The sequence below is a fragment of the Chitinophaga sp. HK235 genome, assembly GCF_018255755.1.
Classification (GTDB): Bacteria; Bacteroidota; Bacteroidia; order Chitinophagales; family Chitinophagaceae; genus Chitinophaga.
Window position 1 is genome coordinate 1,211,102 of record NZ_CP073766.1, and the last position, 57,671, is coordinate 1,268,772.

11 protein-coding genes (1 of these 11 cut by a window edge) are annotated in these 57,671 nt (G+C 46.5%); all 11 read right to left on the reverse strand.

Translation table 11 applies throughout. The features are described from left to right. Positions 1–646: 646 nt before the first annotated feature. Positions 647–1,027: a hypothetical protein gene (locus tag KD145_RS03780; protein ID WP_212004578.1), complete on the reverse strand. Its 381-nt coding sequence runs from the start codon at positions 1,025–1,027 to the stop codon at positions 647–649. A 9-nt stretch (positions 1,028–1,036) separates the two neighbouring features. After that, a complete protein-coding gene (locus KD145_RS03785) occupies positions 1,037–4,180 on the reverse strand; it encodes a hypothetical protein (protein WP_212004579.1) in 3,144 nt (1,047 codons plus the stop codon). Positions 4,181–4,195: 15 nt separating this feature from the next. Beyond that, the gene (locus KD145_RS03790) at positions 4,196–6,832 is read right to left on the reverse strand and encodes a fibronectin type III domain-containing protein (protein WP_212004580.1); all 2,637 of its coding nucleotides are present in this window, start codon (positions 6,830–6,832) and stop codon (positions 4,196–4,198) included. Between the two features lie 89 nt (positions 6,833–6,921). Next, on the reverse strand, positions 6,922–12,231 hold the full coding sequence (locus tag KD145_RS03795) for a T9SS type A sorting domain-containing protein (protein WP_212004581.1): 5,310 nt from the start codon (positions 12,229–12,231) through the stop codon (positions 6,922–6,924). 107 nt (positions 12,232–12,338) lie between these two features. After that, the gene (locus KD145_RS03800; protein WP_212004582.1) at positions 12,339–14,120 is read right to left on the reverse strand and encodes a hypothetical protein; all 1,782 of its coding nucleotides are present in this window, start codon (positions 14,118–14,120) and stop codon (positions 12,339–12,341) included. A gap of 52 nt (positions 14,121–14,172) precedes the next feature. Beyond that, positions 14,173–16,245: a fibronectin type III domain-containing protein gene (locus KD145_RS03805; protein WP_212004583.1), complete on the reverse strand. Its 2,073-nt coding sequence runs from the start codon at positions 16,243–16,245 to the stop codon at positions 14,173–14,175. Between the two features lie 3 nt (positions 16,246–16,248). Beyond that, complete coding sequence (locus KD145_RS03810) at positions 16,249–20,661, reverse strand: hypothetical protein (protein ID WP_212004584.1); 4,413 nt, start codon at positions 20,659–20,661, stop codon at positions 16,249–16,251. A 376-nt stretch (positions 20,662–21,037) separates the two neighbouring features. Continuing rightward, complete coding sequence (locus KD145_RS03815) at positions 21,038–32,818, reverse strand: non-ribosomal peptide synthetase (RefSeq protein ID WP_212004585.1); 11,781 nt, start codon at positions 32,816–32,818, stop codon at positions 21,038–21,040. Positions 32,819–32,858: 40 nt separating this feature from the next. Further along, complete coding sequence (locus tag KD145_RS03820; RefSeq protein ID WP_212004586.1) at positions 32,859–39,440, reverse strand: non-ribosomal peptide synthetase; 6,582 nt, start codon at positions 39,438–39,440, stop codon at positions 32,859–32,861. A gap of 29 nt (positions 39,441–39,469) precedes the next feature. Further along, positions 39,470–54,985 (reverse strand): non-ribosomal peptide synthetase, encoded by a 15,516-nt coding sequence (locus KD145_RS03825; protein ID WP_212004587.1) that lies wholly within the window; start codon positions 54,983–54,985, stop codon positions 39,470–39,472. Between the two features lie 36 nt (positions 54,986–55,021). Further along, positions 55,022–57,671 carry the 3' portion of a non-ribosomal peptide synthetase gene (locus KD145_RS03830; RefSeq protein WP_212004588.1) on the reverse strand. Its footprint extends 11,372 nt past the window's final position, so 2,650 of the gene's 14,022 nt are visible here — the last part of the coding sequence; the start codon falls outside the window, past its right edge — the gene reads right to left on this strand; its stop codon occupies positions 55,022–55,024.

Genomic DNA, 57,671 nt, shown 5'->3' on the forward strand with positions numbered 1-57,671 from the left:
TTTTCAATTATAAAAAGTAGTGGCAAAAATCCTGCATTCACTGCAAAAATGGAGTGTAATCTTCCCCGAACTTCGGCCATAAGAATAGCGTTATGAATTGATTCATTAACTTTAATCCTGATCATGAAAGGAAAGAATTTCACAGAAATTCAAATCGTATCCGCCCTGAAGCAACAGGTAGGGGGCATCACCATATAAAGACATCAAGCATTCACTATTTTTTTTTTGGGGGGGGGGACTGCTGGGATTGACAAGCTGCTGGTTTTAGCAAAAGCATGGCAATAATGCGCTTTAGTTTCAGTCAACTATTCCATTTTTATTAGCTACCAAAGCTGTGCAACCTTTCCTACCTGTAGGATCATTATAGGAGATGCCTGTAAAAGCAATGAATGGCAATCTTGCTACCTGGGATGGTCCTCCGGATGTGAGGTTATACAAAAGGAACTCGACTAAAAAACAAAACCCGCAATGACCGTTTGAATGTTAATGGTGTTCACGCTTTTCCCAAATGGAAATAAATCACTTACAATACAATCTGACAAAAAGCCTTCAAAGTCGCAGGTTTTGTGTTTTAGTCTGTGACTTGAAGGCTTTTTGTTTCTCTGTGTACCTTAGAGTAAGGTTCGTTTAGGTGTAAATAATTACTTTACTGCTTATTCTCAGGAGACGAGGGAAATGCTTTTGAATTTAATTCTACAAATTTTATCCAGTCTTCCAGTAGTTGTTTATACACTGTTGTCGGAATTTCTAAACGTTGTCCTTCTTCTTCAATTTCATAAACAGTGATGTCACGATAAATATGGATATCACCGGTTGGAAAAAAATCTCTTATCCCCATTTCCTCGTTCGTTTCTAATTCGCCTTGCTGAATCTGAGTTATCTCTTGAATAAGTTCGTGATACCAGGATAAGCTCCGACCTTTAAAGGTCGAAAACGTATATTCTAACAATTCATATTCCTTTTTCCCTGCCATGCCTTTGAACCACACGATATTCCCCTCTTCTATTAATATACTAAACCACATCATACTATTTAATTATTTTATTTCTTCAATAAATGCCGAAGTAATTACATTATTGTCAAGGTATCCATGAATTTGTACTTGTTTACCATTAAAAGGAACTATACCTATCCATTCTCTGGTACCTTGCATTTGTTTTACTCTGAAAGCATCACTGATTAACTGATCAATTTGTGCTGCATCCATACCTTCCGCAAAGAAGGTGGATACTCTCCCTTGGGGGCCTTTCTTTTTGACTTGCCATTTTTCATTTCCGGTCCATTTGCCTGCTTTGCGCATGTCCTCAAAATCAGGCAATCTTACTTCGGGTTCAGCTATCCATACGTCTTTTCCATTTATATTCCCTACACTCTTTTTTGTTGCTGCATTTATTCGAAGCTTAGTTGGATTATTGGAAACGGTTTCCCAATTATGAAGTCCGGTAAACTCAACTTTTGGCGTTGGGTTTTCCTTCAAAAGCTTTATAAAACCATGATTTTCTACTAAATCTTCTATAGCTTCCCATACTTGGTCAGCAGGGAAAGTTTTATCAAATATTGTCTGCCCCAAACCATTCTTCATGGTAATCTTAACTTCTCCACTATGAAGATGTACTCTGGAAGCCGCTGTCAGCTCTGGCACCAGACTTACTGCGGTAGCGGCTCCATTGGTTGCTAATCTGACCTTACTGCCACCTGGAATTTCTCCTTGTCCGATATTTTCAACTGGAGCATTAGCAGGCTTCCCTTTAGGTGATAATCGCTTAAAATCTCGTTCGCCACGTATAACACCATTGTCGTAAACATCTACCCAGCCATCATTTGCTATAATAGTCCGGTTACATTTATTAGCTAAATGTTGAGCCGTTTCTAAGTCAGTGCATGAAAGTAAAACAATTTGTTTATTGGCCGGAATATTTTTTGAATCCAGCCATTTTGCCAAAGAACGATGAGAGATTTCTACATCCTGTCCGTTATGAATAACTTTAAAAGTACTACCATTACTATGGACTGCGATGTAAACGTTATTATCAGCTGTATTATTTAACCATCCTTTCACTTTATTGACATCGCCCTCACCTAAGGTTATCACCCTTCTCTCTATTTCCGCTATATCATCTGCAAAATCGACTGCCATTCCAGTCTGTGCTCTTAATCCATCTCTGATCTCTTTCAATTCTGCCAATTCCTTCTCTGTTGCCAAAGCCCCATTTGATGTTCGACCGGCATCAATCATCTGGTCCAGGTCTTCTACCACTTTGTTAACCCTTCCTATTGACATGGCCAAATTAGGCAATGATAAGAGGAAGCCAGACATCTGGATCCTGCTCCTTAATTTATCCGATATAGCATCCGTATTCAGGCTCTGTGCCACCGCAGCTGCTGTTGAACCAACCAGGTCAGCAGCCACTGCAATTTTCCTCACATAATTGCCAACTGTTAAGAAAATCTTTAATCCACCAACACCAACAGTCAGGGAAGCAAGATCTGCAAACATCCAGGCCGTTTTACCGGTAACCTCTAAATTATTCACATGACTCATCAAAACCGCCTGGATGGCAGGTATCTGAATTACCAGTCCCTTCTTGTAATCCTTACCACCGAATTTAAAACTACCAGCAATATGCACAGAAACCATCTGGTTATATGGCGCCTGTTCATATGCCTTAAATTTCAGCGCGTTTTTATTAGCAAAACTCCAGTTGAAATTCTTAAACTGGAACAAATCGGCTTCCAGCTGAGGCATGGCATCTACATCATCCAGCAATGTACGTTCCTTGTCTACATCTATTATAAGATGTCCAGATTCCATAACCATCTGGCTAATACGCATCAAAACAGCCGTCAAACAAGCATTACCGCCAAGTGCCCAATTGTCCTTATCATAAAAATTGTCATACAGTTTCTGATATCCGATATTCCGCTCAATGTATTCCAATACGTCTGTGTATTGGTTTTTATTAAAGCTGAGCAATAGTTTAAGACAATCTTCTTCCCTCGAAATCCAGAAAGAAGTATTCTCAACAACTTTCTTAAATGCTATCTCTCTCTTATCCAAAGGCGCTTGTTCCAAATCAAACTTAGCCTCATTTTTCAGGTGCTCCGTTAAATCAGATAGTGGCGTAGATTCATTAAATGTTGCCCAGAAATTATTGTTACTGATAACCGTTTCCCGGATATATCTGTCAAATTCTGTATAAAAAGCAGTAAAGAAGGCAACTTTGTTTGTTGTATATGCCGCGTTTATATCCTGATGCGATTCCAGATATTCTCCCCAAGGCCATTTGTTGGCATATAGCGTATCATAAAGCTTCCCATCTTCAGATGACATTTCAAACGTAAGTGTTTGTGGCACCTCCCAGTTACCATCTTTTTTCCCGCCACCAATAAATTCCTTCGCTACAATTTTACCCTGCTGTGTAAACCGACCAAAATACTCAGGATATAACGCCCGCATCTGCGCAATCTTATCCACCCAAATAAGCTCCGGTTTTTCACAGTAAGCCTGCGTCATCTTCATGGTAGCCTCATTCAGACAATAATTGCAGTCAGCACTGATTTCGTTCTTAATGCTTTGCTTTATTACAATACCATTATGCCTTATTGGCAATGAGTTGGCAAAAGGTGAAAATTCGGTTGCAAATGTGGTAAAAGTTATCTTCTTTTTGCTACCAGAAACAAAAGCGGGGAACTCTTTAACCGGGAATTTATACAAAATATAATCCTCTCCGCATGGTTGTGGGTAAACAAAGCCATCTACCGCATCTACACCTACCTCCTGTACATATTTTTCATTTGTTTTCGTATTTACATACTCATTCTTATTATTACTATACTTATATATTTCGGTGTTTACTTTGTCTTTACTGATTACAAATCCTCTTAATGCACCAACAATCAGTTCAGGTATATAACGATCCCCCTTATTGGTTACATCGACGACGGTTCCATACTGAAATAATACATTGTATACATTTGCCTGTGGCAGTGAAAGAATACTCCCATCCGGCGTTAAGAATGAAACAGTTTTACCATCTTTATTGAGGAAGTCTTCGCTTATATTTCCAACTAAAATATCCTCACTTTCTCCATCCCCTTCAAATATTCCCCATACATGTCCCGGATCATGTATCACATTCCACTGATACTTCAGTAACCGGTCTCCCCCGTTGTAATCCATCAGGTTATTAGTAGTTCACCTGGTAATGCCTATACCATCACTGAAGGTATGCTCCAGCGTATAGGCGCCATGACCTACTTCATGCGCTACCGTACGGCCAATATTTTCAGCAGAAGCATCCTTGCTGAATATCAGTCCAAATTGGCTCTGACGTGGCATTTTACCCAACAGATCTCCATTTTTCAGCGCCACTTCATTCACCACAAAGAGATAGGTAACCTCCTTATCTATATTACGACCCTTGCGATAAGCTTTCTTCAGCGCTTTTTCCTCACCCGTGAAGTCATTGCTGAGGAAAGCACTTTTACCATCCTGCAATACGCCGTCATGATTCAGATCCCACGTCGTATCCCTGCGGAAAGTGGTATCCGTTACAACAGTATAGGTAATCCCCACCTTCGCATACGCATCCTGCAGGCTTTTCCTGATAGCTTCATCCGGTACGGTAGTATTAGCTCCTACAGGTATCAGTACTAGCTTCTTTTGTTTAGGTCCGTAACTGGCTACCAGCAACTTACCCAAACTAATATACTTGCCCTTGTCTTTAGCATATACCGCAAATACTTCCTGTGCATCGCCGGCAGGACCACCAGTAATTTTTATTGTATAGCTGTTATCCTTACGTACAAACGGATATAAAATCCCTTTGCTACTCACAAACCTGATGCTGTCTGGATTAATTCCCGCCGCCGCATTTTCGAGGGTAGCTGTTATCTCCTCTGTTTCACCAGGTACAATGGCTTTGGCGCTGACACGGTATCTTCCATCAGCTAATTTTTCGTAGCTGTCTTCCAATACTTTCTTACCGTAATAATTATCATTCCAGGTATCAAAAGCGTAGTTATTATTTCTGCCTGGAGCAAAAGTAACCTTACCCTTATCCAGTTCCAGGTTATTGAGTGCCGCCAGTGCAGCAGGGTTGTCCACCAGGCCTTTATCACGTTTACCCGCTTCTGTTACCTGTCCTTTCTTATCAATATTATAAAGATTACCATCTGCATCTTCCAATACCAGCGGTAATGTTTTGCCTTTGTCTCTATAATTAAAAACTTCTTTGTCATCACCCACTTTTACAGTGATCGTACCTTCATCCAGGTTCACTGTAATATTATCTTTAGTGAAGATGTGCAGTTTGGTGGTGATATCAGGTACCAAATCTCCCGTTTTCACATATCCTACTTCTGAGCCACCACGCTGCTTCTTCACCGCATTGTCAACAAATTTATCGATGCCTTCTGTTACCGCCTGCATTTCGCCACCGGTTACTACCAGGTCAGTGTTAATGCTGATACCACTAAATGTCATCAACATGCCTATTCCAAAACCAGGTGTAATAACACGGCCTTTCCCTGTAAACACACCGTTACTACCCTCCACTGTTGTTAACAGTACATCAAAATGGCCTACCTTCACAATCAATCCAGGCAGGGCAATGGGCAACGGATTATTGTTTTGGGGAGATGACAGTTTCCCAGCATCGCCGCAACTGAAAGTATGGAGCGGATCTGTGGTAACGGTAACCAAATCGCTAAAGGGACCATATACACCCGCTACACGCCATTGTAAACGGGCTTCGTACGCACGGCCCGGTTCCAGGCTACGCAGTGTAAGCGCACTGTCTGTTTGCCTTTCTTCTGTATTCCAGTCAAACTCCACTCCGTCCTTTTTGGCGGCACGGTACTGCAAGCGGTATGCATCTACATGATAATTGATATTATCTGCTGCAAGCGGCCAGGATAGCTTGATACTACGCTCCCCGTTAGCAACACCATACAGCTTAGGTTTCTCTATTTTATTGATTGCAAACGGATTCGTACCTAAATAGGTAAACGTACAACTTTGACTATAGCCCTGATTGCTATACATATCGCGCCCACCTTTATCCCGGGCCTGTACAATCCACACATAGGCCATACTATCAATGAGTGCTGGCTCACCCGGACCATAAACGAGCATATTGCTTTCGGTAGTAGCAGTATAAATAGGACGCGAACTCCGAATGATATAATCAGGGTTACTGTTAGCAGGTTTTATTTCATATAGAGAGAAAACATATTCAGTTGCACTTCCTTCAAGGGGGTTAGGCGTATTGCGGCTGCTCCAGTTAAAAGTCAGGAACTGTGGATCGCGCTTTTCCACGCGACTGCCACATACAGGGAGATTGAGTAAAGGCGGGTCATTTTTCTGGAAGAAAAATATGTTGGCACCCTGATTACTTACCTGTACGCCCGGACGACGATAATCAAAAGCGGTAAAGGTAATCCGGTAAGCACCCTCCGGTAAAGCTCTCGTACGCTCATAATTATCCCTGCTAAATCCACCACTAAATTCAATATTATTAGTATTGAGATAATCAATCAGATCAATGCTGCTAATGATAGTAGGCACTCCCGGCATGAGCCTCAGGGGCTTCGGATTAAATGCAGGAGAAGTACGCATAATGAGCGTTCCATTGCGCTCCACTGTCATCTGCAGCCTTACTTCATAGGAAGGAGTTGTAAGATCATTCTGTACCAATATTACACGAAGCTTATCGCTGCCCGCGACTACATAGTCTGGTAGATAAACGCTGTAAGGTGGAATTATCTGTGTACTGGCAGTAATAGGATATTGCTGACCACTAACAAATTTATGTACTATAACAAATAGCACCAGGCATAATAGGTATCGGAATAAACGGGACATTGCTGATCTTGAATTATATGCTATTGTCAAAAAAACAGGTTGCTTATTAATATTTTCTACCTCGCGATAATGAATCGTATATCCTTACTTTCATTTTCTGTAATCACTCGTAATATATACGTACCATTCTTGGCATTACTGATGTCAAACTGATCATCTATCGATAAGGCAGGTGTATATTGTCTTCTACCAACAGTTAAGCCATTCATGTCAAAAACCGTAACGAGTACCTGTTGTTTCCTGTTGAGTTTTACTTTAAAATGGAAGTAGCCATTATTCGGATTAGGCGACAACGTGACTACATCGATCACATTTACCGGTAAACTATTGCCGGGTCCGGCAATAGGATCATATGGACTAATGGTAAGTTCTTTTCGCAGGGTATACGTACATACACCGAATCGTGCCTTCATCTCTACCCAGTACGTACCTGCCTGTGTAAATTTTATTAGCGGCGTGCCCCGGTCGTATCCCAACAAAATTGCCTGTGGATGATACGTCCAGCTAACTTCATCCGGCACTGGCAAACTGATTTCTTTTATCACCAGGGTATCCATCGCATTCTTTTTTGATGCCACCAGGAAGTTTACATCCGGTTTCACATTCGCTTTGGTGATACTGACCAACTGACTTGCGGCACAACCATTAGCATCCTTTACAGCGACCTCGTAGTTACCTGCTGACAGGTTGGTAAATGTTTCCTGAATTGCCCAACCCCCTTTATTCAGCGCGAATTGATAAGGTAATGTACCCCCTTGCACCTTAGTACGGATTACACCATCGCCTAAGCCGTCACAGATAGCCGCCGCAGTCGCTTCCATGGTTAAAACCGCGGGTTGCGACACTTCAAAATGACTGGTAGTGCTGCATCCCTTTCCGTCTGTAATGGTAACGCCATAATTACCTGCCGGTAAATTTTGTGCATTATTACCCGCAATACCTGCCACATTCCACTGATAATTATAATTACCATCACCACCGGCAACATTAACTTTTATGTTTCCGTTATGGGCTCCATAACAGGTTACCGGCAATATTGCAGCCGTAGCCGTAATAGCCGGATATAGCGTGTTCACTGTAGCCGTACTTCGGGCGGCACAACCGTTGGCATCCTTTACCTGCAGGGAATAATTGTCCGCAGGTAAGGCTGCAAATACGGGTGTAGACTGCCAGTCGCCATTATTCATCATATATGTATAAGGTGCAACACCACCAGCGCTTTGCACGCTGATCTTACCCGTAGCGTTAGCGCCGCAGGTAAGATGTTCAATACCAGCTATCGATAAGGATACAGGTGCTGCAGGTTGTTGCAACACTACATTTTGTGAGATAACACAGCCACGACCGTCCTTGATCTTCAATGGATAGTTGCCCGCCGCCAAACTATTATAACTGCTGGTATTTGTATAAGGACTATTATTAAAACTATATTGATACCCGCTGTATCCACCCTCATTACCCCCTGTTGCAGTAATACTGAATGCTCCATCTGTAAGGCCGTAGCAGGAAATCTGCATACCATTAAAACTGGAAGTGGTAATGGTTGTATTGATAGGGGTAGATGGTGCAGTAATACTTACTACCTCGCTCTCCGGAGAATAACAACCTAATGCATCTTTTACACGAAGCGTATAATTACCAGGTCCAAGTGTTGTGTTATTATTAAAAGACGTATATGCGCCGCCGTTAAGCGAATATTCATTTATCAATGTTCCGCTTCCACCATGCGATTGCAGGCTGATCGTTCCTTTGCCGCCATAACATACAATATCGTTTCGGGTAAGCTGATCTATAACAATAACATCACTAAGAGAATTGATTTTTACTGGCATTGTGATACCACAACTGTTGGCATCTCTCACTGTGATAATATAATCTCCCCCTGCAAGTCCTGTAAAGTCTGGTGACGACTGCCACGTATTGCCATCTATACTGTATTGCAGACTTCCTGTACCTCCACTACCAGCTACTTTGATGCTGCCACCTGGGATAGCGGCACACTTAACATCCTGTTTGCTCACCAATACAATATTCAGTGCCTGTGATGATTCAGTGAAGGTATAACTGTTACTCACCACACACCCACGACCATCTTTTACTTTTATAAGATGATTGCCTGCCGTGATATGATCCAGCAATGATATATTAGTAAATAAACCATTATCAACCGCGTAGGTATAACCGCTGTAAGTTCCACCATTACCTCCTGTGGCCGTAATTTGTGCAGTACCGTTGTCTCCTCCGGCACAGGAAATATTCTTTCCATTATAGTCAGAAAGAACAGCAGTAAAACTAACCGGAGCAGCTGGTGTTGTGATCGTTAATTTATCAGGAAAGTTTGTGGTACAGCCTTGTCCGTCTGCAACACGAACCGCATAACTACCAGCAGGTAAACTTCCCCCACTTGTATATGTTTGTTGCGTTGTCCAGTTATCGGTGCTGATCGTATAATGATAGTTACCATCACCACCTGTAGCAGACAGTGCAATATTTCCCTGCGTACCAAAACAACGGATATCGTTGACAGTAGCGCTTTCTGCCAGTAACGCAGGATAGTTGTAAACGATGCTGACAACTGTATCTTTCATACAACCGTTGGCATCTGTTACGCTTAAATTATAATCTCCTTTAGCCAGATTCGGTATTACCTGGTTTACATTTACGGCAACTCCATTTAATAACAGGCGGTAGGGCGCAGCGCCACCGGATACCGTAGTAGTGATACTACCCGTAGATTGTCCGTAACAACGGATATCCTGTTTCGTCACATTCATATACAGCGATGGCTGTGTGAGTGTAACACTCCCGGATATTTCACAGCCACGTGCATCTTTTACACTGATTGCATAAACGCCTGCAGTAAGATTTTGAAAGATACCCGTGTTTTGATAGCTACCATTATTCAGTTTGTACTGATATCCAGTATATGTACCACCGTTACCACCAGTTGCCATAATAGTGATTTTTCCGTCCCCCGCACCATTGCAGGAAATATTAAAACCATTATAGCCGGATAACTGTGTGGTAAAGCTTAATGCCGCCGTTGGTAAACTTACTTTGGAAGGTACGTCCGTAACGACATAACAGCCTTTTCCGTCTCTTACACGGAAGATATAGTCTCCCGCAGTATGTAACGCACTACCGTTAGTAAAGTTTGTGAAGGTGGTTCCATCATCCATTGACCATGCATATGTATAAGTACCATCCCCACCACTGGCTGCGATATTAACAACCACACCATCCGTCATACAAATGGCGTTTTTTAACGTTACATCAGTGATCTGTACTGCGGTAGGTGCTGTGAGCGTAATGTTGGAAGAGGTTACTGAGCAGCCGGCCGACTTACTATCTGTAACGGTTACACGATAAATACCAGGCTCCAGCCCTTCGATTTTTGTATCAGTACTAAACCAGAAGCTGTTACCTTTCCAGACACCGCCGACCAACTGCTCCCAGGTATATTTATAAAAAGAAGATCCCCCACTGACAGTTGTTTTCAGCAGTCCGTCGTTAGCTCCATTACAAGTGATGTTGCTGCCTTGCAGCTGCACCTGTAATGGGGATCGTTGATATACATCAAATGATTGCGTAATTTGGTCGTTACAGGTAGATGTTTGCACTTTCATCGTATAGTTTCCTGCAGAAAGACTGGTAAATTCACCAGTGGTATTAGTTAGGGGAATACCATTACTACCGGTGAGCGTATAGACGTAACTGTTAACCCCACCGGTAGCGGAAAACTGCAATCTGCCGTCGCTACCACCATAACAGCTAACAGAATCACGAGCAACCAACTGTAATGACAGCGGCGTTACTGTATTGAGTATTGTGGTGGTCGTCCAGCCAGTACAACCCGCGTAATCAGCATTCAGCAGCTCTATCGTATAATTGCCTCCATCCAAACCAGGGAAGGTATAATTACGTGCAGTCGTAATACCGGATTGTTGTACCAGTATTGCGTTTTTATATAAATTGTATTTATAATTTGTGGGACCTGCGTCTGCAGTAACAGTAATGCTTCCATTTGCAGGACTGATACAGGTAGGATTGGTGGGTACTATCTGACCTGTAACAGGCGGTGGTTGTGTAAGACGGATATTTATACTTTTAATGGGGCAGGTTCCATCTCTCACTTCTGCAGTATAATCATCACCGGCAGGAAGATTCTGCCATGTCATTGTAGTACCGTTAACCTTTTGTTCAGGCCGAACAATAACACCACCCTTCTTTAGCGTAAAGAAATAACCGTTATCAACACCATTTCCTCCGGCAGCAGTAACACTGATTTTGCCATCGCTACCACCATAACAGCTAACACCTGGGGCATTATTATTACTGAGCAGTAGTTCATCAAATTGTTTAATAGGTATGAAGTAAGGAGCAAAACAGCTTCCCATCTCTCCTGAAGCATTTATTACCCATAAACTATAATCACCTTTGGGAATATTTAGTAACCTGATACCTGAATCAACAGGAACGGCACCTGGACTCCAGTCCTGTATATCTCCACAGTTCGATACTCCACCTGCCAGCCAGGGATCACAAGGTACTGTTACATTACCTTTCCTTAATATCCAGCGCATGGTAGTAAACCCGCTGGTAATGGCACTACCGGGAATATATACCTGCCCATTATCCATACCGAAACAAGCCGGAGTTTTTTGAATTTTATTGACATCAACAACAGGTGGAGGTGGATTGAAGGTATATATATCACCTTTATTAGGATTATAAAACGAGTAGAATACCCTGTTAAACCCATAATCAGCTTTTACTCTGCATCGAAATTGTACATTTGTTACGGCTGATTTAATGGCTGGTATCTTTTCGGCTGGCACAAAATTGTAATCATAATCGGCAGTCGAATCCAGTGGAAACCAGCTCCCGTTGATATTGTATTCCCAGAGTACACTGGTGGTAACTACATCATCAGAAAATAAAGGCCAGTTCATATCAGAGTGCAGATTTATCGCCGAATTTCCACAAGCTCCACCAGGTGTAGCCGGGGATACAACTATAGGGTTGGGAGGAATCATTCTGTAGGAAAATGTGACTACCACATTAGACATGACTGATATATCCATCATTTGATAGCTATGACTTTTGCCATAAAAAACCCCTGAAGGGCCTGAAAGTCCGTTGTAGTCTACCGGATAAATATCTGTATAAGGAATTTCAGCCACATCAAGGTTGTTATAACCTAATGTAACCGACTCTACATAGGAATAATTAATACCTGCTGTCAATACTCCATTCCTGTAGGTATCCGGAAAGGGACCATGGTCCAAAGAGAAGTTGTTATAACTTGAAAAGTTACCTGCTACGCGGGCCTTTATAATTACATTCTTAGGCAGCGTTTGCCCCAAAACCTGATTGTTACCTGATAATAACAAACATATCAGCATAACATATCGAATAATTGTAGTAATACTCTTCATTAACTTAAAATTTTGCATCCTAATTAACCTGGTTATCAAAATGAATAGGTATAATTAACGGTGCTTGTTAATTCGCTATATCCCGGCTGCGATGCAGCAGCCCCTCGCAACAACCACATCACCGAAGCCCCAATATTATGTGTCTGTTTATTAAACATTTTTTTCTTCCCCGCATCTGTTGCACTTGCTGATTGTTTTGCTTTCGGTGAATAATTTATATTAAGCCCTGTATTAAAAAGGGTACTGTTAGTTGTATTAGCTATACCTGCAGCTTCCGTGGTGGCTTTGGTCATGTTATATGTAGCAGAAATACCGGTGCGCAGGGTTTTATCAAAATATTGTTTATTAACGTTTACGCTGGGCCCCATAAAAGTGGTCATTACTCCGGTAGCGGAATTCTGGTAGAAGTTCACGGCTCCCATAAGTGATAAAGATTTAGGTACCAGGTTATAGGTATAACTGAGATTAGAAGTAAAGAATTTATTCAGGTTTTCTTTGGCATCGACAGCACTACTTTTGTCGCTCGCATACTGATAAGATGAATTCAATGAAATGGTTTGTTGTCTGTTCTTATCACCAGTACGGTACATGATCATCCCGTTATAAGTATTGTTAACCTGGTAAAAATCCAATGTATCCAGTGGATTGGAGAAATAAGGATCTACCAGCGGACGAATACGGGTGTAGTTACTAAAGTTGGAATACCCGCTGTTGATAGCCCAATGCTCATTGGGAACAATACTGGTATTAATGTTGGCCACAAATCTTTTGGCATCGCTGGTTTTACTGTCATCCAGGTTATTTACCTGCATTCCTGCATTGGCAGAAATATTTACTTTCCCTCCCAATAACTGAAAAGTAGGCGCCACAGTGATATTGCGCATATCATTTACTACATTGTAAGCACCAAGGGTTACATAGTCTGGCGCTACCCGCTCATACCGCAGTTGTATAACGTAAAAATTGCCAGTATACCCAATACCAGCTTGAATAGCGTCAAAATAACGGGTACTGGCGGTAGGAGATAATAATTTACCCAGCAAATTAGAGGTTCCCCTACTACTGTCGAAACTGTTCTTTTCAGAACGGGTATCACGATTCAGGGCAGACACGGAATACTCTGTTTCTATAAAAAACCGCTTTGCTATATTTTGTTTGATATTAAAGGCCACTGCCACATTTTCCTTAGGCGTAATAGTAGCATCATCCGGGATATATGGGATAGAATTCGCATTATCTTTTGCCCTAAAAACAGATACCGTATAGGCGTTCCCATTATCTTCATATCCCATTTTCAGCCCATAACCGACACGTTCAAACGCAGCACGATTATAACTTTCAGGAGACAAGGCATCAAACGGAACGGCTTTCAGGAGTTTACCATACATCGCTGCAAACCGCCATTTCCCTGGGCTCAGCTCCAGTCCTGCCCCATCAAACATATGACCAGCCAGCGTATAATTGCTGAAGTTCATACTGGTGGTTCCGAAGTAGGCCCTGGCCCATTTATACGAAGGGGCGAAACGAAACTGATTAAACGGTTGGGAATAGCTCCTGCTCTGATTACTATAGCTAAACGAAAACGGCATATCATAACCAAACATATTGATATTGATATTACCATTCAGATACCAGGCCAGCGGATCTCTCCTGCTGTCAATACCATTGGCGGTATAAACAGTAGTGCTCGCATTCACTGACCCGTTCATGCTGATCCCTTTTTTAACTCCCAATTGGTCCAATGCCTGCCCATAGGTAGCTGAAGCCGACACCAGCAGTAAAAGGAAGGTTATACTATATCGTATATATTTCTTCATATTTCTTTATCGTTGCATCCACCTCGTAATCATAAATCTGATGTCGGTTGATTTAATATTTCACCTGAATTTCCTTGCTCATCTCGGCTTTCACATCGCCTTTCATGATCGCAGTAATCTTGTATTTATAAATATTCCCGAGTATAATTTCTACATCGGCCCATTGTTTTAATCCGCCTTCCAGTGTAGTATACAGGATAAATGGAGCATCATTTTTCGCCCTGTAAATACGGTATTGTCTTACATCCGGGAGATGATACTCCCAGGAAAGCTCCACTTGTTTTTTCTCCTGGTTAACAATGGCCTTCCACGCTCCTACTGCGGGGCGGCGGCCTGTCTCAAACCATATGTCTCCGCTAATCTCTTTGCTTTTATTCCCAGCGTCATCCCATACCATCAACTGATAATAATAGGTATTACCTTGTTGTAGCGTTGTATCTGTATAGGTTTCCCGCAAATGAGCCGTATCCCAGGAAGTCACCGTAATCATACTGCTATCCTTCACATTAATACGGGAGAGGGTATATTTCACCACGTCTTCGCTGGTACTATTGCGCCATTCCAATATCACAGCCCTCAAGCTATCGGAGCGGAAGGCCTTTGTAATAACCGGTGCAGAAGGAGCAATTGTATCCGGTCTTCTGAGCATAATAAACGGCGTATACCCAGAGGTGTTATAGTTCTTATCTACTGCAATGATCTGATAAAACACTTTGGGGGTGAGGGTATGCAAGGTAACAGTATCACAAAAGAGCGGCTTTGTACAGATCTCTTTTGTCACTTCTATGAATTCCTCTTTGGCGCTATTGGCGCGAAATACACGATATCCCAACAAATCTTTTTCTGTATTATTATTCCATTGCAGGGAAACTACTCCCAATGAATCTATCTTTCCTGCCAAACCTATTGGAATAGCAGGTGGTATGGTATCTATGATCTGTGCAAAATAAGGGAAGGAATATATCGCCTTACCTCTTTTGGTAATACCTTTAATACGGTAATAATTAGTACCCAACGGCTTTTCATCGGTATAGGTATAAACTGGTTTATCAAACGTGGCAATCGGTGTAAAAGGTCCTTTACCATTATCTGCGCGGGTAATAACTATTTTGGATAACTGTTTGGACAAGTCGCCCGGCAGGAGCCAACGCAATTCAATTTTCTTGTTATCAGTAACAATGATGGTATCCAGCACCGGTCTGTCTGATACCAATGCCACACCCATTCCTTCTACAGTTTGAGAATAAGGTCCATATTCACCAAATGGAGTAATACCCCGTACACGATAGAAATACTTTTTATCGTTATCAGGTAAAGAATCCTGGTAATAGGAAAACCCATGGGCATCAGGACCAGAAGGTATGACAGGCAGATTCGTCGTCGATGCAAATTTTTTCCCATCAACAGATCTTTCAACTGAATAAGCGGAGTACATGCTTTTATTAAAGGCAGTGAGCCATCCTAAGGTGGCAGTACTGTCTGCACAAACGATAGCCAGTTCCTGCGGGCGACTTAACAATACTGGTTCATCCACTGATGTTACTACGATAGCGGTATCAATCACCAGGTTAACAGGCTGTTTTGCCAGTGCTATCCGGTAAACGTATCGTTCTCCTTTTTTTACATTATTATCTTCCAGGAACAGACCTGCACTTCTGGCTGCATTAACAGATAAATCGCAGGATAATAAGGCCATCGCCATGCGCCAGTCGTTCTGGTTCTGGTTTTCAAAGTAAGCGCCAATTCCCTCTTCCGGTTTTATTTTTTTTGCACCTTCTCCATAGATTATTTCTGCCACTATCGCTATTCTATCATCTTTTTCAGCCGCTGCCTCCATTTTTTGCAATGAATATGGCAACAGCGGCTGTGGCGTAAGCAATATTGCCTGGGGTTGCTTTACCAGCTCCCCGTTAACAGCGACTGTGAAGCGTTCTACCGTATAGCCGTACTTGTTACCCATCTCCCAGGATATGTAACTGGATGGCGACCACCGCAATCTGATCCTATCAGGTTTAGGATCGGCCAGTCCTGCGATACGATGTTCACTTTGCTGGGCATAAGACAGGCTGTGACCAGCTAAAAGCAACAGCACAGCTAACAAACCGGTTAAAAAAATGCGATACATTAATTATAATTTATAGTAGATGCTTCTTGTAACAGATGAAGTGATATTGTTAATACCAGGCAGCCGGTATTGAATCTCAACAGGATAAAACTGATTGCCTTGCAGGTCTGGGAAAATGGAGGTCAGCAACCGGCTGATAGCAGGTGTTGGCGTTCCACCATTGATATAGAAGCGGTTCGCTTTATTCAGTAATTCATGATAATCCTCATTAGCTGAGAAAGATACATAATACATAAAGCGACAGCGTCCTGGTTTGGTTTGCGCAAACCCTTCACTGATAGCGCCATCTCCCAGTGTATACGGGGTTTGATCATTATTATACATCCTTACCGCATCCAGTGGTGGAATACCTCCCATGGAAAGATCCCGTGTGATGGTCATAGATGGATGGAATGGATAACCGTTGTATAACAATGGCATCACCGTGTTTTGTAACCAGGGATTATTCAGTCCGGCTTTCAGTGTAATCAACGGTTTTGTGGAGAAAGAGCCATCTCCTTCGGTTTCGAATTTGTCAAATGTTTCCGGTGCATCAAAACGTCGTCCGATCACACTGATATAATTGGTGGCCACATCAAATAAGTCGCGCGGATCTGTAGTGGCATTCATTTTCTCTACAAACGTGCTGTATTTGCTGGTACGGAAACTGTAGCTGATTACTTCTTTGCTGACATCAGTAGTAGCATTTCCCTTTAACCTTTTTTGTGCAATAGTGGTAGAAGAGCCATCTTCATCTACAGTAGTTACTTCTTTGGTAGTTACATTATTTGCCGCCGCTTCGCCGTCTGCTGAGGAACGGGTAATACTGAAAGTATGAATCGTTTCTTTGGCCAGATTTGCCGGTATATCAAAGTTAACCTGTGCTGTAGCAGCATCATATACCAGGTTGCTGACAGGCGATTCACCCTGTGAGGTTTTGAGCGTCGCAGCTACTTTCCACTTTTTACCTGCTGCATCTGTGGCCGCAAACAATCCAGGTTGACCGAGTTTTAGTTTGATATATCCTTTACCATATTCCTTAGGCAGGAAATTGTATTGTCTTCTTACCGGATAAGCATAAGCAACATTCTCCCATGGAACATAAGTTGGCTCTTCGCCGGTTGTAAAGGTGGCAGCCTTCTTTTCATAGTCAATTTCATTATTGCCATTCTTCAGAGCATCCCAACGCCCCCCGTTTTGCCTTTCAATATGCACTTTTGCAGCTGCAGTTAACTTGCTCAGGCCTGGTAATATATCACGCATTTTAAGGGATGCAGCAGCACCATCAGGATTCACGATCACTTCCCCTTTTATTTCCGCATTATTATGCAGCACCTTTAATTCATCCAGTTGAATACGATAAGTGGCGACTTCATCAAATTCGTTTAACATAGAGAATGGTTTTACAACCGGTATGTTAAAGGCCACTTGTGGAACAGCAAATACGCTTACATCATCATTCTTATCACCTGGTTTAATATCGCTGATAATTTCTATATTGAGCTCCTTCGCACCTACTATTTCACACTGGGAACCCAGTTCTACTTTAATATTGGCACGACCTTTAATCAGGCCGCCCAGCACCTCATATTTTATGCCCACCATGCCACGGAACCAGCTAGGATTGGGCAATTTTGCTTGCAATAGCACAGCAGCCGACAATTTCGCAATCGAAAAATTTTTCTTCGAGCCAAATATTTTCACCCGGATACCCACGTCCCCTTTCAGGAATACATAGGCCTGACCAGATGCATACCAACCATTAAACCCAATCAGACTATTACTGCCTTTACACCTGGCTTCCCCATAATTACGCAATAGGATATCCGTTCCTGCCCCGATCGCAAATTCACCATATATACCATAATCAAAGGCGAACCCAGCCCGGAAATGTGCCCCAAAACCAAATCCACTACCCGTACTCATGGAATTTTCCATTGCCATGAAGTTGGTATTTATATCATCAAAGAGTTCACTTACCTCCTGGGGCAATGGCGGCATATCTTCCACATGCGTTCCCATCATGAAGTAAGTCTTGATTTCCGCCAATCCTAAAACGGATACACCAAACATTTCAGAAGGACGGCCTATATAAAACCACCAGTCCTTAGGCCCGACATGCAGGGCCGCTTCCCCTACAAGACCGCGATCATGAATGCCTTTGAGTACTCCTGCAATATTTATATATGTTTTGATATTTGCATCAAATGTGCTGTTGACATTGTCATAACGCATTTTGAACTTCACCCATATCGGTGCTGATTCATCTTCACCGGCATCCTTGGTGCTGGTAGCTTTTTTAGGTAAGTGCAGAACATAACCAGCGCCATCGAACTGTGCATAACGGAAACCTCCATCAGTACCAAACTGTACTTCCAGCGCCACATTCACATTTACCACCATTTCTTTTACGAAAGACAAGGATACGCCTCCCATAAACCCAAGACCAGCATCTTTGGAAGGCACATACTGGAATATTTCACTCAGGTCTTTAGACATCCCACCCTGTTTATCAAGGGCGTTCCTGGTGTCATATGGATCAAATTGCGCGGGCCGCTCCATGTGGTAAGACATACCACCCATCAGCCCTGTTATGTTAAGCGCAGGCGGTATAGGGATGGTAACGCCGATATATGCATCCACATGCCAGTAGCGATAATCATCTTTGGAGCCAAAGTAGGCAGTAGCCTTAGCTTTAGGAATAGGTCCAGGTATGGAAAAATCCAGGAAACCACGGAAACCGTTACCAAACGTCGGATGATTATCGAAAACCGTTAGCATACCATGCATCTGGAATGCCATCACTTTTACTGTCAGCTCTATATCATTAATAGTTACCTTATCAAGCTTCCAGCGCGTCCTGATTTTTTGTACCGGGGCTCCATCTACATAAGCAGTTTGTGTTTCCTCCGTTTGCGCAGCCGTTACCACAAAGGAAGTACTGCCAGCAAAACCTTTGTCGCCACTGTTCATGAAATTTAATCTCACGGTGGCGCCTATACCAATTTTACCCTCAGAGATACCGATATGTAACCCATCAAATCCCAGCGGGAAACCACTCATTTTAGAACCGCCGCTATTGCTGATATCAAAGGTGCCGCTGTGTACATACGGCTTTTGGGTAGACAATGTTAAATCCTGAAACGCAATATTGTTGATGTTTAATACGCTTTTATTCAGGGTAACCTTCCCCGTTAGTGTGGCGACGGGAATAAAATCTTTTTCCGTTTTTGTGATCTGTATACGGGAATCTTTGTTGAGGGTAATTTCCCCGGCGAAAAATTTATACGTTTTATCTGCCGTCGTTCTAAGTGCAAAGGAATAATAGGTATCGTTTCCTCTCATACTTATAGCAGCATCATATCCCAACGGATCTTCTCCAAGAAAATCAATTCTCATTAATCCGCCCAGTTCTCCCCCGTTGAGTTTATTCTTGCTGAAACGGAGTCCTACTTTGTCAATGGACAATGGCCAGCCACCGGCGCTGGCATCTCCCAGGTTAATAATATTCACAGCAGAAATATCACCACTCACACCCTGGTCGTCTATAATAAAATTACGTACCGTTACTTTAGGTCGTCCTTTTTGAGTGGCTAATTGCTGAGGCAGACCTACTTCCATCTCCTGCAGATAGAAACCTCTCCATAGCGTGGGACTTCCTGCATCAGTCAGCATATCACTACTAAGTGTCAGGCCGGAAGGGTTCTCAATATCACTCATATCTACCACGGCATTCTTAACGCTAAAGCTGAAATCTTTCAGTCCGCTGATATGGAATGCGGGGATATTTACCGATGCCATTATATTGCTGAGATCATGTACGTTTACCTGCAAGGATGCACGTACCTGGTCTGTTTTAGCATCTTCCGGTTGCAGCCAGCTTTTATCAAATTCAAAAATACCATTGAGGTTAGCCGATTTAAAGCCGTTACAATCCCACTCTATATAATTGCTGCCATCCCCGGGAAATTTAAGGTCAACATGTTCATTGATGGCCACCTCTTTATTATTCAATAGCACCAGTTTGGTAGAAGTGGCGGCCGCAATGCCACCAGGTGTAAAGGCAATATTTTTGCCACCAAAAACCAATTCAGTATTCGTTCCCGGAAAAGTAAACTTGAAATAAGCGTTGAAATAGGCTCCTGTAGGGGTCATACGGGCACTATCAATCGCAATTACATATGTTCTCCCATTGATTTCCCTTACCAGGCCTACTGGTAAAGTCCCTATGTTTTCATTGCTTAGTGCGTTGATAAACCGTCCCGATTGCTGGATAATTTTGTAAACAGCTGCTATATGAGCGTCAACATCAATAACGGAATCTGCAACAACCGTCTCCGGATGCTTTGGTGCATCCGAATAAGCATAACAGGGCTGCAGAGATGGTAACGATAGAATAAATAACAGTAGTAGTATTGGACTAAAACACTTAAACATGGTACAGGAATAGGCATTAAAACGCAACATAACATTGCTATCGACAAATATATAGATAAACAATCATTTCAATAAAATAATATATTAAATTACTTGTCAATTAATCGACTACACGTCAATATTAAAACAGATAAATTCCATGCTGGGTGCTGTGTTCATCCGGGGCACAACTGGAATCCCCGATGCATTCTTAAAATTTTCATGTGAGGTAATTAGTGCTCTTATGAAAATCTGCGACCCTGTAGCAAGGCCGTTTCCCCAATAAAGTTTCAGGTCCGGTTTTTAATTTTGTTTGGTTTCTTTTTGCAGAAAAGCCGCGTAAATCCTACGATTTAAGCGGCTTTAATTTTCTTTGATAATCTTGTGGTGATCCTGTTCAGCGCATAATATTCCGGGGAGCTGTTGAGTCCTGTGGGAAATATCCCGCCAGTACGAGTGCATTTTCGTTCTTAACCATTGAGTAGTGATCACCCGGCACAGCGACTGTATTAATGGCTGTGGTATGTGAGGTCCAGCCCAGGTCGGCAGCAGTGCCTGTTTCAGCGCCAGTAGTTGCTTTAGCAACTAACAGTGGTACTTTTATCTTCCCTTCAACGGTGTAATGCATATACATGTTAGTAATTTTAAGGCAAAGCAGCCTTACCCCCATCAATACATCCGCCCTTTTGTGACTTATCCCGCCTGCTACCCAGGTGGTGATAAAAGACAACATCTCCTCCCTTGAAAGATGGGATATGGCTGACTTCACGGTAAGCCGCCATTCCGGCCCCTGTTCAGGAACGCTTCCATATTCTTCCAAAATACCGGCCAGCTCATCAAGCAACAGATCTGCCAGGCGTTCTCCCACAGGCAAATCGCGCGCCTGCACAGCATAGGCATCGAGCATAAATATACTTCCCACTACTTCACCCTGTTCTTCCAGCTGTTTCGCCATTTCATAGGCAACGAGACCACCAAAAGAATGTGCCAGGAATCGATACGGGCCATGAGGCTGTATCTCCCTGATCAATGCTATATTCCGACTGACAATTGTTTTAATGCTGGTTAGCGGCACTTCATTTTCGAATACACCCTGCATCTGCAAACCGTAAACAGTTCCCTTGTTCTCCAGGGCAGCTGCAAAATCACTATAGCCTTCGCAGATACCTTCAGATCCGGGAAGCATGAATAACGGTGACGGATGTACCCCTTTATTCAGCAGCAGTATATGCCTGTTGCCCGGCTTTATCCGTCCGCGCAAACTCAGTACAGGGTAGAGTGAAACGATTGTCGGATGATCAAATATATCACCAAGCGATATCTGCACTCCCAGTTCTTTCCTGATTGCCGAGATCAGGCGGATAGCCAGCAACGAATGCCCTCCCAGCGCAAAAAAATTATCATGTACACCTACCTTGTCTACTTCCAGTATCAGGCTCCATATCTCTGCCAGGCTTTGTTCCATTGCTGAAGAAGGTGCTGTATCCTGCCCGGCAGCACTTCTGCTGACAACAGGATCCGGTAGTCTCTTTTTATCTACTTTGCCATTGGGCATTAAAGGAAGATAATCCAGAACTACCAGTGCGGATGGCAACATATAATCCGGAAGACGGGTAGCAAGGTAAGCAAGAACCGCATCCTGGTCCAGATCACCGCCAGGTATTATATACGCCACCAGCCTCCTGTTACCGGAGTTGTCTGCAGGCGCTGTTACCACTGCCTGTGCTACGGATGGGTGCTGCAGCAGTAAGCTTTCCACCTCTCCCAGCTCTACACGATAACCGCGGACTTTTACCTGATCATCAGCACGTCCCAGAAAAACAATATTTCCATCCGGCAGATATTTCACAACATCGCCGGTATGGTAAACTCTGTTATCAGGGCCTGACAGAAACGGATGCTGTATAAACCGCTTTTCCGTCAATGCCTCGTTATTCAGATAACCTGTGGCCACTCCCTTTCCGCCAATATATAATTCTCCGGGAACCCCTACGGGGCAGGGATTCATGTAACCATCCAGCACATAAACATCTGTATCGGAAAAAGGCCTACCGATAGGAACGGTCCTGTCGTACGTCATATCATCTCTGACAATATGCATCAGTTTTCCTATAGTCGTTTCCGTTGGTCCGTAATGGTTGACTACCATGCAGGCACTCCCGGACAACCTGATAGCATTAATGACTTCCGTATCCAGGGCTTCGCCTCCGAAGATCAGCAACTTCGCAGGAAGGAGTAACCGCCTCGGCTCTGATAGCGCCTTCCAGTGAGCGGGTACAATTTTTACACAATCTATCTCATGCGTTGAAAAATAATCCAGCATCAGTTCCCTGTCATTAGTGACAACTTTGGAGAAAAGGTGCAGGCATCCACCGGAGGCAAATGCGCCAAACAATACGGTGTTTCCCAGATCAGCTGCAATACTGGATAGCAGCCCAAATGAGCGGCAGCTGGTAATGGGAAGCGTTGCACGCAAGCCGGATACGTAATCCGCGAGGTTGGCATCTGATACCACAACACCTTTTGGTGTGCCCGTACTGCCGGATGTATAGATCACATATGCTGCATGTTCCGGCAGCCTATGAACAGCAGGCCACTCTGCATCGAAGCTGCTGATAATATGGCTGTCGCTATCCATCGCGACAATATCGATGTCTGCCTTGATTGCCTGTAAGGTGTGTACATACTGGCTGCTGCTGATCATTACTTTTGCGCCTGTCTGCTCCAGCATATATAAGACCCTGCCCGTCTGCGACAAATGATCCGGGTCAAGCGGCACATATGCTCCGCCTGCCTTCAGTATCCCCCAGATGCTTACTATCATTTCCAGTGAACGCTCAATACAAAGCGGCACCAGCGTATTTTCCCCTATTCCCTTACTGCGCAGGTAACCTGCCAGACGGTTCGAGCGCTGGTCAAGCTCTCCATAGGTTAAGACATTGCCCTCAAATACCAGCGCCATTGCGTCCGGCGTAAGGGCAACCTGTGCAACGAAGAGATCCACGACGGTTTTGACAGAAGACGCTGAACGATCAACCAGCACTTCATTAAATGTAACCAGTAACTGGTGCTCCTCTTCAGATGTCAGGATAGATAAGTTGCCTATTTTTTCTTCCGGCTGCCGGACTACCGATGTGAGCAACTGTCTGAAGTGCACGGCCAGACGTTCAACGGTTGCCTGGCTGAAAAGGTCGGTACGATAGGTGATATTACCTCTTATTCCTTCGTGGGATTCTTCCAGTAAAACGGTCAGGTCAAACTTGGTAGTAGTGCGGTCAACAGCTTCTTCAGACAACTCCAAACCACTCAGCTGAAGTTCCGGTGAATCAGGAATATTCTGCAAACCGAACAATACCTGGAACAGGGGACTTCTGCTTACATCCCGTTCTTTCACCACCATTTCCACTATTTTTTCAAAGGGTACTTCCTGGTGAGCGTAAGCATCCAGTGTAACCTGCTTCACCTGTTGTAATAAAGAAATGAAATCAGGATTATTGCTCAGGTCACTGCGGAGTGCGAGGGTATTGATGAAGAAACCAATCAGGCTTTCAACCTCCAGCTGCTGGCGCCCTGCGGTAGTAGAGCCCACACAGATGTCTGTTTGTCCGCTGTAACGGTGCAATAATACCTTGAATGCAGACATTAACAACATGTACATGGTAACGCCCTGCTTCAGCGCCAGCTGCTGTAATTGCAGCATTAACGGCTGCTCTATCAGGAAAGAAGCACGACCCGCATCCATGCGTTGCACGGCGGGCCTTTTATAATCCGCAGGCAGGTTTAACGGTGTGATTCCTTCCAGTTTTTTTTGCCAGTAGTTCAGTTTCCCTTCCATTACCTCTCCGGTCAGATAAGACCGCTGCCAGATGGCGTAATCAGCATATTGTATATCGAGCGCAGGCAGTACAGCAGGGAGTCCGCTGATACGGGCGTTATACAATGCTGCCAGCTCCTGTACAATGATGCCAATCGACCAACCGTCGGAAGCAATATGGTGTAATGTCAGCACCAGCACACTTTCATCCTCGTTGAGCCGCACCAGGCATGCTCTCAGCATATGATCCGCAGAAAGATCGAATGGCTGGTCTATAACTGACCGCACGAAAGGCAACAATGCAGCCGGATCTTTATATGCAGGATGCTGTATCACTTCCATTTTCCATTGACCGGCATCCAGTACACGTTGATATGGTCGATCTCCCTCTTGTTCAATCACTGTCCTGAGTACTTCATGACGGTCTGCAATGCTCCGCAATCCATATTCCAGTGCATCTGCATCCAGCGCTCCCTTCAACCTTAAAACCGCTGGCATATGATAGGCAATGCTACCTTCCAGCTGATCTATAAACCATAACCTTTCCTGCCCGAAGGATAAAGGGATATAGGCGGGGCGCTCACCTGTCCTGATGGCTGGCATCAACAGGTTTTTATGTTGCTGCTCAATATATCCGGCCAGTAATGAAACCGTTGCATGTGTAAAAAAGTCTTTTACTGTCAGCTCTGTCTGCAATTCTTTACGGACAGCTGAAACCACCCTGGTGGCCAGCAGGGAGTGACCGCCCAGCTCGAAGAAGTTATCTTCAATACCTATTTTCTCAATACCCAGCAGATGTTCCCAGATACTCGCCAGCCGTTGTTCTGTAGGTGTTACAGGAGCAACATAGTTGATCAGACGTTTGCGTTGTATGTCCTCCCATTCAGTAAGGAATCTGCGGTCTACCTTACCGTTGCCGGTCAGCGGCAGATATTGCAGCGGTACAAGATCTGACGGCACCATATAATCCGGCAGCAATCCCTGCAGCTGATGCTTTATATTTTTTTGAAGTGACTCGCATATGTCAGCAAACAGCGGGATGTTTGTTTTAGCTACTTCTGTAAAGCTGATGCTGTTGCTGTAAGCTTGTTCCACGAAGCCGTCGAACGGGTGCAGTTCCAGCAACAGGTTTATCTTCATCGGATCCTCGTCCAGCAGGAAGCGGCAGGAATAGCCCGCAGATGCTGCTTCTTCGAGAATTTCGTTAACGACAAATGTTACTTCATCAGGCGTAAGAATGTATTCGGAGAGATCCTTCACATTGTGCGCCACCCTGTTCCGGAGAGCATGTTCCAGCAGGCGTTCTTTCCACAAACGATGACTGGGCACATCCTGCAATGCGATCACTTCCATCCGGTTGTTGATCTGATCAGTGATGGACTGCTTGTCTGCAATATCTTCCCAGCGTTGCCAATCAGGCTGCAGGACCGGTTTCTCGATGCCGATATACATGACCACAGTAAAGCGGTACAAGGTCAGCTCGTTGATATAATCGCCCTGTTTCCAGCGTATTTCTATATGTGTGATCTCCGGGAATTTTGTCTGGAGATGATAGAAATAAGCGGGAGAAAAGCAGAGCTCCTCTTCTCTCGCTACCTCCTGGTCCACACTCCATTCAAATTCGCGGAGACCGGTCTTGTCCTGTAGTTTATCCAGTTGCAGCCTGCGTTTGAAGGAAGGCAGCAGGCGCAGATCACGGACATCGCCCACGACTATACGTCCTTCTCCTTTCAGCAGCGAAATCGCTTTCGCCATTACATCCGTCATATAATCATTACCCGGGAAATACTGCACAATGGAGTTCAGTATCACGAGGTCTATCTCTTCCTTTTCATCCAGTATTATTTCATGAGCGGCACACAGTTTCATTTCCGTATCGGGATAGCTGCGCTCTCCCTTTCTGATACGGCGCAGGATCTGCTCTACAGATACGCGCGAGAAATCGGTACCGATATAGCGGTCGATATGCGAAGAAATAGGATAATAGATCAGACCAGTACCGGAGCCTATTTCGAGTACACGATTCGGTTTGAGCGAGATGATGAGGTTGGTGATGTCGTTCACCCATTTCTGCATGTTCTCCGCGGGAATAGCACTGGCGCCAGCGGTGAAACTGTCGTTCCATCCGGTGATGTTGAACTCTTCATCGAGATCATCTATCTCGTCGGTCTTGCTGTAGGCGGTATCATAGAGTGCGCGCCAGCTGGCAATCTGCTGCTCTGCAAGCTCCAGTTCTTTCTTATGTACCGCCTCCTGTGCCGGCACATAATAACCAGCCAGTTTTGTTTCTATGATATTATGAGGCTTCACCACCACGCAACTGGCGGCCACTTCGCTGAGGTTGTTGAGTGTACGTTCAATTTCAGCAGGTTCGATACGGTAACCACGTACCTTCACCTGGTCGTCTATACGGCCCATGTATTCCACGTTGCCGTCAGACAGCCAGCGGGCCTTGTCACCGGTGCGATACCAGCGGTCTTCTCCATCGCTGAAGGTCAGGTATTTTTCAGCTGTCAGTTCTTCGTTGTTGACATATCCCAATGAAACGCCATCACCGCCGATATACAGCTCTCCTCCTACGCCTACCGGCGCCAGGCGATGGTTTTCATCGAGTATACGGATGCGTGCATTGGCTACAGGCTTACCGATAGGTACGCTTACTCTGCCAGCTATATCATCCACTTCAAAATAAGTGGCGGCCACCGTGATCTCGGTAGGACCGTACATGTTCACTAGCTTACCTTTGCCCAATACAGCCAGTGCCTTCTCCAGGTGTGGCAGCGAGGCTTTCTCTCCGCCAAACAGCACCTTGCGCATCGGCTTCAGGCCAGTGAGCTGGCTGTCTATAAAGTTGTGCAGCAACGCTGTCGGAAAGAGTGCAATGGTAATCTTCTCTTTTGCAATGATCCTTGATAACTCAAACACATCAATCGCCGCGTCGTCATCCACCATGCAGAGACAGGCGCCTTTCAGCAGCGCACTGTGAATGTCGAAAGTGCTGCCGTCGAACGCATAGTTGGAGCACTGCAGCAGTCTGTCTTCCGGATATACGGCAATAGCGCCGGGATCAAAGGCCAGGTTGATGATATTCCTGCTGGTGATGGCAATGCCTTTGGGGCGGCCGGTGGTACCGGAAGTAAACATCACGTTCACACAGTCGTCGCTATTGATTTTAATACCAGGTGAAGCAATGCTGCTGGTTTTCGTATAGGCAATATCGATACCCGGCGTATATGCATCCAGTCCGGAGGATATAAACAGTTCTTTGCTGGTGTACAGTATATGCATTACGCCTGCATCCTGCATCATCATGTTCATGCGCTCTGCCGGATAACCGGTATGAAAAGGCACATAGGCATTCCCGCTCTTAATGATACCCCAGATACCAACGATCATATCTATGCCGCGGCGCGACAATATACCGATATGCTGGCCGGACTGAACACCCTGCTCCAGCAGGTAGTTGGCCACCTGGTTGGCGTGTTCGTTCAATTCGCGGTAAGTCATTGCCTCTCCTTCAAATACCAGTGCGACAGCATCCGGTGAGGAAACCGATTGTGCTTCAAACAGTTCAATAAGTGTACAATGTGTTTCTGTTACATTACCCACGGTTGTCTTGTTGAATCCGGTCAGCAGCTGATCTGTTTCTGCGATATTCAGCATCTCCAGTCTTCCTATTTCTCTTTCCGGCATTCTTACAGCAGCGCGCAAAATATTTTCGTAATGCCCCAGCATGCGGAGAATCGTTTCCTCTTTATACAGGTCCGTACAATATTCTACTTGTATCCATAGGCCCTGCGCGTTCTCAATAATAGAAAACCCGAAATCAAAAATACTGGTGGTATGCTGGAATTCTTCGTGCGACAATATTACATCCCCCAACTTCAGATCGTCGCTCTCAGGTGTATTCTGCAACACGAAGCTGATCTGAAACAAGGGGTTCTTGCTGATATCCCGGTTTCCTGAAATTTCCTTTACAACCTTTTCGAACGGTACTTCCTGGTTTTCGAATGCTCCGAGTGTTGTTTCTTTTACCCGCTGCAGCAGTGCTGAGAAAGAAGGGTTACCTTTCAGATCATTCCGTAATACCAGCGTATTCACAAAAAAGCCGATCAGCCCTTCAGTTTCTTTCTGTAACCTCCCGGCAATCCCCGCTCCCACGCAAATATCATCCTGGCCGCTGTAGCGGTACAATAATACATTAAAGGCTGCCAGCAGCGTCATAAACAAAGTGGTGCGTTCCTGCTGTGAGAGAAGCCGTATCTGTTCCGTCAGCGCTTTATCTATAGCCGCTCCTGTAATGCCGCCCCTGTTGCTTTGCACAACAGGCCGGTCGTAATCCGTTGGCATTTTCAGCGGCGGCACCCCATCCAGTTTATTTTTCCAATATGCCATCTTGCGGTCAAGAAGCCCTCCTTCCAGGTATTGCTGCTGCCACAGTGCATAATCGGCATATTGTATGGCCAATGGTTCCAACGTAGGCGGACGTTGCTCCGCATAAGCGTTGTACAGTTCTGCCAGCTCATTTACAAGAACGGATATTGACCATCCGTCCGACGCGATGTGGTGCAGGTTGACAACAAGAATATACGTTGCATCATCGATTCTGATCAGATGGGCACGTATCATGTGATCCTGCGAAAGATCGAACGGCGCATGAATTAACTTCATCAGATACGCCTGCAATGCCGGCCGATCATTTTTCATTGAAAAATCCTCCACTGTATCCATCTGCCACTTATCCTTCTCCAGTATGTATTGGTAAGGCTTTCCATCTTTCTGTCTTATCACTGTCCTGAGTGCTTCATGCCTGTTCACGATTGACGTGAGTGTATCATTGAGGGCCCTGGTATCGAGGTTTCCCTTCAACTTGATGGCTGCCGGCCGATGATACTGTACGCTTCCTTCCAGTTGATCAATGAACCACAAACGTTCCTGGCTATACGAAAGCGGGATATACTCCGGCCGGGCAACACGCTTTATTACCGGCACCAGCGCTGCTTCCGAACGGTGTTGCAGCTGCGCGGACAATGCAGAGATAGTGGGATAGTCAAAAATGTCTCCTATCGTAACTTCTGTCTGCAACTTCTTCCGGATCGAAGAGATCAACCGGATAGCCAGGAGGGAGTGACCACCCAGCGCAAAAAAATCATCATACAATCCTACCTGTTCCACGTCCAGCAGGTCTGACCAGATAGCCGCCAGGTTCCGCTCAATGTCTGTTACCGGGGCTACATAACCTGATGCGGACGAGGCCACATCATCCACCGGCAGGGAACGCCGGTCTATCTTTCCGTTGGGGAGCTGCGGGAACTGCTCCATCACCACCCATGATGAGGGTATCATGTAATCCGGCAGACGATCTTTCAGCCAGGCTTCAAGGCTTGCTATGTCGGCATGGGAACGTGGCTGCACATAACCCACCAGCCGGTTGTTACCGCTATTATCTTCGCGCACCTGTACCACCGCCTGTATAATATCTGCCTGCTGCATGATCAAGTTTTCTATTTCTCCCGGTTCTACACGATAACCACGGATTTTCACCTGGTTGTCTATACGACCCAGGAAGACGACGTTGCCATCCGCCAGGTATTTCACCCGATCACCGGTGCGGTACAGTTTCCCTGATCCTTTAAATGGATCCTGTATAAATTTCTCTGTTGTCAGCGCTGCGTTATTCAGATAGCCTTGCGCCACGCCTTTGCCTCCTATATACAGTTCCCCTGGAACACCCACCGGGCAGGGATTACCGCCAGCATCGAGTATGTATATATGTGCCGATGAAAAAGGTCTACCTACCGGGATCGTCTCTTCATAAGAACGACCCGTCTCTACTACATGCAGTAACTTTCCGATAGTCGTTTCCGTTGGACCGTAGTGATTCACCACTGTGCATGACGCGCCTGATCGACGGATCTTTTCCACTACTGAAACTTCCAGCGCCTCGCCTCCGAAGATCAGCAGCTTTTCCGGCAGCAGCAGTGTATCTTCACTGCATAACGCCTTCCAGTGCGAAGGAACTACTTTGATACAATCGATACGATGCTGATCAAAATATGCTCTGATCCTTTCTGCATCATTAGTCAGCACTTTTGAAAGCACATGCAAAGTGCTTCCAAGTGCCAGGGAGCTGTATATCACCGTATTCCCCAAATCTGTTGCTATGCTGGAGAGCAATCCGAAAGAGCCACAATCTGACAACGGCAGATGTGCCTGTAATCCATAGAGGTAGTCTGCCAGGTTCTCATGATTGATCATTACACCTTTGGGAAGACCAGTACTACCGGAAGTATAAATCACGTATAGTGGTGAAGATGGCAGGATATGAGGTAGCTCCACCGGCCGGCTGCTGCTTATCTGCTCCTGGTCTCCATCGAGGGCAACCACATGAATATTTCCCGTAATCGTCTTCAGCTTTTCCGCAGTCGCCAGATCGCTGACCATTACCTGAGCGTTTGTGTCTTTCAGTACATGGCTGATGCGATCTGCAGGATAGGCCGGATCCAGCGGTACATAAGCCGCGCCAGCCCTATTGATTCCCAGCAGCCCCACGATCATTTCCAGCGAGCGTTCTATACAAAGCGGCACCAGCGAACCTGCTTTAACACCTTTCCCGATCAGGTAATATGCGAGTTGAGCTACACGCTCATTCAGTTCTCTATATGTGAGTGAGCTATTTTCAAATGTCAATGCAATATTATCAGGCGTAAGTTCAGACTGTGTAGCAAACAGTTCAGCGAATGTTTTATCTGAAGGGCAATTTAATGTGGTATTACCAATCGCATTTAACAATGCTTCATCTATTGCGGAAAGCATTACCAGCGAATTGATGCCTGCTTCAGGTGCACTCACCACAGATTGCAGCAACTGCTCAAAATGCGCTACGATTCTTTCTATTGTGGCAGGTTCAAACAGATCAACACAATATTCCACATGGCCGGAAAGACCGGTTTCATCCTCATTTATAAAGAGGGCCATATCGAATTTTGTAGTGGTCTGTTCAAGCGGTTCGCGGGACAACTGCACATCTCCCAGGTAAAGATCTGGCGCCTCCGGGACATTTGCCAATCCGAACAATACCTGGAACAGTGGGTTCCTGCCGGGATTCCGTTCCTTTACCACTGCCTCCACCACTTTCTCAAAAGGCGCTTCCTGATGATCATAGGCCTCCAGCGTAGTTTGCTTTACTTGTTGCAGCAGTGAGAGAAAAGATGGATTGTTACCCAGGTTACTGCGCAACGCCAACGTGTTAACAAAAAAGCCGATTAATCCTTCTGTTTCCTGCCTTATTCTGCCTGCAAGTGAAGTGCCTACGCAAATATCTTCCTGGCCAGTATAACGGTATAGCAATACTTTAAAAGCCGTCAGCATGGTCATGAACAAAGTAGCGCCCTGTTGCCGTGACAATAACTGTATCTGCCCGGATAACTCCTGGTCAAACCGGAAAGTGTGTATAGCGCCGCGCATGTTCTGACCAGATTGCCGGCTGTGGTCTGCGGGTAACTGCAATATGTTTACACCGGATAATTTGTGCTTCCAGTAATTCAACTTTTCTTCCAGCACAATGCCCGACAGCCATGTGCGCTGCCAGTTGGCGTAGTCAGCATATTGTATTTCAAGTGCCGGTAGCTGTGGAGCCCGCCCTGTGGTATAAGCATTGTATAACTCTATCAGTTCACTTACGATAATACCCGCTGACCAACCGTCGGAAGCTATGTGGTGTATTGTCAGTACCAGTAAATAATTATCTCCTGCCTGTGATATAAGATGCGCACGGAGCATATGGTCCCTGGATAAATCGAAAGGCGCAGCTGTCAACTCTTTCACATAAGTAGGTAATTGTTCAGCATCATCATACATAACAGCATCTGTATGACTTAACCGCCATTGATCTTTTTCCAGTATCCGCTGGTAAGGTAGTCCATCCTCCTGCTCAATAACTGTGCGGAGTGCTTCGTGCCTGTTAACGATCGTCTGTAATGCACCAGACAACGCATTGATGGAAAGATTTCCCTTCAGGCGCAGCGCTACTCCCTGATGATATTGTACGCTGCCTTCCAGCTGGTGAATGAACCACAGACGTTCCTGACTATACGAAAGCGGAATACGATCAGACATATTCCTGTCGCGCGCAGGGATCGCAGCCTCTCCTCCGGCTGTTCCTGAAGTATACCGGCTATTTTTCTTCAGGTAGGTAATGATGTATTCTTTATTTTTTTTCAGTTCATTCAGAAATGTTCTGTTAATTTCGTTGACTTTATTTGCCTTTACAACGAGTTCATTATTGTCAAAAGATATTTTAATGCCAATATTACTGGCTTTCTCCAATAGCTCTACTACCTCTGTTAATTTAATGCCGGTCATGGTCTGTGATTTAAGAGTAAGAAAAAAATCTCCGGGGGCGCTAAAATCTTAGGGCTTCCAGATCTTCATCGTCAGGAGCAGCATACAGCTGATTAATTTTTATATGTTTAGCTAAAGCATCGATAGTGGGAAGCTGGAAGAAAATACTGACTGGTATTTCTATGCCCAGCTCTTTGTGGATGGCGGCATTCAGCCGCATCACCAGCAGAGAATGACCACCCAGTTCGAAGAAATTATCGTGGACGCCTATACGTTCCGTTCCCAGCAACTCCTGCCAGATGCCCGCCAACAGCTGCTCGGTGGCCGTTTCCGGGGCTACATAATTTTCCATCTGTAACAACGCATCATCCGGCAGGGGCAACGACTTCCTGTCCACCTTTCCATTCGGTGTCAGCGGCAGCGCATCCAGTGTTACCAGTACAGCAGGAACCATATAGGCCGGCAAACGCCCTTTCAGCCATGATTGCACCGTTTCCTTATCATAGTCTGCACGGGGAACCACATAACCCACCAGCCGCCGGTGACCAGATTCGTCTTCCTGTGCCACCACTACCGCCTGATGTACCTGCTCATTACCGGATAGCACACTCTCCACTTCTCCCAGCTCGATGCGGTAACCGTGGATCTTCACCTGTTCATCCAGACGACCGCCGTAAGCGATCGTTCCATCCGCCAGCCAGCGACCCAGATCTCCCGTACGATACATCCGCGCTCCTTGTACAAACGGGTCAGCTACAAACTTCTCTTCCGTCAGCCATGTACGGTTCAGGTAACCGCGACCTACCCCAATTCCGCTCACACAGATCTCACCCCAGACACCCACCGGACAAATACAACCCCGTTTGTCCAGCACATAGATCCGTAGGTTCTGCACAGGACGACCCAACGGCACCGTCGATCCCAACGGCGCTGAAGACATCATATGATGCGTAATATCATCTGACGCCTCTGTGGGACCATACGCATTCACTACCGGTATACCGCCATAAGCTGCATGACTAAACCATTGCTCCAGTAACGCTGCACTCACCTCCTCTCCTGTTACCAACAGGTAACGCAGCCCGTTTAATGGAGTGCGGATGCCCGACTGCAACAACGACGACAGATAAGAAGGCACCAGCTCCAGTATGGTGACCCCGCTGCGACTCGTGAGGGCAAGCAACGATGATGGGTCGTAGATGACTGATGATGGATAAATAACCGTTGTGCCTCCGCAGACCAAGGCAGCAAACATCTGCCATACTGATATATCAAAGCTGTAAGTGGCTGTTTGTGCGATCACCGATTGTCCGTCTATTTCAAGCGTATTGATCTTGGCATACAAATGATTCAACAGACCCTGGTGCTCGATCATCACTCCCTTGGGAACACCTGTAGAACCGGAGGTATAGATCACATACGCCAGGTGATCAGGACGAGGTACCGGTAGTCCGGATACAGCTATATCGGTTGTATTTACGAAAATGTCTTCCAGTAATACAATTGTGGCATCCGTAGCCGGAAGCTGGGCTGATAAGCCCGCACTACTCAATATCACGGAAGCGCCCGTGTCTGACAGCATATACAAAATCCTTTCTGCAGGATAGGATGGATCAACAGGCACATAAGCCCCGCCGGCTTTCAGGATGCCTAGTATGCCGATCACCATATCCGCTGACCTTTCCAGGCATACCGGCACAAACGTTTCAGACTGTACACCCTTGCTTTGCAGATAAGCCGCTACGCGGTCCGTTCTTATCTCCAGCTCGCGGTAACTAAGCGCCACGCCTTCATACAACAAGGCGGTATTGTCTGGCGTCCGCCCTGCCTGTTCCCGGAAAAGGCCCACCAGCGTATTATCCGAAGGATATGCCACCGTAGTATCATTGAAGGTTTCCACCAACAGCGTCTTTTCTTCTCCGCTCATCATCTCCAGCAGACCGGTTTCTTCAGAAGGATTATTTACTACTGACCAGAGCAGCTGCTCATAGTGACGCTGCAGCCCTGCTATCGTAGCGCCGGTGAACAGGTCTGCGCAATATTCTATATAGCCACTCAGTCCGGTGGCACTTTCCTCCAGTGATAATGTCAGATCAAACTGGGTAGTGCTATGCGATAAGCCTTCCTGTGATAACCGCAGCCCATTCAGTTCCAGGTCTGGTACTTCCGGGGTGTTCTGTAACTCGAACATCACCTGGAACAACGGATGACGGCTTACATCCCGTTCGCGCACCACCGCTTCCACCACTTTCTCAAAGGGCGCTTCCTGGTGATCATAGGCGGATAACGTGGTATGCTTCACTTGTTCCAGCAGCGATGCAAACGACTGCTCACTGCTGACATGACTACGCAGGACCAGCGTGTTCACAAAAAAGCCGATCAGTCCTTCCACATCCTCGCTGGTACGACCAGCCACAGATGTGCCCACACAGATGTCTTCCTGCCCGCTGTAGCGATGCAACAACACCTTAAAGGCCGCCAGCAGCGTCATGAACAGCGTTGTTCCGTGTTGGCGGGACAACTGCTTCAACGGTGACAGCAACCCCTTGTCCAGGTGGAACCAGTGTACACCGCCACGGCTGCTCTGCACCGACGGACGGATATAATCACCGGGAAGCTGTAGCGTCGTAAAGCCCTGCAGCTGCGACTTCCAGTAATCCAGTTTCTTGTCCAGTACCTCTCCTGACACATAGCTGCGTTGCCAGATCGAATAATCTGCATACTGCACCGGCAGCGGTGGCAACGTGATGGAGTGCCCCGCGGCATAGGCATTGTACAATGCGGCCAGCTCCCGCACGATGATACCGGTGGACCAGCCATCTGATGCAATATGATGCATGGTCACCAGCAGCAGATGATCTTCAGCTCCCCGGGTTACCAGATGTGCACGCAGCATATGATCCTGCGACAGGTCAAAAGGTTCCTGACTTTTTACCGCCAGATATGCGGATAAGGTACTTTCATCTGCAGTACGGAGGGTATCCGCCGCATGTGTCAGTACCCAGCTGTCCGCTGCCAGCACCTGCTGATACGGCATGCCTTCATACGGTACCATCACGGTTCGCAGCACTTCATGACGGTTCACGATGGTGCACAATGCGGATGACAACGCGGCTACATCCAGGCGGCCATGCAGCCCCAGTACTGACGGTATGTGATAAGGTAAACTGCCTTCCAGCTGATCGATGAACCACAAACGTTCCTGGCTATACGACAATGGTATGTGCTGTGGACGTGGCGTTACCGCGACGACCGGAGGCAACGTATTCTTATCCGCATCATGGGTATACGCTGCCAGTTGTGCAACAGTGGAATGTGTAAACAAAACCTTTACAGCTATCTCCACCTCCAACCGTTTACGTATTAACGATATTAAACGTACCACCAGCAGCGAATGACCACCCAGTTCGAAGAAATTATCGTGTATCCCTACCCGCGGGACTCCCAACAACTCCTGCCATATATCTGTCAATACCTGCTCTCTTTCATTACGGGGTGCTACATAGGTATTTGTTAACCACTCATCCGCCTGTGTAATTTCCGGCAACGACTTTCTGTCTGCTTTACCATTGGTGGTCAACGGTAATTCGTCCATCTTCACAAACACCATAGGCACCATATATTCCGGAAGCTTCCGTTTCAGGAAAGAAATGACTTCTTCTTTATTAAAGCCGTTGCGGGCCACGACATATGCGATCAGCCGTTTATCATCTTCGCCTGCATTTCTGGCCACCACTACACACTCGCTTATCTGTCCGGATGTCAGGATAGCGTTTTCTATTTCCCCCGGTTCTATACGATAGCCGCGGATCTTCACCTGCGTATCAATACGACCGAGGTAATCAACAGTGCCATCCGGCAACCATCTTGCCAGGTCTCCTGTTTTATACAGCCTGTTACCTTCCGCGGTGATGAATGAATCACTGATAAATTTTTCTGCCGTTAACTCCGCCCGGTTCAGGTAACCACGGGCCACCTGAACACCTCCGATATATAACTCGCCTACTCCGCCCAGTGGCACTACCGCGCCGGATCCGTTTAAAATATAAAGCTGTGTGTTAGCTACCGGTTTTCCTATCGGTACGATCTCCAGCCGGCTGGTATCATGAGGCACATGCCAGCAGCTGACATCTATTGCCGCCTCCGTAGGGCCGTAGAGGTTATATACTTCTGTCACCGGAAATTTTTCTCTAAAATGCTTTACCTGATTCACCTTCAGCGCTTCACCGCTACAGATTACCCGTAACAGCGATGGACAATCTCCTTCAGCAATGTTTTCCAGGAAAACAGATAACATAGACGGAACAAAATGTATGGTAGTAACACCATACCGTTCAATCACCTGCTGCACGTAATGAGGATCCTTCTGTCCTTCTGGCAATGCAAACACAATACGACCGCCTGATATCAACGGCAAAAGCAGCTCCCATACCGATACATCAAAGCAGAAAGTTGTTTTCTGCAATACAACATCCGCAGCATTCAGTTTAAAATAATCCTGCGCCCACAGTAAACGGTTTACGATACCGGCATGTTCGTTTATCACTCCCTTCGGAGCGCCCGTGGATCCCGATGTGTAAATAACATAGGCGGCATGATGCGGTTGCAGACTCGTTTCAACTGGCTCCACCGGACTTTCCGCAATGAGCGGCCATTGCTCATCCAACACAATAACCCCTACAGCTGTCATATCAAATAAACTGCTGTGAGCTGCAACGGTCAGCACCAGTTCCGCCTTTGTGTCTGATACTATAAAAGCAATACGCTCTACCGGATATGCCGGATCAACCGGAACATAAGCGCCGCCTGCCTTCATAATCCCCAGTATGGCGATGATCATCTCCAATGATCGTTCAAGACAGACAGGCACCAGTGTTTCCTCCCTGACGCCCTTACTACGCAGATAATGCGCCAGCTGGTTTGTACGTTCTGCCAGTGCGCCGTAAGAGATCTGTTCCTCTTCAAATACCGCGGCAACAGCGTCAGGTGTTCGTTCCGCCTGTGCGGCAAACAGATCTGACAATGTAGTCTGTTCAGGATAATCCACACGGGTATCATTGAATCCGGAGATCAACTGCCGTACCTCCGTAGTACTTAGCATTGGTATCGTGCTTATCGGCGCTGACGGCTTCTGTACGACTGACCGTACCAGCTGTACAAAATGATTCATCATCTGCCGGATAGTATCCGGATGAAACAATTCGCTCCTGTAGGCAATGCTGCCGCATAATCCGGCTGCACTTTCCCTGACAGTAACTGTCAGATCGAATTGAGTGGTGGTATGCTCTATCGTTTCTTCAGACAATATCAGGTCTCCGAGTTGCAGTGCCGGTGTATCCGGTATGTTCTGTAATTCAAACAGCACCTGAAACAGCGGGGTTCTGCTGAGCTGGCGCTCCCACGTTACTGCATTCACTATTTTCTCAAAAGGAACGGACTGATGATCGAATGCCTCCAATGTAGTCTGCCTGAGCTGATGCAGCAGGGATATAAAGGAAAGATCATTCGTGAAATTGCTGCGCAGCGGCAACGTATTGACAAAAAAACCAACCAGCCCTTCCACCTCCCGCTGCATCCTGCCGGCGACCGGAGTGCCTACACAAATGTCTTCCTGCCCGGTATAGCGATACAATAAGATCTTGAAGACAGCCAATAATGACATAAACAAGGTAGCACCCTGCTTCTGCGACAATACTTTCAGGGAGGCCAGTGATTCAGCATCCAGCTCAAAATCAACCACGGCGCCGGATACACTTTGTACAGCCGGACGTACATAATCCGTCGGTAACTCCAGTGCAGTTATGCCCCACATCTTCTTTTTCCAGTAGGCAAGCTGATTGGCCAGCGCATCACCTGACAAACGGGTACGCTGCCAGACTGCATAGTCCGCATATTGTATCTGCAATACAGGCAACTGCGGTGCGCGCTTGCTGATACAGGCATCATATAATGCTGCGAACTCCTGTAATATAATACCCGCCGACCAGCCATCTGATGCAATATGATGCATCGTAAGCACCAGCACATAATCATCTTTAGCCAATGTTATCAGATGCCCGCGCAGCATATGATCAGCAGACAGATCGAAGGGGACGTCCACCAGGGATTTCAAGTAAGTATGGAAAGCAGCAGCATCACCTCCAGGCACTGGTGCTGTAACTACGGACAGCTGCCATGTATCTTTTTCGAGTACATGCTGGTACGCATTCCCATCACGCTGTCTGATGACAGTACGCAGCACTTCATGCCTGTTGACAATTGTACGCAACGCATGTTCAAGGGCATATGTATCCGGATGTCCCTTCATTCGCAATATCGCCGGGATATGATATTGCACAGTTCCTTCCAGCTGGTCAATGAACCATAAACGCTCCTGACTGAAAGACAAGGGTATCTTTGAAAGATGGCTATCTCTCACCCCGATTCTTCCGCTTTCCATATCTGACATATTATCGGCGCCGTTACGTAGAAGCCGGATGATCGCTTCTTTATGTGCCCCTATTTCTTCGAGTAACAGGGGATCAACTGTTTCATTGACAGGAGCCCTGAACTTGATTTTCGCATCTTCCCAAAACAGTACAATGCCTTTCCTTCTTGCTTTACTTACGATTTGCAATGCTTTATCAAAAGTACTTTCTGACATAAATCATTTTTTAATCAGGCAGCAGCCTGTTATATTTCATAAGTTTCAAATTCTGTGCGGGAGCCTGTTTCCGGGCTTCCTGTCATCGCCATTACATATTCCGCCAGCCGGACCACGTTCCTGCATTCAAACACTGTACTGACTGATACATTTATGTTGTATACATCCTTGATATGAGCTATCACTCTTACTGCCAGCAGTGAATCGCCCCCCACCTCAAAGAAATCATCTGCAGTTCCTATCCGGTCTGTTGACAGTAATCCCTGCCATATATCCAGCAATGTTTGTTCTACTTCGTTGGAAGGCGCCACGTATATATTGTGCTGTACTTCAGGGTCCGGCAACGCCTTCCGGTCTATCTTACCATTGGCAGTAAGCGGCAGTTTTTCCATTGCGATAAATAAAGACGGGATCATATATTCCGGCAGTTTAGCGGAGAGAAATGCTGCTATTTCTTCTTTGTCGAAATTGTTCCTGGCCACCACATAACCGATCAGGCGCTTATTCCCGTTGCTGTCTGTGCTGACCGACACCACTGCCTGATCCACTAACGAACATTGCTGCAACGTTTGCTCTATTTCGCCCAGTTCTATACGGTACCCGCGGATCTTCACCTGTTCATCTCTGCGGCCCAGGTATTCTATATTACCATCGGGCAGCCACCTACCGATATCTCCTGTTTTATACATCCTTGAGCCAGGCGTCGCATCAAACGGATTAGCAACAAATTTTTCCCGGGTCAGCTCATCCTGGTGCAGGTAACCACGGGAGACACCTTTTCCGGATACGCAGATTTCACCCCAGACACCAACCGGACATAACTGCTGCTCCTTGTTGATGATGTAAACAATGGTATTATTTACAGGGATACCTATTGGAGGTATTGCATCTTTGTCTTTCTCTGATAATTCATAATAGGTTGTGATTACACTATTCTCTGTAGGCCCGTAGTTGTTAAATAACCTGCATGTTAAACCGGTTATATCGGTCGGACCGAGTCTGTCACCACCAGTAAGCAGATATTTAAGCGCAAGTGGTTTATTTCTTATTTGTCTTATTACATCTCCGAAGATGGCGGTAAAAACAAGACTGTGTGTGATCTCATGCCGGGTGTATATTCGTTCGAGACCATGAGGTGAAGATCGTACCGTATCATCCAGCATGAATACAGTGGCGCCGCTACACAAATGCGGCCACACTTCCCAACCAAAAACATCGAAGCCTACCCCGGTAACCACTGTTGCCCTGGCTGATGATGTAACATCATAAGCCTTCGTATACCAGTGAACCATGTTCATCAGGCCCTTATGTGCAATCATCACTCCTTTGGGATTACCTGTTGATCCGGAAGTATAAATTACATTTGCCAGCTGCTCTTCATCCAGAGGTATTCCCGTCTCCGTTACCGGATAGGCAATAGCATCATCCGGTACAATTATTTTTACAGGTGTTTCCCGCTCTGTAAGATCCAGTATAATATCATTGCTGGTAATAATTATTTCTGCACCGGTATCGGTCAGCATATAGTTGATACGTTCCGGTGGATAGGCCGGATCAATAGGCACATAGGCGCCGCCTGCCTTTATAATTCCCAGCATAGCTACGACGATCTCCGGGGATCGCTCCAGGCATACCGGCACCAGCGTTTCTTTCTGTACACCAAGACTGCGCAGGTAATGTGCCAGCTGATTGGACCGTTCGTGTAGCCGGGCGTACGACCATTGAGTTTTCCCGTATACAAGAGCAATTGCATCAGGATTAAGATGCGCCTGTTTTATAATCTGATCTGCAATTGTATCCCCGCTGTTATATACTACTTGTGTATTATTGAATATATTCAGTATCCGATGCTGTTCTTCTGGTGTCAGTAACGATATGGCTCCAAGCGTATCAGTTCCGGGGGAAGCTATCTGTAGCAGCACCTGCCTGAAATGAGCAGCTATGGCCTCCGCGTAGGCAGCCGGCAACATTACCTCATTATAGGTGAACCTGATTTTTATTTCCTCTGTAGCGCCTATAGTGATACTTAACGGGTAACTGATCCGCTCCTTCACTGCAACATTTTCTATCTGTAATTGCAGTGGCCGGGAAGTGTTTTCTCCTTCCGGATAATTCTCAAATACCAGCACGCTGTCAAACATATCGCCGGTGACAGCTGTCTCACGCTGAATTTCATTGAGATTGAAGTATTGGTAAATCCGGCTCTGCAACTGTTGCATCTGGATATCCCGCAACCACTCCGTTATATTCCTGCCTGTGTCTACCTTCATATGCAGGGGCAGCGTATTGATGTATAGGCCAACGCGTTGCTCTACTCCAGGCAAATTATCCGGCCGGCCAGACACTGTTACGCCGAATACCACATCTTCGCGTGAAGTATAACGGTATAAAAGGTATGCCCATACTCCCTGCATTAATGTATTCAATGTGATACGATGACGTTGGGTATATTTTTTTAAACTGGCAGTAGTAGCTACATCCAGTTTGAATGCAGACACGGCAGGCGCGCCGGCATCGCTGCTACTATCGGACGCCGTGGTAGTGAATGGCAGCAGGCATCCTTCATTCAGGCCTTCGAGGTAGCGGCGCCAGTATGACTTTGCAACGTCCTTATCCAGGCGCTCCTGGTAACGGATATAGTCTTCGTACCGATCTTCGGTTACCTCCGGTAATGCTGCTCCGGTTGCCAGCAATGCATATGTGTCCAGCAATTTCTCCACCAGCAGCGAAATAGACCAGCCATCCAGCAGAATATGATGGAATGTCCATAGCAGCCAGTAACGATCGCCCTCCAAACGGATCACGCTTATCCGCATCAGCGGCGCTGCCGCCAGATCAATTCCTTTAGCGCGGTCAGCTGCTTCATAGGCTGTCAGGGCCTGTTGTTGCTCTTCTCCGGTCATCCCGCGGTAATCAAGCACAGTCAATGGTAATGTAACATCGCGGTATACACATTGCACCGGCACCTTCAGTTCATTATGATAGAAGGCGCTCCTTAAAACAGTGTAACACTGCATCAGATGCTCCCAACTTTGCAGGAATGCAGTTTCCTTCAGGCCTATCAGTTCACCCGACAATTGCTCTGTATAAATACCTGCCTGCCTGTTGTACAATGCATGGAACAACATTCCCTCCTGCAGATTGCTTAACCGGTACAAACCTTGGATCTGCGCTCTTCTCGGCTTACCATTGTAAGGAGCATCTAAAAACCTGTCCAGTTCTTCAATACTTACTTCGTTACCGAGACCATAATCAGCAGGTGTAAAAACAGTACCGGTTACTGCCTGTTCTGTACAGTGATCGATGAGGGTATTGAGGAAAGACAAAAAAGTATCCGTCAGTTTTTCGATAGTGCCGGCTGTATAATGTGGTTTGCTGAATCCCCAGCGGAATATCAGTTCTCCGTTATACACGCTGCAAGTCACCATCAGCTTATACCGTATGGGAAAGCCTTCTCCTATACCGGCTCCGGTGGGTTCTGTCGCAACATGTATTATTCCGTCCTGCTCTGCGACGTTATCTGTCTGCCCGAGGTAATTGAATACAATATCCCATGCGTCACCGGTCTGCAGGAAATCTTCCCGGTTAATATACTTCAGCACCCCGTAGCCGATGCCTTTGTCTACTATTTTACGCAGCTGTTCTTTTACTGATTTCAGTTGTTCTCCCCAACCACTATCCGCCTTCATTTCCAATGATACCGGATACATGTTGGTAAACCAGCCTACTGTATGACTGGTGTCTATATCAGGAACAATATGATCTTCTCTTCCATGACTTTCCAGTCCGATTGACACTTTATGATGCCCGCTCCATGCCAACAAAGTAAGGGCCAATGCGCATAGCAGCACATCGTTGATCTCGGTATGATAGGCACGGGGAACTTCCTGCAACAGGCGCTGTGTCTGTAAGGCATCAAGGCGGATGTGGAGATCTTCCATATCTGCTATTGTCACAGTGCCTTCATATTCAGTATCCACCGGCAAACGGACGTGATCTTTAACTACCTGTTCCCAGTACGGTATCTGACCCAATAACCTCGGACGGCTGCCATAAGCGGCCAATGCCTCATACCATTGCCTGTATGAGCTTCCTTTTCTGCCCAATACCGCTTCGGAATTATCGCTTTCATCTTTCAGCAGCAAATGCAGATCATCAAGCAGGATACGCCAGGATACACTATCTATCGCCAGATGATGTACCACGAGCAATAAACGGTTATGTGACTCAGCAGCCGGCGTTAATAATAACACGGCCCGTAACATAAGTCCTGTTGCCGGATTTGTGGTATGCTGATAAATATCTGCATATCCTGCAATAACAACCGACAAATTCTTAACTGGTAACGGTTGTAAATCCACTATCTCCAGTTTACCGCCATCTTCTGTGTATCGCTGTTCCCACTTGCCGTCCGCCCGCCTGTATGAAAACCGTAAAGCATCATGATACTGCAGCAAACTGCTGACAGCAGCAGATAACCGCCCGGATGACACCCGTTTATCTACAGCCAGCAGAATACTCTGATTGAAATGTGTATCAGTGGGATTATCCAGATCAAAGTACCATTGTTGTATAGGCAGCAGGCCACTGTTACCTGTCAATAAACCCTGCTCACCCACTATTTGCTGCGTTGTCTTACCTGTCAGTAACGTGGCTAATTTAGCCACTGTCTGATACAGGAACAGATCCCGTGGATGCAGTTCATATCCTGCATGTCTGGCGCGGCTTATTACCTGTATGGTGATGATAGAGTCTCCACCCAGTTCGAAAAAATTATCATGCAATCCTATGCGCGGCACTCCCAGTAAGTCCTGCCAGATGCCGGCAAGGTGTCTTTCTATTTCGGTGGCTGGAGCTTCATACCGGTCTATACTGCTTTCACGCTGGTCTGCCCACGTACTCAGGAACTGCCGGTCAGCTTTACCGTTAGTAGTCAGCGGCAGCTTGGGTAATGGTACAAATTCTGCAGGGATCATGTATTCCGGCAACTGTTCCTTCAGGCGCCGGCGTATATCCTGATGCAACGATTCGCTGAAATCATTGAATAAAGGATTATTTCCTAACACCGCTGTTAAAGAATGCTGATGATCATAAGCTGAGGATACAAAGCCGGCAAAAGGTTCCAGCTCGATTAATAAATCTGTTTTCAGTGGATCTTCATTCAATAAAAACCGATAATGATACCCATTCGATACTGCAGCCAGCAACAATTCATTTACACGGCTGCAATCACGGTCATCCTGCGCGATATATGCTGACAGGTCGCCGGTTGAAGTAACAAAAGAATCCTTCAATCCTTTCTCCAGTAATATATCCATTTGCAGGCGCGGATTGGGCACGCCCTGCAACGCAACAACGGGGACCTTCCGATTCAGCGCACTGATAACATCCCCGCTGCCGGAAGCCTGCTCCCATTGCTGCCATTCCGGCTTCAGCACCGGTTGCTCAACTCCCACGTAAATGATCACCGTATAGCGATACAAAATCAGTTCATTGATATAATCGCCCTTCTTCCACTGTAAAGCAATGTGCGTGATTTCGGGAAACAATGTTTTCAGGTGATGGAAATATTCCGGTGCAAGACATAGTTCCTGTTCTTTCAACAAATCTCTGTTCACTTCCCACATAAATTCCTTCACACTATGCTTGTCCTGGAATTCAGGCAGCCTTACCCTGCTCCTGAAATGCTGTAGCAACCGATAGTCCCTTACATCGCCAATAATGATCTGTCCTTTCCCTTTCAGCAACGGGATGCTTGCCGCGATCACATCTGTCAGGTAATTCTCTCCCGGAAAATACTGTACAACAGAATTAAGCACAATAGTATCCACCACTTCATTTCCATCCAATGTTATCTCGTGGGCAGCGCAGGTTTTCAGCAGTGTAGACGGATATACTTTTCCTCCATTATCGATCCTGTTCCGGATCTTCCGGAGGGAGACGGCTGAAAAGTCTGTACCGATGTACCGTTTTATATGTCCCGCAAGCGGATAATAGATGAGCCCTGATCCGCATCCTATCTCCAGTACATTTACAGGCTTATGCGACAGAATCACATCAAGAATATCCTGCTGCCACTCGCGCATCTCATCCGCAGCAATGGGGCTGCCGGTAAAGCTGTCGTTCCATCCTTCTATATTAAATTCTTCATCTGCAATAAACGCTTCTTCATTCTTTGTGTATTCCGTATCATACAGTTCTTTCCAGTTCTCTACCTGCTTCAGGAAGAGTTCCTGTTCTCTCCTCTTCACAGTTTGTTTATCCGGCACATAATAACTCACCAGCTTATTATTGCCTGCCTGTCCCGGTTTCATGACCACGCAACAGGCGGTTATGGCATCCTGCTGATTCAGCGTATATTCCAGCTCTCCTAATTCCACACGGTATCCGCGTATCTTCACCTGATCATCCAAACGGCCAAGGTATTCGATATTACCATCTGATAACCATCTTGCTTTATCTCCAGTCTTGTACAACCTGGCGCCTGCCACCTGGCTGAACGGATCTGCAATAAATTTCTGTGTTGTCAGTTCCGGGTTGTTCAAATATCCGCGCGCCACACCGGGTCCGCCGATGCAAAGCTCACCTGCAGCACCCACTGGTACTGCATTGTCATATTCATCCAGAATATAGACAGTAACATTCGTCAGCGGCTTACCAATCGGTAATGCAGCGCTTTTATCGCGACTACCAGGAAGATAATGATAAGCAACTGCTGAAATGGTAGCTTCTGTAGGCCCATAGACATTGTAAAAATCGAGTTGTTTGTACCATTTCTCTGCCAGCTCTCTTTTACAAAGTTCTCCACCGGAAATCATCCTTCTGAGACTGTCATATTTACCAGGATTTATAGTAGCCAGAAACCCTGGAGTAGCTTCCAGGTGTGTTATCCGGGCATCTCTTAAAAACTGTTCAAACAAACGAATATCCAGCTGTATATCTGAAGGAGCAAGTACCAGTGCAGCGCCATTCAGGAGTGCAAAGAATATTTGCTCTACCGACGCATCAAAGCTGTAATTGGATAACAGCAACACGCGTTCATCGGATTTAATATCAAATATCTTACTCTGATGAACAATCAGATTGATCAATGACCGGTGTTCGATGAGAACTCCTTTCGGTTTGCCTGTGGAGCCGGAGGTATAGATAACATAAGCCACATTCTCCTCTTTCAGGCGACTGGCAACCTTTGTTACAGGCTGGCGCGAAATATCCTCCCAGTCATCATCCAGTACTACTATCTCTATTTCACTCTCACCCTTTATACATAATTTACACAGGGTATTGCTGACCATAACCTGCGCTGCAATATCTTTCAGCATAAATGTTATCCTTTCAGCAGGAATGGATGGATCTATCGGAACATATGCACCACCGGCCTTCAGGATACCCAGTATCCCCACGATCATATCCGGAGTGCGGTCTATACACAAAGGCACCAACGTTTCTTCCTTCACGCCTTTCATTCTCAGGTAGTGTCCCAGCTGATTGGCGCGCTGGTCCAGCTGCCGATAAGTAAGAACCATATCTTCAAATACCAGCGCAACGGCATCAGGCGTGTTATTCACCTGCTCTTCAAACAGCCGCACAACTGATCTCTCTGTGCCGGAAGTACTGCTATTAAACCCAACCAACAGCTGCTGCTGCTCTGCATCACTCAGCATGCTGAGTGCGCCCATCGGCTTTTCGTGTGCATTGACGGCTGACCGTAACAATGCTTCGTAATGTTTTAACATCCCGTTTATTGTTTCCTGTTTGAATAAATCAGTACGATATTCCATATCCAATCTCAACCCTTCCGGTTCTTCCGTTATCGCCAGTCCCAGATCTAACCTGCTGGTAGTATGCGGAAATATTTCCACCGACAGGGATACATCTCCCAGTCTTATTTCCGGCTCTTCCGGTGTGTTTTGCAATACGAACATCACCTGGAACAATGGGTTCTTATTTACATCCCGTTCACCCATCAGCATTTCTACAATTTTCTCAAAAGGCGCTTCCTGGTTATCATATGCTTCCAGCATAGTTTCTTTTACACGAAGTAACAGGTCTGCAAAAGAAGGGTTACCACCGAGGTCACTGCGCAAAACGAGCGAGTTCACAAAAAAACCGATCAACCCTTCTGTTTCCTGTTGCAACCTTGCCGCAATGGCGCCGCCGACGCATATATCTTTTTGTCCGCTGTAACGATACAGCAGGACTTTAAACGCTGCCAGCAGCGTCATGTACAACGTAACTTTAAATTGCCGGGACAGATTCCTGACATCTTCCGCCAACCCGTTATCGATCATCAATGTGACCAGCCCTCCCGCTGTTGTATTTACAACGGGGCGTTCATAGTCCAGAGGCAGGTCTAATGACGGTACACCGGTGAGTTTTTTCTTCCAGTAGGTCAACTGTTTGTTTAATGCTGCTCCCTGCAGATGCCTGCGTTGCCAAAGGGCGTAATCTGCGTACTGTATGTTCAATGCTGGTAATATTGGCTCCCGGCCTTCCGTGTATGCATTATACAGCTCCACCAACTCCTTCACAATGATACTGGCGGACCAGCCATCGGAAGCGATATGGTGCAGGGTTACTACAAGGAGATGTACGTTTTCTTCGAGTACTACAAGGTGAGCGCGCAACATGTGGTCTTTTGACAGATCAAACGGCACATCAATCAGTGATTTTATGTAGGCATTCTCATTACCGGCGCCTGCTCCTGAACTATCGGTGATGATCATCTGCCAGGATCCTTTATCAAGTACCTGCTGATAAGCATGACCTCCATTCTGGGATATTACGGTTCTCAGTACTTCGTGCCGGTTTACAATGGTCTGCAGCGCATTGCCCAGTGCGTTCCTGTTGAGATGGCCTTCGAGACGCAACACCGCCGGTATGTGATACTGCGTACTGCCTTCCAGCTGATCGATGAACCACAAACGTTCCTGGCTATACGAAAGCGGGATATGCTTTGGTCTTTCAGCAGCTGTTATTGCAGGCAGCAACAGCTTCCCGGAACGTGTTGTTATCAGTTCGCATAACGATGCAATGGTGGGGGATGAGAAAATATCACTTACAGACAAGTCTGTCTGCAATGACTTTTTGATGGCTGATAACAGGCGTACAGCCAGCAAAGAATGGCCACCGAGGGTGAAAAAGTCGTCGTATATGCCTATTCCGGTTACATCCAGCAGTGACTCCCAGATGGCCGCCATAGTTTTTTCTGTTTCACTACGGGGAGCTATATACGCAGATATTATCTGTACTGAAGTATCAGGGGCCGGCAGGGATTTCCTGTCAATCTTTCCATTTACGGTCAGTGCCAGCTCCGGTACCCCGATGAGAAAAGATGGTAGCATATAATGAGGCAGGTGCTCTTTCAGATAGGCATCAATGCCTTTCTGGTCAAAATCCCCTTCCGGCACAACATATCCTATCAGGCGCTGGTTGCCATTTTCATCGGTATCAAATATCACCACCGCTTGTCTCACCAGTGTACACCGTGTCAGCACCCCTTCTATTTCACCGAGTGCGATACGATACCCTCTTATCTTCACCTGGTCGTCCTCTCTTCCAAGGTATTCGATATTACCATCCGGCAACCATTTCGCTATATCTCCGGTACGATATAACCGCTCTCTCCCGCCATGAGCGGAAGATGCAGATACAAAGCGGTCTGAAGTCAACTCCGGAAGATGGAGATAACCACGCGCCACACCGCCGCCGCCTATATAGATTTCGCCGGCAATGCCTACCGGTGTCATTTTCAGGTTACGATCGAAGATGTAAATTGCTGTGTTATCAATGGGTTTTCCAATGGGAATAGTATTGTTTTGAACATCAATAGGGTCTTGGGTATTGAACCGGTATATACTGCATCCTACCGTTGCTTCCGTTGGACCATATTCATTAATAATTTCGATATCCCACTTCTTATCCAGCAAATACCGGAGCGCCGTCAATTGCAGCGCCTCTCCTCCCAACACCAGCTTTTCCGCCGGGTATTCAGCCGGATGGTTGTTCATGGCCACTTCAAGCAATGGCAAATGAGCCGGTGTTAATTTGATAAAATCGTATGGCGCATATTTCCAGAACAGGGGATCTTCAAATGCCGTAGCCTGATTGCCACTTCCCAGCACAATAGATTTTCCTGCCAGCAAAGGCATGAACAGCGCTGTGAGGGAGGCGTCAAAAGTATAGGACAGATGTAAATAACTGCCTGTACCTGTTTTATTTTCATTGAGATAGGCTGTCTTACTGTTGAGAAGATAATGCAGCAAATTTCCGTGCGCGACCATTACTCCTTTAGGAACGCCCGTACTGCCTGAAGTATAAATCACATAAGCCAGGTGATGCAGATCCGGCGTAACAGCAGGAGCAAATACAGGATAGTGATGGGTTGCATCTCCGTTTATATCCAGTATGAGAGTCTTGATGTTTGTCTGGTTATGCAGGGTCTGATGGGTCTTGCGATTAGTGATAACAACAATTGCCGCTGTATCTTTCAACATGTATTCCAGGCGTGCCGGAGGCAGCCCCGGGTCCAGTGGTACATATGCAGCTCCTGCTTTCAGTACACCCAGTATCCCTATTATCATTTCCACCGACAAATCCATGCAAAGCGGCACCAATGTTTCTTCCTTCACCCCGCTGGCGATGAGGTAATGCGCCAGCTGATTGGCCCGTGTATCGATGTCCCTGAAAGAGAAAGAACCTCCCGCTGTAATGACAGCAGTTGTATCAGGTATATTTGTTACCCGCTCTTCGAACAGACTGACAACAGTTTTCCCGGAATGTAATAAATTTTCTGTCGTTTGTCCTGCTGATATTGACAACAGGGTATGCTCTTCTTCAGCAGTCAACATTTCCAGGTTGTCTATTCTTTCATCGGGCGATTGGGCAACAGCTTCCAGCAACCGCTGAAAGTGGCGGATCATCCGGCGAATGGTATCAGCACTGAATAAGTCTGTGCTGTATTCTATATCTCCCCATAATCCGTTTTCTGTTTCACGCATGGAAACGGCCAGATCAAATTGTGCAGTGGAGTGCTCCACCTGCATTTCAGATACCTGTAGTTCATTTAAATACAACTCCGGAATGTCTGGGGTGTTCTGTAATGAAAACAATACCTGGAACAACGGACTTCTGCCTGCATCCCGTTCTTTCACCACTGCTTCCACTATTTTTCCGAAAGGCACTTCCTGATGTGCAAAGGCCTCCAGTGCCGTTTCTTTTATCTGCTGAAGCAAGCTGGAAAAAGAAGGGTTATCATGCAGATTACTTCTTAAAGTCAGCGTATTGATAAAAAATCCTATCAGTTCTTCGGTTTCCAGTTGTGATCTGCCTGACACCGGGCTGCCTACACAAATATCTTCCTGTCCGCTATACCGATACAACAATACCTTGAATGCCGCCAGCAGTGTCATATACAAGGTTCCCCCATACAGCCGGCCCAGTTGCTGTAACTCCAGCATCACTGATTTACTGATATTGAAATTAATCACATCGCCGCGGGTACTTTGTAGAGCAGGCCTGGAATAATCTGATGGCAGTCGCAAGGTTGTTATACCAGATAGTTTCTGCTGCCAGTAAGCCAGCTTTTCTTCCAATACGGGGCCGGACAAATGAGCACGTTGCCATATGGCGTAATCAGCATATTGTATACCGGGCGCCGGTAGCTGCACGCCATTCCCGACGGCATAAGCATTATACAACGTTGTCAGCTCCCGCACCAGAATGCCTAATGACCAGCCATCAGAAGCAATATGATGCAGCACTATTACAAGCAGGTGATCATCTTCCTGCGCAATCAGATGCGCGCGCAACATATGATCCGCCGACAAATCGAATGGCTCCTCAACCAATGCCTTTATATGAGCAGAAACAGCAGCATGTGGTAACGTTCTTTCCGTCAGTCTGAGCCTCCAGGTATCTTTTCCAAGCACATACTGATAAGGCTGGCCATCCTTCGACCTGATCACTGTTCTCAATACTTCATGCCGGTTAACGATCTCCCTCAATGCATCATCGAGCGCCTTTATTTTCAGTGTGCCCTTCAGCCGCAGCACGGCAGGTCTGTTGTACTGTATACTCCCTTCCAGCTGATCGATGAACCACAAACGTTCCTGGCTATATGAAAGTGGGATATACTCCGGCCGCGTGTGGCTCTTTATTACCAGCGCCAGCGTTGCTTCTGAGCGGTGCAGCAACTGCGCAGACAAAGCAGCGATCGTAGGATAATCAAAGATGTCTCCTATCGCGACTTCGGTCTGCAACTTCTTCCTGATCGAGGAAATCAGCCGGATAGCGAGCAGGGAATGACCTCCCAGCGCAAAAAAATCATCATACAACCCTACCTGTTCCACTTTCAGCAGATCTGACCAGATATCCGCCAGGTCCCGCTCTATGTCTGTTACCGGTGCCACATAACCTGATATGGACGAGGCCACATCATCTACCGGCAGGGAACGACGGTCTATCTTTCCGTTGGGGAGCTGCGGGAACTGCTCCATCACGACCCATGACGAGGGTACCATATAATCCGGCAATTGCTCTTTCAGATATGCTTCAAGGCTTGTTATGTCTGCATGGGAGTGCGGCTGCACATAGCCCACCAACCGGCTGTTTCCGCTGTTATCTTCGCGCACCTGCACCACTGCCTGTATAATATCCGCATGCTGCATAATCACGTTTTCTATTTCCCCCGGCTCTACACGGTAACCACGGATTTTCACCTGGTTGTCTATACGCCCCAGAAAAACAACGTTGCCATCCGCCAGGTATTTCACCCGATCACCGGTGCGGTACAACTTCTCTGAGCCGGTCCTGAAAGGGTCATGTATAAACCGCTCAGTTGTCAGCGCCGCGTTATTCAGATAACCTTGCGCCACACCTTTGCCGCCTATGTATAATTCTCCTGGAATACCCACCGGACAGGGATTACCAACAGTGTCGAGTATGTATATATACGCCGAAGAAAATGGTTTGCCTATGGGGATGGTATCTTCATACAAACGCCCGTCCTCTACTATATGCAGTAGTTTTCCTATAGTCGTTTCCGTTGGGCCATAGTGATTCACTACTGTGCATGCTGTGCCTGAACGGCGTATCTTTTCCACTACTGCAACTTCCAGCGCTTCTCCTCCGAAGATCAGCAGCTTTTCCGGCAGCAGCAGCGCATCTTCAGCGCATAATGCTTTCCAGTGCGAAGGAACTACTTTGATACAATCAATACGATGCTGATTAAAATATGCTTTAATTTTTTCTGCATCATTGGTCAGTGCTTTTGAAAGCACATGTAAAGTGCCCCCAACCGCCAGGGAGCTGTATATGACTGTGTTGCCCAGATCTGTGGCTATACTGGAGAGCAATCCGAAAGAACGACAGCTGTCAATATTCAGGCGGGCCTGAAGACCGGCCATATAATCTGTAATATTGCCGTGCGTCACCATCACTCCCTTGGGTTTACCGGTGCTCCCTGATGTATAGATAACATACAGCAGTTGATCAGCGGCAGGACATACGCCAGGCGCCTCAGTCGGGAAGCTGCTTATCTCTGCTGCATCATCATCTGTGGAAATGATCCCGCATGTGCCGGTTCCCGGCAATATGCTTTTGTACAGACTATTGCTGATGACAACAGTAGCTGCCGTATCGGTCAGTACGTATGCTATCCTTTCTGCTGGAAGGGTAGGTTCCAGTGGAACATAAGCTCCGCCAGCTTTCAATATCCCCAGTATGGCAACGATCATCTCTGACGAGCGCTCCATACAGACCGGCACCAATGTCCCTGCACCAACCCCGTTGCTTCGCAGGTAATTGGCCAGTTGATTAGCACGTTCGTTCAGATGCCTGTAGGTGATCGTATTGTTTTCAGATATAAGCGCAATAGTGTTCGGGTGACGGACAGCCTGCTCTTCAAATTGCGTCAGAATTGATTTATCCGACAGGGGCAGATACTGCGCTTCCTTGTCAGACCCGTTCAGCAGCAACATTCTTTCATCAGAACGCAGCATATTCAGCGAGCTTATATGTGCAGCAGGTGCATCTACAGCAGCCCGCAGTAACACTTCAAAATGCCCCTGCAGACGGTCTATGGTATCCGGTGTAAACAGGCCGGCATTATATTCTGTGTATACATTTATACCTGTGGATGTTTCCTGAATAAAAAGAGTCAGGTCAAATTTGGATGTGGTCTGTTCAATCAGTTCCGGATACACTGTTGCTTTCCCTAATGCAATGCCGGCAATATCCAATCTGTTTTGCTGAACAAACATTACCTGGAATAGTGGGTTCCCTCTTTTGTCCCGTTCCTTTACCACTGCTTCCACCACCTTCCCGAAAGGAACATCCTGATGATCGAAAGCTTCCAACGTGGTTTGCTTTACCTGTTGCAGTAAGGATATAAAGGAAGGATCATTCCCAAGGTCACTGCGTAGCGTGAGCGTATTGGAAAAAAAGCCGACCAGTCCTTCCAGCTCTCTCAGCTGACGCCCGGCAGTTGAGCTTCCCACTACAATATCATCCTGACCACTGTACCGGTGTAACAACACTTTAAAAACTGCCAGCATGGTCATGTACAACGTAGCATCCTGTTGCAGGGATAAGGCCCGTAACCGGGCAGACAGATCATTGTCCAGCACAAAAGAGGCGCTGCTTCCACTATAACGCTGATCTGCCGGACGCTGATGATCCGAAGGCAGTTGCAGCATTGTTGCGCCTCTCAGTTTCTCTTTCCAGTACTCCAGTTTTCTTTCCAGCACCACGTTTATTACCTCTGATCGTTGCCAGATAGCGTAATCCGCATATTGTACCGGCAAGTCCGGCAGCTGAAGCGTCTTTCCCGCCGTATGCGCATCATACAAGGTTACCAGCTCCTGTAATATGATTCCTGAAGACCAGGCATCTGAAACGATGTGATGCAATACCACCACCAGTACATGTTCCTCTTTATCCAGCACGATCAGATGTGCACGCAGCATGAGATCCTTTTCCAGATCAAACGGTGCATCTGCCAATAGCCTGACATAATTCTTCAGGGCATTATCATCTTCCCGATATGCTTCACCAGCAACAATCGTTAACGGCAGCTGGCCTTTTGCCAATATCCGCTGATACATTTCGCCTTCTTCCTGCGCTATTACGGTACGCAATATTTCATGGCGGTCAACAATCGTTCGCAACGTATCCGCGAGCACATGACTATCCAGGGGACCGCTGATCCTCAGCATAGCTGGTATATGATACTGCACGCTGCCTTCCAGCTGATGAATGAACCACAAACGTTCCTGGCTATACGAAAGCGGAATATGCGTGATCCCCTTCCTGTCATAGGCACTAACACTGCCGGTAAAACCAGTTCGCCCATTCTGTTTGCGGTCTTTTAAATATTCAACGATATACTCTTTATTATGTTTCAGTTCATGCAGAAAAGCGCTGTCTATTTCCTGATCCTTCTGGACCTGCACCACTAATTCATTATCATCCAGAGATATTTTTATGCCGATGCTATTTGCTTTTTCTAGTAATGATAGAATATCTTTCAGCTTAACGCTAGTCATAGTCTGTTATTTAAGGGTAGTCGAATAGGTGAAGCATTATAGTTTTATGGTTTTCATTTCTTCAAATGCGGGCGTAAAATCAGCCTGGCTAACATTTATATATTTAGCCAAAGCGTCGATCGTGGGAAGCTGGAAGAAAATGCTGACTGGTATTTCTATGCCCAGCTCTTTGTGGATGGCCGCATTCAGCCGCATCACCAGCAGCGAGTGACCACCCAGTTCGAAGAAGTTATCGTGGACGCCTATACGTTCTGTTCCCAGCAACTCCTGCCAGATGCCCGCCAACAGCTGCTCGGTGGCCGTTTCCGGGGCTACATAATTTTCCGTCTGCAACAACGCATCATCCGGCAGGGGCAACGATTTCCTGTCCACCTTTCCATTCGGTGTCAGCGGCAGCGCATCCAGTGTTACCAGTACAGCAGGAACCATATAGGCCGGCAAACGCCCTTTCAGCCATGATTGCACCGTTTCCTTATCATAGTCTGCACGGGGAACCACATAGCCCACCAGCCGCCGGTGACCAGATTCATCTTCCTGTGCCACCACTACCGCCTGATGTACCTGCTCATTACTGGATAGCACACTCTCCACTTCTCCCAGCTCGATGCGGTAGCCGTGGATCTTCACCTGTTCATCCAGACGACCGCCGTAAGCGATCGTTCCATCCACCAGCCAGCGTCCCAGATCTCCCGTACGATACATCCGCGCTCCCTGCACAAACGGGTCAGCTACAAACTTCTCTTCCGTCAGCGATGCACGGTTCAGGTAACCGCGACCTACGCCAATTCCGCTCACACAGATCTCACCCCAGACACCCACCGGACAAATACAACCCCGTTTGTCCAGCACATAGATCCGTAGGTTCTGCACAGGACGACCCAACGGCACCGTCGATCCGGACGGCGCTGAAGACATCATATGATGCGTAATATCATCTGACGCCTCTGTGGGACCATACGCATTCACTACCGGTATACCGCCATAAGTTGCATGACTAAACCATTGCTCCAGTAACGCTGCACTCACCTCCTCTCCTGTTACCAACAGGTAACGCAGCCCGTTTAATGGAGTGCTGATGCCCGACTGCAACAACGACGACAGATAAGAAGGCACCAGCTCCAGTATGGTGACCCCGCTGCGACTCGTGAGGGCAAGCAACGATGATGGATCGTAGATGACTGATGATGGATAAATAACCGTTGTGCCTCCGCAGACCAAGGCAGCAAACATCTGCCATACTGATATATCAAAGCTGTAAGTGGCTGTTTGTGCGATCACCGATTGTCCATCTATTTCAAGTGTATTGATCTTGGCATACAAATGATTCAACAGACCCTGGTGCTCGATCATCACTCCCTTGGGAACACCTGTAGAACCGGAGGTATAGATCACATACGCCAGGTGATCAGGACGAGGTACCGGTAGTCCGGATACAGCTATATCGGTTGTATTTACGAAAATGTCTTCCAGTAATACAATTGTGGCATCCGTAGCCGGAAGCTGGGCTGATAAGCCCGCACTGCTCAATATCACGGAAGCTCCCGTGTCTGACAGCATATACAAAATCCTTTCTGCAGGATAAGATGGATCAACAGGCACATAAGCCCCGCCGGCTTTCAGGATGCCCAGTATGCCGATCACCATATCCGCTGATCTTTCCAGGCATACCGGCACCAACGTTTCAGACTGTACACCCTTGCTTTGCAGATAAGCCGCTACGCGGTCCGTTCTTATCTCCAGCTCGCGGTAACTAAGCGCCACGCCTTCATACAACAAGGCGGTATTGTCTGGCGTCCGCCCTGCCTGTTCACGGAAAAGGCCCACCAGCGTATTATCCGAAGGATATGCCACCCTAGTATCATTGAAGGTTTCCACCAACAGCGTCTTTTCTTCTCCGCTCATCATCTCCAGCAGACCGGTTTCTTCGGAAGGATTATTTACTACTGACCAGAGCAGCTGCTCATAGTGACGCTGCAGCCCTGCTATCGTAGCGCCGGTGAACAGGTCTGCGCAATATTCTATATACCCGCTCAGTCCTGTCGCGCTTTCCTCCAGCGATAAAGTCAGATCGAATTGTGTGGTGCTATGCGATAAGCTCTCCTGGGATAACCGCAGCCCATTCAGTTCCAGGTCTGGTACTTCCGGGGTGTTCTGTAACTCGAACATCACCTGGAACAACGGATGACGGCTTATATCCCGTTCGCGCACCACCGCTTCCACCACTTTCTCAAAGGGCGCTTCCTGGTGATCATAGGCTGATAACGTGGTATGCTTCACTTGTTCCAGCAGCGATGCAAACGACTGCTCACTGCTGACATGACTACGCAGGACCAGCGTGTTCACAAAAAAGCCGATCAGTCCTTCCACATCCTCACTGGTACGACCAGCCACAGATGTGCCCACACAGATGTCTTCCTGCCCGCTGTAGCGATGCAACAACACCTTGAAGGCCGCCAGCAGCGTCATGAACAGGGTCGTTCCATGCTGGCGCGACAACTGCTTTAACGGAGACAGCAACCGTTCGTCCAGGTGGAACCAGTGTATGCCACCCCGGCTGCTCTGTACCGACGGACGGATATAATCACCCGGAAGCTGTAGCGTCGTAAAGCCCTGCAGCTGCGACTTCCAGTAATCCAGTTTTTTCTCCAGTACCTCTCCTGACACATAGCTGCGTTGCCAGATCGAA

Coding starts and splice junctions, on each gene's coding strand:
- KD145_RS03780 (WP_212004578.1), bottom strand. CDS start 1,027: ATGATGTGGTTTAGTATATTAATAGAAGAGGGGAATATCGTGTGGTTC.
- KD145_RS03785 (WP_212004579.1), bottom strand. CDS start 4,180: ATGGATTACAACGGGGGAGACCGGTTACTGAAGTATCAGTGGAATGTG.
- KD145_RS03800 (WP_212004582.1), bottom strand. CDS start 14,120: ATGAAGAAATATATACGATATAGTATAACCTTCCTTTTACTGCTGGTG.
- KD145_RS03805 (WP_212004583.1), bottom strand. CDS start 16,245: ATGTATCGCATTTTTTTAACCGGTTTGTTAGCTGTGCTGTTGCTTTTA.
- KD145_RS03810 (WP_212004584.1), bottom strand. CDS start 20,661: ATGTTTAAGTGTTTTAGTCCAATACTACTACTGTTATTTATTCTATCG.
- KD145_RS03815 (WP_212004585.1), bottom strand. CDS start 32,818: ATGACCGGCATTAAATTAACAGAGGTAGTAGAGCTATTGGAGAAAGCC.
- KD145_RS03820 (WP_212004586.1), bottom strand. CDS start 39,440: ATGTCAGAAAGTACTTTTGATAAAGCATTGCAAATCGTAAGTAAAGCA.
- KD145_RS03825 (WP_212004587.1), bottom strand. CDS start 54,985: ATGACTAGCGTTAAGCTGAAAGATATTCTATCATTACTAGAAAAAGCA.